At 65.0% G+C, this 56109-nt stretch carries 52 protein-coding genes, 1 tRNA gene and 6 pseudogenes; 29 read left to right on the top strand and 30 right to left on the bottom strand.

From position 1 onward, the window contains the following. Nucleotides 1–105: pseudogene (locus AB7O82_RS00005) on the bottom strand (toxin); the annotation flags it as partial. Nucleotides 106–278: 173 nt separating this feature from the next. Between AB7O82_RS00005 and AB7O82_RS00010 the strand changes: the two are divergent. Then, nucleotides 279–569: an antitoxin gene (locus AB7O82_RS00010; RefSeq protein ID WP_428546208.1), complete on the top strand. Its 291-nt coding sequence runs from the start codon at nucleotides 279–281 to the stop codon at nucleotides 567–569. Beyond that, nucleotides 557–917 (top strand): annotated as a pseudogene (locus tag AB7O82_RS00015) (PIN domain-containing protein). The gene AB7O82_RS00010 and the pseudogene AB7O82_RS00015 overlap by 13 nt, the downstream one beginning before the upstream one ends. Before the next feature lie 93 nt (nucleotides 918–1010). On the opposite strand, the gene AB7O82_RS00020 reads toward AB7O82_RS00015, so the two are convergent. Then, nucleotides 1011–1379: a YciI family protein gene (locus AB7O82_RS00020; RefSeq protein WP_428546205.1), complete on the bottom strand. Its 369-nt coding sequence runs from the start codon at nucleotides 1377–1379 to the stop codon at nucleotides 1011–1013. A gap of 274 nt (nucleotides 1380–1653) precedes the next feature. Here AB7O82_RS00020 and AB7O82_RS00025 point away from each other — a divergent pair, with 274 nt between their 5' ends. Then, nucleotides 1654–2481 (top strand): amidohydrolase family protein, encoded by an 828-nt coding sequence (locus AB7O82_RS00025; RefSeq protein WP_428546202.1) that lies wholly within the window; start codon nucleotides 1654–1656, stop codon nucleotides 2479–2481. A 136-nt stretch (nucleotides 2482–2617) separates the two neighbouring features. Next, nucleotides 2618–3379, top strand: coding sequence for an SDR family NAD(P)-dependent oxidoreductase (locus tag AB7O82_RS00030; protein WP_428546199.1), 762 nt, complete (start codon nucleotides 2618–2620; stop codon nucleotides 3377–3379). A gap of 123 nt (nucleotides 3380–3502) precedes the next feature. On the opposite strand, the gene AB7O82_RS00035 is transcribed toward AB7O82_RS00030, so the two are convergent. Beyond that, entirely contained in the window at nucleotides 3503–4273 is a 771-nt protein-coding gene (locus tag AB7O82_RS00035) for an SDR family NAD(P)-dependent oxidoreductase (RefSeq protein WP_428552722.1), read from the bottom strand. Between the two features lie 61 nt (nucleotides 4274–4334). Here AB7O82_RS00035 and AB7O82_RS00040 point away from each other — a divergent pair. Beyond that, a pseudogene (locus AB7O82_RS00040) lies at nucleotides 4335–4573 on the top strand (type II toxin-antitoxin system Phd/YefM family antitoxin). A 44-nt stretch (nucleotides 4574–4617) separates the two neighbouring features. On the opposite strand, the gene AB7O82_RS00045 reads toward AB7O82_RS00040, so the two are convergent. Beyond that, nucleotides 4618–5427, bottom strand: a complete 810-nt coding sequence (locus tag AB7O82_RS00045) for an HpcH/HpaI aldolase family protein (RefSeq protein WP_428552719.1) — start codon at nucleotides 5425–5427, stop codon at nucleotides 4618–4620. A 71-nt stretch (nucleotides 5428–5498) separates the two neighbouring features. After that, a complete protein-coding gene (locus tag AB7O82_RS00050) occupies nucleotides 5499–6566 on the bottom strand; it encodes a hypothetical protein (RefSeq protein WP_428552716.1) in 1068 nt (355 codons plus the stop codon). A gap of 165 nt (nucleotides 6567–6731) precedes the next feature. On the opposite strand from AB7O82_RS00050, the gene AB7O82_RS00055 reads away from it, so the two are divergent. Then, entirely contained in the window at nucleotides 6732–7337 is a 606-nt protein-coding gene (locus tag AB7O82_RS00055; protein ID WP_428552713.1) for a metallophosphoesterase family protein, read from the top strand. Nucleotides 7338–7419: 82 nt separating this feature from the next. Here the strand turns inward: AB7O82_RS00055 and AB7O82_RS00060 are convergent, their stop codons facing one another. Continuing rightward, complete coding sequence (locus tag AB7O82_RS00060) at nucleotides 7420–8352, bottom strand: DUF7700 domain-containing protein (protein WP_428552710.1); 933 nt, start codon at nucleotides 8350–8352, stop codon at nucleotides 7420–7422. A gap of 181 nt (nucleotides 8353–8533) precedes the next feature. Here AB7O82_RS00060 and AB7O82_RS00065 point away from each other — a divergent pair, with 181 nt between their 5' ends. From AB7O82_RS00065 to AB7O82_RS00075, 3 genes are all read left to right on the top strand, one after another. Beyond that, nucleotides 8534–9082 (top strand): VOC family protein, encoded by a 549-nt coding sequence (locus AB7O82_RS00065; RefSeq protein ID WP_428552708.1) that lies wholly within the window; start codon nucleotides 8534–8536, stop codon nucleotides 9080–9082. A gap of 344 nt (nucleotides 9083–9426) precedes the next feature. Next, nucleotides 9427–9891, top strand: a complete 465-nt coding sequence (locus AB7O82_RS00070; RefSeq protein ID WP_428552705.1) for a TspO/MBR family protein — start codon at nucleotides 9427–9429, stop codon at nucleotides 9889–9891. Between the two features lie 11 nt (nucleotides 9892–9902). Further along, nucleotides 9903–10412 carry a hypothetical protein gene (locus AB7O82_RS00075; protein WP_428552702.1) on the top strand — a complete coding sequence of 170 codons (510 nt, stop codon included), beginning with the start codon at nucleotides 9903–9905 and terminating at the stop codon, nucleotides 10410–10412. Between the two features lie 14 nt (nucleotides 10413–10426). On the opposite strand, the gene AB7O82_RS00080 is transcribed toward AB7O82_RS00075, so the two are convergent. Beyond that, nucleotides 10427–11377, bottom strand: a complete 951-nt coding sequence (locus AB7O82_RS00080; protein ID WP_428552699.1) for a LysR substrate-binding domain-containing protein — start codon at nucleotides 11375–11377, stop codon at nucleotides 10427–10429. Nucleotides 11378–11502: 125 nt separating this feature from the next. On the opposite strand from AB7O82_RS00080, the gene AB7O82_RS00085 reads away from it, so the two are divergent. Further along, nucleotides 11503–12312, top strand: coding sequence for a class I SAM-dependent methyltransferase (locus AB7O82_RS00085; protein WP_428618312.1), 810 nt, complete (start codon nucleotides 11503–11505; stop codon nucleotides 12310–12312). A gap of 91 nt (nucleotides 12313–12403) precedes the next feature. Here AB7O82_RS00085 and AB7O82_RS00090 read toward each other — a convergent pair whose 3' ends face one another. From AB7O82_RS00090 to AB7O82_RS00105, 4 genes are all read right to left on the bottom strand, one after another. After that, nucleotides 12404–13414 carry a Bug family tripartite tricarboxylate transporter substrate binding protein gene (locus tag AB7O82_RS00090; protein WP_428618314.1) on the bottom strand — a complete coding sequence of 337 codons (1011 nt, stop codon included), beginning with the start codon at nucleotides 13412–13414 and terminating at the stop codon, nucleotides 12404–12406. Nucleotides 13415–13449: 35 nt separating this feature from the next. Continuing rightward, the gene (locus tag AB7O82_RS00095; protein ID WP_428553800.1) at nucleotides 13450–14997 is read right to left on the bottom strand and encodes an acetyl-CoA acetyltransferase; all 1548 of its coding nucleotides are present in this window, start codon (nucleotides 14995–14997) and stop codon (nucleotides 13450–13452) included. Nucleotides 14998–15018: 21 nt separating this feature from the next. Further along, nucleotides 15019–17286, bottom strand: a complete 2268-nt coding sequence (locus AB7O82_RS00100; protein WP_428618316.1) for an acyl-CoA dehydrogenase family protein — start codon at nucleotides 17284–17286, stop codon at nucleotides 15019–15021. A gap of 184 nt (nucleotides 17287–17470) precedes the next feature. Continuing rightward, on the bottom strand, nucleotides 17471–18397 hold the full coding sequence (locus tag AB7O82_RS00105; protein ID WP_428618318.1) for an SMP-30/gluconolactonase/LRE family protein: 927 nt from the start codon (nucleotides 18395–18397) through the stop codon (nucleotides 17471–17473). 179 nt (nucleotides 18398–18576) lie between these two features. Between AB7O82_RS00105 and AB7O82_RS00110 the strand changes: the two genes are divergently transcribed. Continuing rightward, entirely contained in the window at nucleotides 18577–19290 is a 714-nt protein-coding gene (locus AB7O82_RS00110) for a GntR family transcriptional regulator (RefSeq protein ID WP_428553808.1), read from the top strand. A gap of 16 nt (nucleotides 19291–19306) precedes the next feature. Here the strand turns inward: AB7O82_RS00110 and AB7O82_RS00115 are convergent, their stop codons facing one another. Continuing rightward, nucleotides 19307–20197 carry a Bug family tripartite tricarboxylate transporter substrate binding protein gene (locus AB7O82_RS00115; protein WP_428618320.1) on the bottom strand — a complete coding sequence of 297 codons (891 nt, stop codon included), beginning with the start codon at nucleotides 20195–20197 and terminating at the stop codon, nucleotides 19307–19309. Between the two features lie 827 nt (nucleotides 20198–21024). On the opposite strand from AB7O82_RS00115, the pseudogene AB7O82_RS00120 reads away from it, so the two are divergent. Continuing rightward, nucleotides 21025–21347 (top strand): annotated as a pseudogene (locus AB7O82_RS00120) (DUF736 domain-containing protein). Between the two features lie 344 nt (nucleotides 21348–21691). Here the strand turns inward: AB7O82_RS00120 and AB7O82_RS00125 are convergent. Next, entirely contained in the window at nucleotides 21692–22780 is a 1089-nt protein-coding gene (locus AB7O82_RS00125; RefSeq protein ID WP_428618322.1) for a tripartite tricarboxylate transporter substrate-binding protein, read from the bottom strand. Nucleotides 22781–22813: 33 nt separating this feature from the next. Here AB7O82_RS00125 and AB7O82_RS00130 point away from each other — a divergent pair, with 33 nt between their 5' ends. From AB7O82_RS00130 to AB7O82_RS00140, 3 genes are all read left to right on the top strand, one after another. Beyond that, entirely contained in the window at nucleotides 22814–24046 is a 1233-nt protein-coding gene (locus tag AB7O82_RS00130) for an HlyD family secretion protein (protein ID WP_428618323.1), read from the top strand. Continuing rightward, nucleotides 24028–26022 (top strand): glycosyltransferase, encoded by a 1995-nt coding sequence (locus tag AB7O82_RS00135; RefSeq protein WP_428618325.1) that lies wholly within the window; start codon nucleotides 24028–24030, stop codon nucleotides 26020–26022. Before AB7O82_RS00130 ends, AB7O82_RS00135 begins: the two co-directional genes overlap by 19 nt. A 136-nt stretch (nucleotides 26023–26158) precedes the next feature. Next, nucleotides 26159–26740: a DUF488 family protein gene (locus tag AB7O82_RS00140; protein WP_428618327.1), complete on the top strand. Its 582-nt coding sequence runs from the start codon at nucleotides 26159–26161 to the stop codon at nucleotides 26738–26740. Between the two features lie 244 nt (nucleotides 26741–26984). On the opposite strand, the gene ccoS is transcribed toward AB7O82_RS00140, so the two are convergent. The 8 genes from ccoS to ccoN are packed head-to-tail and all read right to left on the bottom strand — an operon-like array spanning nucleotide 26985 to nucleotide 33917. Then, a complete protein-coding gene (ccoS, locus tag AB7O82_RS00145) occupies nucleotides 26985–27164 on the bottom strand; it encodes a cbb3-type cytochrome oxidase assembly protein CcoS (RefSeq protein ID WP_428618329.1) in 180 nt (59 codons plus the stop codon). Then, nucleotides 27164–29365, bottom strand: a complete 2202-nt coding sequence (locus tag AB7O82_RS00150; protein WP_428618331.1) for a heavy metal translocating P-type ATPase — start codon at nucleotides 29363–29365, stop codon at nucleotides 27164–27166. The genes ccoS and AB7O82_RS00150 overlap by 1 nt, the downstream gene beginning before the upstream one ends. 57 nt (nucleotides 29366–29422) lie before the next feature. Beyond that, the gene (locus AB7O82_RS00155; RefSeq protein ID WP_428618333.1) at nucleotides 29423–30247 is read right to left on the bottom strand and encodes a DUF2189 domain-containing protein; all 825 of its coding nucleotides are present in this window, start codon (nucleotides 30245–30247) and stop codon (nucleotides 29423–29425) included. 18 nt (nucleotides 30248–30265) lie between these two features. Then, nucleotides 30266–30469 (bottom strand): hypothetical protein, encoded by a 204-nt coding sequence (locus AB7O82_RS00160; RefSeq protein WP_428618336.1) that lies wholly within the window; start codon nucleotides 30467–30469, stop codon nucleotides 30266–30268. After that, nucleotides 30466–31344, bottom strand: coding sequence for a cytochrome-c oxidase, cbb3-type subunit III (gene ccoP, locus AB7O82_RS00165; protein WP_428618338.1), 879 nt, complete (start codon nucleotides 31342–31344; stop codon nucleotides 30466–30468). Before ccoP ends, AB7O82_RS00160 begins: the two co-directional genes overlap by 4 nt. Then, entirely contained in the window at nucleotides 31335–31523 is a 189-nt protein-coding gene (locus AB7O82_RS00170; protein WP_428618341.1) for a cbb3-type cytochrome c oxidase subunit 3, read from the bottom strand. Before AB7O82_RS00170 ends, ccoP begins: the two co-directional genes overlap by 10 nt. Before the next feature lie 2 nt (nucleotides 31524–31525). Further along, nucleotides 31526–32254: a cytochrome-c oxidase, cbb3-type subunit II gene (gene ccoO / locus AB7O82_RS00175; protein ID WP_428618344.1), complete on the bottom strand. Its 729-nt coding sequence runs from the start codon at nucleotides 32252–32254 to the stop codon at nucleotides 31526–31528. 4 nt (nucleotides 32255–32258) lie between these two features. Continuing rightward, nucleotides 32259–33917: a cytochrome-c oxidase, cbb3-type subunit I gene (ccoN, locus tag AB7O82_RS00180; RefSeq protein ID WP_428618346.1), complete on the bottom strand. Its 1659-nt coding sequence runs from the start codon at nucleotides 33915–33917 to the stop codon at nucleotides 32259–32261. 139 nt (nucleotides 33918–34056) lie between these two features. Here ccoN and AB7O82_RS00185 point away from each other — a divergent pair, with 139 nt between their 5' ends. From AB7O82_RS00185 to AB7O82_RS00205, 5 genes are all read left to right on the top strand, one after another. After that, nucleotides 34057–35460, top strand: a complete 1404-nt coding sequence (locus AB7O82_RS00185; protein ID WP_428618349.1) for a hypothetical protein — start codon at nucleotides 34057–34059, stop codon at nucleotides 35458–35460. Between the two features lie 25 nt (nucleotides 35461–35485). Then, on the top strand, nucleotides 35486–35764 hold the full coding sequence (locus AB7O82_RS00190) for a DUF2249 domain-containing protein (RefSeq protein ID WP_428618352.1): 279 nt from the start codon (nucleotides 35486–35488) through the stop codon (nucleotides 35762–35764). Next, a complete protein-coding gene (locus AB7O82_RS00195; protein ID WP_428618354.1) occupies nucleotides 35761–36081 on the top strand; it encodes a metal-sulfur cluster assembly factor in 321 nt (106 codons plus the stop codon). Before AB7O82_RS00190 ends, AB7O82_RS00195 begins: the two co-directional genes overlap by 4 nt. An 18-nt stretch (nucleotides 36082–36099) precedes the next feature. After that, the gene (locus AB7O82_RS00200) at nucleotides 36100–36576 is read left to right on the top strand and encodes a DUF2249 domain-containing protein (RefSeq protein ID WP_428618356.1); all 477 of its coding nucleotides are present in this window, start codon (nucleotides 36100–36102) and stop codon (nucleotides 36574–36576) included. A 225-nt stretch (nucleotides 36577–36801) separates the two neighbouring features. Further along, on the top strand, nucleotides 36802–37293 hold the full coding sequence (locus tag AB7O82_RS00205; RefSeq protein ID WP_428618358.1) for an Rrf2 family transcriptional regulator: 492 nt from the start codon (nucleotides 36802–36804) through the stop codon (nucleotides 37291–37293). Nucleotides 37294–37536: 243 nt separating this feature from the next. Here the strand turns inward: AB7O82_RS00205 and fdxA are convergent. Further along, nucleotides 37537–37858 (bottom strand): annotated as a pseudogene (gene fdxA / locus AB7O82_RS00210) (ferredoxin FdxA); the annotation flags it as partial. Nucleotides 37859–37937: 79 nt separating this feature from the next. Between fdxA and AB7O82_RS00215 the strand changes: the two are divergent. After that, complete coding sequence (locus tag AB7O82_RS00215; RefSeq protein WP_428618359.1) at nucleotides 37938–38318, top strand: hypothetical protein; 381 nt, start codon at nucleotides 37938–37940, stop codon at nucleotides 38316–38318. Between the two features lie 344 nt (nucleotides 38319–38662). Here the strand turns inward: AB7O82_RS00215 and AB7O82_RS00220 are convergent, their stop codons facing one another. Next, entirely contained in the window at nucleotides 38663–40900 is a 2238-nt protein-coding gene (locus AB7O82_RS00220) for a beta-glucosidase (protein ID WP_428618362.1), read from the bottom strand. A gap of 430 nt (nucleotides 40901–41330) precedes the next feature. Then, nucleotides 41331–42881: a glutamine-hydrolyzing GMP synthase gene (guaA, locus tag AB7O82_RS00225; RefSeq protein ID WP_428556239.1), complete on the bottom strand. Its 1551-nt coding sequence runs from the start codon at nucleotides 42879–42881 to the stop codon at nucleotides 41331–41333. Nucleotides 42882–43494: 613 nt separating this feature from the next. On the opposite strand from guaA, the pseudogene AB7O82_RS00230 reads away from it, so the two are divergent. Beyond that, nucleotides 43495–43723, top strand: a pseudogene (locus tag AB7O82_RS00230) (AbrB/MazE/SpoVT family DNA-binding domain-containing protein). A gap of 153 nt (nucleotides 43724–43876) precedes the next feature. On the opposite strand, the gene AB7O82_RS00235 reads toward AB7O82_RS00230, so the two are convergent. Together AB7O82_RS00235 and AB7O82_RS00240 are read right to left on the bottom strand one after the other, a co-directional pair. Further along, nucleotides 43877–44443, bottom strand: coding sequence for an N-acetyltransferase family protein (locus AB7O82_RS00235; protein ID WP_428556242.1), 567 nt, complete (start codon nucleotides 44441–44443; stop codon nucleotides 43877–43879). Beyond that, nucleotides 44440–46029, bottom strand: coding sequence for an RsmB/NOP family class I SAM-dependent RNA methyltransferase (locus AB7O82_RS00240; RefSeq protein WP_428618365.1), 1590 nt, complete (start codon nucleotides 46027–46029; stop codon nucleotides 44440–44442). Before AB7O82_RS00240 ends, AB7O82_RS00235 begins: the two co-directional genes overlap by 4 nt. Nucleotides 46030–46339: 310 nt before the next feature. On the opposite strand from AB7O82_RS00240, the gene AB7O82_RS00245 reads away from it, so the two are divergent. Together AB7O82_RS00245 and AB7O82_RS00250 are read left to right on the top strand one after the other, a co-directional pair. Then, nucleotides 46340–47455, top strand: coding sequence for an SGNH/GDSL hydrolase family protein (locus tag AB7O82_RS00245; RefSeq protein ID WP_428553936.1), 1116 nt, complete (start codon nucleotides 46340–46342; stop codon nucleotides 47453–47455). Nucleotides 47456–47650: 195 nt separating this feature from the next. Next, entirely contained in the window at nucleotides 47651–47983 is a 333-nt protein-coding gene (locus AB7O82_RS00250) for a hypothetical protein (RefSeq protein WP_428553934.1), read from the top strand. 64 nt (nucleotides 47984–48047) lie between these two features. On the opposite strand, the gene guaB is transcribed toward AB7O82_RS00250, so the two are convergent. The 3 genes from guaB to AB7O82_RS00265 all read right to left on the bottom strand — a co-directional run bounded on the left by guaB (nucleotide 48048) and on the right by AB7O82_RS00265 (nucleotide 51683). Further along, nucleotides 48048–49511, bottom strand: coding sequence for an IMP dehydrogenase (gene guaB, locus AB7O82_RS00255; RefSeq protein ID WP_428553932.1), 1464 nt, complete (start codon nucleotides 49509–49511; stop codon nucleotides 48048–48050). Nucleotides 49512–49823: 312 nt separating this feature from the next. Further along, nucleotides 49824–50612 carry an RlmE family RNA methyltransferase gene (locus AB7O82_RS00260; protein ID WP_428553929.1) on the bottom strand — a complete coding sequence of 263 codons (789 nt, stop codon included), beginning with the start codon at nucleotides 50610–50612 and terminating at the stop codon, nucleotides 49824–49826. Nucleotides 50613–50618: 6 nt separating this feature from the next. After that, complete coding sequence (locus AB7O82_RS00265; protein ID WP_428553926.1) at nucleotides 50619–51683, bottom strand: Ppx/GppA phosphatase family protein; 1065 nt, start codon at nucleotides 51681–51683, stop codon at nucleotides 50619–50621. 286 nt (nucleotides 51684–51969) lie between these two features. Here AB7O82_RS00265 and AB7O82_RS00270 point away from each other — a divergent pair. Next, nucleotides 51970–52043 (top strand) — tRNA-Gln (locus tag AB7O82_RS00270). Nucleotides 52044–52436: 393 nt separating this feature from the next. Beyond that, complete coding sequence (locus AB7O82_RS00275; protein ID WP_428554942.1) at nucleotides 52437–52661, top strand: hypothetical protein; 225 nt, start codon at nucleotides 52437–52439, stop codon at nucleotides 52659–52661. Nucleotides 52662–52706: 45 nt separating this feature from the next. Here AB7O82_RS00275 and AB7O82_RS00280 read toward each other — a convergent pair whose 3' ends face one another. Next, nucleotides 52707–52934, bottom strand: coding sequence for a hypothetical protein (locus AB7O82_RS00280; protein WP_428554940.1), 228 nt, complete (start codon nucleotides 52932–52934; stop codon nucleotides 52707–52709). Between the two features lie 319 nt (nucleotides 52935–53253). Between AB7O82_RS00280 and AB7O82_RS00285 the strand changes: the two genes are divergently transcribed. From AB7O82_RS00285 to AB7O82_RS00295, 3 genes are all read left to right on the top strand, one after another. Then, nucleotides 53254–54252 carry an MBL fold metallo-hydrolase gene (locus AB7O82_RS00285; RefSeq protein ID WP_428554937.1) on the top strand — a complete coding sequence of 333 codons (999 nt, stop codon included), beginning with the start codon at nucleotides 53254–53256 and terminating at the stop codon, nucleotides 54250–54252. Between the two features lie 146 nt (nucleotides 54253–54398). Then, nucleotides 54399–55076 (top strand): SOS response-associated peptidase, encoded by a 678-nt coding sequence (locus AB7O82_RS00290; RefSeq protein WP_428554934.1) that lies wholly within the window; start codon nucleotides 54399–54401, stop codon nucleotides 55074–55076. A 96-nt stretch (nucleotides 55077–55172) separates the two neighbouring features. Beyond that, nucleotides 55173–56099, top strand: a complete 927-nt coding sequence (locus tag AB7O82_RS00295; protein ID WP_428618368.1) for an aminotransferase class IV — start codon at nucleotides 55173–55175, stop codon at nucleotides 56097–56099. Nucleotides 56100–56109: the final 10 nt, after the last annotated feature.

The following is a 56109-nucleotide window of genomic DNA, read 5'->3' on the forward strand; positions in this document are numbered from 1 at the left end:
GTTCGGCGGAAGCCATTTCGCGAGCGCATCCGCTTCGAGGAAGGCGCGATAGACCTTCTCCGGGCTGGTTGCCAGAACGCGGTGTAGACGAACTGTATTTGGCATGCTGACGATCCTGTGAATTGCCGTTTGATGTCCAAAGGACGAACGAGCCCGCGCCAATCCGACACGGGCCTTCCAGATTCTTCAAGCTTTCGGCTGGCGGGCCCGGCTGCTCGATGCCGGATGCCGCCCATGAGTGCCTGGCAACGACGCGATCAAGGCGTATGTAGAGCGCCATGCCCCAATTCGCCAAAGTGTTTCGCTCCGGCAATTCACAGGCTGTCCGTCTGCCGAGGGACGTCCGCTTCAACGCCGTAGGGGTCGAGGTTTGGCGCGAGGGCGATGCGGTGATCCTGCCACCTCGCCGGGGCGTTTCGACTCGCTGGGCTTCCTTGCGCGCAGCCGTGGACCGAGGGTTCAGCGCGGACTTCATGGCCGAAGGCCGGCGGCCGCCCGCTGACCAGAGCCGACCCGAGCCGGCTGAAGCGCCTGGGCGCTCGACACCAATGCGGTCATCACCCTGGTGACGCGCAGATCAGGCGCCTTGCTGCAATGAAGCCGGGGTCGCTGGCCATCTCCTCCATAGTCGCCCACGAGCTCTATTTTGGGCGGTATCGCAGCCAGAGAACCGAGTCCGCCTCGAGACGCTGCGTCTGCACTTTGGCGACCTCGTCATTCTCGATCTCGATCGGGAGGATGCCCGTACAGCCGGCGGGATAAGAGCCACGCTCGCGCGTCAGGGCACTCCGGTCGGGCCCTATGACGTGCTGCTCGCCGGACAGGCAAGCGCGCGTGGACTTGTTCTCGTCACCAACAGTTTCTCCGAGTTCCACCGCGTCGATGGGCTCAAGATGGAAGATTGGACACAACCCTAGAAGGGTTGCGCGGCCGAGCGTCAGCACTGTGCCAGCACCGCCGCGCTTCCCGCGCGTCCGGCCATCGTCCTTCGTGACCTTCCGCGTAGTGTCTCATTGCAGATCAGCCATCTCGTACAGCGGCCGGATCTCGATCTCGCTGGGTCCCGGCATGGGATTGGGGCAGCGCTTCACCCAGGCGATCGCTTCGTCCATGTCCTTGACGTCCCACAGCCAGAACCCGGCGACCAGCTCGCGGGTCGCGGCGAACGGCCCGTCGATGACCGTCCGGCGGGGACCGTCGAAGGCGATGCGCTTGCCCTGCGAGGAAGGTTTCAGGCCGTCACCCATGCGCAGGATGCCGGCCTTGACAAGCTCCTCGTTGAACCTGCCCATCGCCTCGAGCATCGCGCGCGTCTCGGGCGTAGCGACAAAGCCCTTCTCGCTGTCCTCGGTCGCGTTCACGAGCACCATCACACGCATCGTCCCTCTCCTTGGCTCTTGCCGGCCTCATTGGCCTGTCATCGGAACGACGAACCGGGTCGTCCGATGCCGACATCGCCCTGAAAATTCTTGCAGGTTGATCGATTTTGCATGGAAGCAGGACGCTGTCTGTTGTTCAGTTCAGTCATCCTGAGTGCAGCGAAGGATCTCATCGCCAGAAGTTTCCGCGCACACTAGTGGCTAACGGCGATGATGTCCTTCGCTGTGCTCAGGACGGCGGCAAGACTCAATAGCGATCCAGGACCATACGGCCATGCCAGTCATCGACGTTCAGGTTCATCCCTTCGATCGCAATCATCCCGGCCGGCCGTGGGCCAGTCCCTCGCACGGCCTCCTCTCCGCCACGGGCGAGGAGATGATCGCGGCGATGGACAGCGTCGGCGTCGACGGCGCGATCATGGTGTCGTCGTTCAGCGCATACGAATACGATCCGAGCTACGCGCTCGAGGTCTACGACAAGTATCCAGACAAGTTCCGCGTCGTGACGCCGGTCGACGCAACCGATCCGGCGATCGACGATGTGGTGGCGCGCTGGAAGACGACACCGGGCGCGCGCGGTATCCGCATCCGCATGCGCGAGGGCCTGCCGATGGACGCCGACCATCCCGGGTTGCACCGCGCGTTCGCCGCCGCCGCCAGGCACGAGCTGCCGGTCAACCTGCTGTGCTGGGGCATCCTGGACAAGGGCCTGCCGCACGTCCGGCGGCATCCCGATACAGTGATCGTGATCGACCATCTCGGCCTGCTACAACCCATGCGCCCGCCGGTTCCCGCCGACGTCTGGGCCGATCTGCCGAAGCTGCTCGACCTGGCCCAATACCGAAACGTGCGAGTGAAGATCAGCGGCGCCTGCACGATGTCGCACCAGCCGTTCCCCTACTACGATATCTGGGAGCCGGTACTGCGGGTCATCGATACGTTCGGGCTGGATCGCTGCATGTGGGGCACCGACTGGACTCGCACGATCGGCATGCTGACCTACGAGCAGGGCGTAGCGCCGTTCCGCGAGACCAAACGCCTATCCGACAGCGACAAGGCGGCGCTCATGGGCGGAACCCTGCAGAAAGTCTACAAGTGGTAACGCGGACCCGGGCGTCGGGCGCCGCTCATTGCCGGGAGCGCGCCACTCCGATGGCGCTCTTCTGGTTGACACCCCCCGAGCGCCGTCGGAGTGACGCGCTCCCGGCAATGAACACTCGTAACGGGGAGAGGAACAGATGAATCGTCTCGCGGGCAAGGTTGCGGTGATCACCGGCGCGGGCTCAGGGATCGGCCGGGCAGCGGCCAGGCTGTTTGTCGCCGAGGGCGCCAAGGTCGTCGTGGCGGAGATCGACAAGACGCTGGGCGAGGCGAGCGCGCGCGAGGCCGGCGCCGGCACCCGCTTCGTGGCGACCGACGTGACCGACGAGGAAAGCGTCAAGCAGATGGTGCAGCAGGCCAAACAGGCTTTCGGCCACGTCGACGTGCTGCTGAACTGCGCCGGCGGCTCGCTGCGCGAGGACCGGCCGGTGACCGAGGTCGATCCCTCGGTGTGGGATCACACCATCAACCTCGACCTGAAGGGGCCGTTCCTGTGCTGCCGGCATGTCATCCCGCTGATGGTCGAACAGGGCAAGGGCAGTATCGTCAACTTCTCGTCGGTGGTGGCCTTGCGCGGCAACCATATCGCCCATGTCTATGTGATGGCCAAGGGCGGTCTGATCTCCTTCACCAAGGCCCTGGCCGGCGCCTATTCACCCAAGGGTATCCGCGTCAACGCCATCTGCCCCGGCGTCGTGCTGACCGAGCGGGTCAGGAGCCGTTTCACCGGCGGCAACCAGATCCGCTTCGGCGGCATCGATGACATTGCCGCGCAATACCCGTTCGCTGTCGGTCAGCCGGAGGACATCGCCAACGTCGCCCTGTTCCTCGCCTCCGACGAATCGCGCATGGTGAACGGCGCGGCCATCCCGGCCGAAGGCGGGTTCTCCGCGTACTAAACCCGCTGTCAACCCGAGCGAAGGACCAGGCTCATGCTCTTCCGGACCGCGAGCGTCTCGCTCGCTCAGGGACATGAGCGAGCGAGACGCTCGCGGTCCACAAGAGCATGAGCCTCGATCGCCCTACTGCGCCGTCATGCCTCCATCGATCACCAGCTCGGAGCCGGTGATCCAGGAGGCTTCGTCGGATGCCAGGAACAGCACGCCATTGGCGATGTCCTCGGCGGTGCCGAGCCGCCCCATCGGCGTGCGATCGATCAACGCCTGTCGCACCGCCGGATCGCTGAAGCGCTTGTCGGTGAGCGGGGTATCGGCATAGCCCGGATGCACCGAGTTGATGCGGATGTTCTCCTTCGCATACTGCAGCGCCGCCGACTTGGTGAAGATCGTTATGGCGCCCTTGGCGGCCGAATAGGCCGGCGAGGTCGGGCTGCCGACGATGCCCATGACCGAGGACGTGTTGATGATCGATCCGCCGCCGCCCTTGCGCATGGCGGGGATGGCAGTCCGTGTGCCGAGGAAAACCCCCTTGGCATGCACGCCGAGCTCGCGTTCCCAGACCTCCACCGTGATGTCCTCGACCTTGCCGGGAACGGCGACCCCGGCATTGTTGAACAGGATGTCGAGCCGTCCGTGCGCCGCCATCACTGCGTCCACCACCCGGGCCCAGTCCTGCTCCGACGTCACGTCGAGGTGCAGGTAGCGCGCGTCATGCCCGCCGGCGCGCAGCGAAGCGGCGGCGCGCTCGCCCAGCTCGTCGCGGATATCGGTCAGCACCACCTTCGCGCCCTCGCGCACGAACAGATGCGCCGCCGCGCCGCCGAATCCCATCAGCTCGCCCTTGATCGCCGCCGCCGCGCCAGTCAGCAACGCCACCTTCCCGCGCAATCGCATCCTGTTCCTCCTGTTTCACCGTTGATCGCCGGCAGGATGCGCCAATCTGCGAGCGGGCTCCATGGCTGCCATCGGCTTGGCGGAGGCCAAGGCACATCTGGGCGAGCTTGTCGATCGGGTGCGGCGGGGGAATCGATCGACATCACCCGGCGCGGCAAGCCGGTTGCCCGGCTCACAGGCGTGGCTGGACCGCGCAAGCGGATCGACGCGGCCCTGCTCCAGTCCCTGACGGCGACCATGCCGCTGGCCCAGAGCACCGCCGATCTGGTGCGGTCGATGCGGGACAGCGATCGCTACTGAGCGCCATCGGAGTGGCGCGCTCCCAGCGAACACAAGCACCCGTCTCACGGCACCGGAACACCGATCGACTTCAGCCGCGCGTGCGCTCGACCGGCGCGCGCCTTGAGGCCGTCGAGATAGGTGCTGACATCGGTGCCGGGCAGGTTCAGCACTTTGCACCCGAGCTTCCAGTACTCCTCGATCTGCGCCTCGGTTTCCGCCGACCCGCGGGCAAGCTTGCCGTGCGCCTTGCACGCATCCGCGATCCGCCGCACGGCGGCCTTGAATGTCGGGTGTTCGAGCTGGAGATGGACGCCCAGGCGCGCACTGAGGTCGGAGTGGCCATAGGCGATCATGTCGATGCCCTCCACGGCCGCGATCGCCTCGACCGTCTCCAGGCCCTCGAGCGATTCGATCGACACGCAGACGATGATGTTGGCATTGGCCCACGGCGCATACTCCGAGGCGTGACGGCCGCCATAGCTTCGGTATCCGGTGTGCATGCCCTGCCCCGAGATGCCGCGATTGCCCACGGGCGGATATTTCGCCTCCCGCACGATCGCGCGCGCCTCCTCGACACTGTCCACCTCCGAAACCTGGATGCCCATGATCCCCTGGTCGAGGATCGCCGGGATCAGATGCGTGAAGGATTTGTGGATGCGCACGATCGCGGAGACGTTGGTGGCCTGGAACCATCCGGCGAGATCGGCGATCGCTTCGAGATCGAAAGCGCCATGCTCGTGGTCGATCATGCAGTAGTCGAAACCCGCGGCCTCGATGATCCACGGCACTCCGCGCGACGCGAACTCCTTGAGCCCGGTCCCCAGCGCGGCCCGCCCCTCGCGAACCGCCCGCCATATGCTGTTGTCTTTCATGGATCGTACGAGGCTCCTCTCGCGAAGCACGGCCGGCATGACAGCAGGCGCCGGATCCCGTCGACGAAGGGTTAGCTCGCCGCAAACGAGGCGAAGCACTTGTCCGACTGGAAGATGTAAGTCTCCACCCAGTCATCGATCACCGGCTTGCGGTCGAACTCCGCCATGGCGCCGGCCAGGACCATCCAGTTGAGCAGCTCATGATGGCCCGCGCGCTCGATCTGCTCGAGGCTGCGATTGCGCCAGGCGTCCCAGTCGGCGCGCCTGAGCGCCGCCAGCATTTCGCGGTCGGCGGCATGATCGGGGATCACCCAGCCTCCGACCGGCGACAGGAAGCAGTGCGACCAGCTGGAGGACGCCATCAGCACGACGCGATAGGGGCTGGCCTGGATGGCCCGGGCCAGGGCCGCGCCGACCGACATGCAGAGCGCGGGGGTCGGTGCCGGCGGATCGGGCAGGCCGGGCTCGGGATCGGTTTTGAACAGGTGCGCGGTCGCGCCCGCCGAGCGCATGACCATGCTGCCATAGCAGTTCACGTGGAACGGCACGACGGGATGCGGAAAGCCGCGGCGGTCGCAGTCGAGAAACAGGAGCGTATTGGTGAAGGCGTGGCCCAGCCCTGCCAGATGCAGCGGCTTGTAGGCGTAGGGCATCGCCACGCCGGCCCGCAGCAGGCCCGTGGCGAGCTGCTTGGCGCCATCGCGGTGGCCGTGGATGCGCATGGTCCAGTCGCCGGGCTCGCCCCAGCCGTTGGCCCTCGGCTCAGCACCGTTCTTCCACGGCTGCAGGTCGAAGTCGTCGTCGAGACCGTAGATGCAGAACGGCGGAATGATGTCCTCGCGGAAGTTCTCGTACTGGTCGTCGCCGATCAGCACGATGAAGTCCGGCGCAAAGTCGTCGATCATCTTCCGCTGCTTGCGGAAGTTCGCCCACATTCGCTCGCGGTAGCGTTCGATCGAGCCACGACCTTCGTCGTTGCCCATCTCGGCAAGCATCTCGCTGGGCCAGTTGGCGCGGTCCTTGTATTTCGGATCGATGTTGGGCGCCGACAGGATATGGTGGAAAAATCCGAGCATGCGCTCGGGCGGTGCGCAGAGCGACGGATAGTGCGTCGCCCCCAATCCGAGGATCTCGCCCATGGCCTCACCTCCAACGGTCAGCTTGTCGGCCCCATGCTACCAGCAGGGCGATCAATAGATAGCCAGATGTTCCGCGCTCGCCTGTCCGGGAGGCGCCGTGCTAAGGCCATGCAAGCTGACTGGCGCAATCGGAATGCGGCACGCCAATCGAACCAGAGGCCCCTGTTGAAGCTCGGCATTGTCTCCGACCTGCACTGCAACATCGACGGCCTCGATCGGGCGCTGGAGACCATGGGCCCGATCGACGCGCTGCTGTGTCTCGGTGACAGCATCTACGAGTTCAGCTTCTCCAACGCGGTGATCGGCCGGCTGCGCGAGCGGGACGCGCTCACCATCCTGGGCAACCACGAGGAGATCTTCCTCGGCGCGGCCGGCGAGCGGGCGCGCTCCCGGCCGGACATCGACCGTCCCTTGCTCGATTGGCTTGCCGGGCAGCCGCATCGGCGCGAGCTGCGGATCGGCGGCAGGCGTATCCTGATGGTGCACTCGACGCCCTGGGAGCCGCGTGGCAGCTATGTCATGCCCACCAGCTCCGAGCTGCAACGCTTCGGCGAGGCCGACGCCGACATCGTGCTCTACGGCCACACCCACCAGCAGGTCGTCCGTCGGGTCGGCCGGGTGCTGGTGATCAATCCCGGATCGGCCGGTGAAGCGCGCGACCCGCGCAATGGCCGGCAACTGAGCTGCGCCGTGCTCGACACCGTGACGGAGGAGGTCGTCGTGCGCGATTACCCGGCGCTGCCCATCGGTCGACAGTCCGAGCGCGGATGAACAATCGAAGTGCTGACCGGACGACCCGCACACGGGGCCTTCAATCGACCAGCGGTCGAGGCTCCTTGTCGCCGGAAGCGATCTATTCGGCGGCGAGATTGGGCGTCGGCTCGAGCGGCAGGCCGGGGTGACCGGTCAGGCGCTCGCCTTCTCGCGACATCGCTCGGGCCTGCCTTTTCAACGCCGGCAGAACCTCCCTGATCTTCCCCTCGTCGAGGTCGGCGGCGATGCCGGGGTAGCCGGCATGCTCGATCATCGCCTTGAGCTTGCCGGTCTCGAACTGCTCGAGAGTCCAGGCCAGCGGATCCTCGACCAGGGTGCGGTCCCAGTAGGTCCGGTGGTTCTTGTTGCGCGGGCCGTAGTGATAGTGCGCGCCATTCCAGAAGTGATCGAAGGCCAGGAGCTCGGTCTCTTCCGAATACTTCTTGCCGGGTGTCCCGCCGATATCGGCGAGCACATGGATGGCGAGCCCGCCGTCGCCCATCGGCAGTCGCCGCATCTCCAGACCGAAGCGGATGTTGCCGGCCTCGAAGATGTGGGTGCCGCGGTTGTGCTTGACGGTGTTGCGCCCGGTGGCATGGAGCGCGCGGGCACAGGCTTCGACCTCCGGCAATACCTTGCGCAGGGCGGCAGTCTCGACAGTCCTGGCGATCGCGGGATAGCCGGCTCGCTCGAGCATTTTCGGCAGCTTCGCGCCCAGTGTCCTGATCGTCCAGCCGATCGGGTTGCCGCAAGCGATCGGATCCATCCGATAGAAGTTGGGCAACGGTGCACCGCCCAGCATCTCCGGCCCGGCCACCGCCAGCTCCGTATTGTCCGGCCCGTAGACATAGCTCTTCTCGATATCGAAGCAGTTGAACCGCAACAGCGTGGTATCGCGGCCGGCGACCGGCGCCTTGACCGAGATCGCGACACCCTGGTCGGCGTGGTCCTGGATATTGCCGTCCCACAGCTCGTGCCGAACGACGATGGTCAACGGCCCGACCGTGAAGGTCCCTTGTGTCGCGCGCGTCATGATCTCGAGATGCTCCTGCGATGGGAGGGAGAGGAATTCCGGAGGGCGACAAGAGTCGCTTGCGAAATCGCGGCAATCGAAACCCCGCACACTTCCTGCGGCTTTGATCTGGATCAACGACATGGCCGTCGGGAGCCGGCCTGCTCGTGCGCGATCACTCCGCGCAGGAAGGGAACGAGCGATGAGCTTTCGGCCGAAATATCTCGCCCACGTGAACGTCTATGTGCGCGACGTCGAACGCTCGCATGCGTGGTACGCCGACCTGCTCGGCCTTCACACTTACGACTATCGCCCCGGCAGGGCTGCCTTCATGTCGGCTGACGAGGACCAATCTCACGAGCTTGCGCTGATGCAGGTCGGGGCCGACGCGCCACTCCAAGGGCAGGGCCAGGTCGGGCTCAATCACATGGCCTGGCGTGTCGAAACCCTCGACGACCTGAAGGAATTCTACGGACGCCTGAAGGACAAGGGCGTGCCGATCGGAACTGTCGTCGACCACGGGATCTCGCTCGGCATCTACTTTCGCGATCCCGACGGCAACGGTATCGAGGTCTATTACGAGCTGCCCCGCGCACAGTGGCCACGACAGGAGCGGCTCTTCGCTGCGGACATGGTTGGCCGAGGATTGTTCCCCGGCCCGTGGGACGCGGTGGTCGTGTCGCGCCTGGGCGCCGCGGCCGGTGGTGTGCAAGCTGATCGCCAGGGACGGCGGAGCCAACTCCCGCTGTAGTCCCTTCACACACGGCGCGGCCTGATCTACCGGGTGGGTGGCGCAGGTGGCCACAGGGCCGCCTCCCGATTGTCGGGTTGGTGTCGTTGAACCTGCTCAGGCACACATCTCCCTTCGGGTCACCCGTCGCCCGATTGATCCCTGCACCTCGTTGATGATCCGGCTCGCCACTCGCCCAGAAGGCGTGGTCGACCCTCACCAAAGGAACCACCAATCATCCGCCATCGGTTCGGCGGACAACTACAGCCGGGAACGCTTGGCGCTCAAGCTGTCAGGAAGTATTGACTCGCGGTGGGCCTACGAAGAGGTCTTATGCTGATAAACAGGCATAAAAGCACATTCCAATGAAAATTCGAGCAATGAAGTTCGGCACTCTGGTCTTGTTTCTTGCGCTCGTTCTGGGTGGCGGCCTTATCATTGGCTTCGCGACTGCACCCGGTGCATGGTATGCAACGCTAAGCAAGCCGCCTTTCAATCCCCCCAGCTGGATCTTTGCCCCGGTCTGGACCGCGCTCTACATCATGATCGCGATCGCCGGATGGCGGGTTTGGCGAGAGGGCAGCAATCGGGCGCCAATGAATCTATGGTGGGCGCAGCTGGCTCTAAACTTCGTTTGGTCGCCTGTCTTTTTCCTCGGCCATAGTATTGATATCGCGCTTGGCGTAAGCGTGCTGCTCCTGACTACGATCATTGGCTTCATCATGGTAACTTGGCGACAGGATAAAATCGCATCACTCCTATTCGCGCCCTACGCCGCCTGGGTGGCGTTCGCTTCGGTTCTGAACGGCGCGATCTGGCTATTGAACTAACAGGAGGCGAGATGCGCCGCCGCATCGTCATCGTCAACGACAAGATGCAGAAAGATTATCGCTACGTGTTGTCTGCGCCGGCCGGCCGCGATTTCGACCCGCAGTTCCGGCCCGATTTGATGCCCAAGCAGATGCTCGAACTCGGCGTGTTCTGCGGGAAATACCTCACCGATTGTCGTGACGAATTTCCTGCGAGCTGGTTCGCGCGCGCGAAGCTCTCGCCTTCGGGCCGCGACTGCTCCTTGAACTATTTCGGCGTGGATGCCAGCCAGCCCCTGTCGGAATGGCAAAGAAAGGGCTGGATCCATCCGGACGATCCACGGGGCTGGTTCCAGTGGTACTGTCGGTACTACAGGGGCCGGCGCCTGCCCGAGGAGGACGCGCGCCAGATTGCCCGCTGGAAGGCGATCAGGCGACACGTCTCGCAAATCAGGAAGCATTGCCAACCGGGCGACCTGGCCTGCCGGCCGCGCCAGCGCCAAGCTCTGTTGCACTGGGCCTACGACAGCCGGATAATTTAGAAGTCAAGCCGCCATCATCTTGCGCTGTTTGTCCGTTTCTTCGACTTGGGCGTGGCTTCGACCCACCATGGATCGCGCCCCCCGTCGCCGTACGTCGCGCGCAATGTCTCCAGGAACGCCTTCACCTTCGGCGCGAGGAAGCGGCGGTGCGGGTAGATGGCATAGACTCCGAGCTCAGGGAGAACCTTCCAATCGGGCAAGACAAGCTCCAGCCTGCCTGCGATCAGCTCCGGATGGGCGACGAAGCTGGGTGCGACGACCAAGCCGGCACCGGCGGCCGAAGCGATCGACAGCGCGGCCCCAGAATTGCTCGTCATGAATGCTTCGAGCCTCACGCGCACGGATTTCCCGTCACGCTCGAAAATCCACTCGTCCCGTGGGCGCGGCTCGAGGAACACCAGGCCGCGGTGCTGCCTCAGGTCCTCCGGTCTGCGGGGCCGGCCGAATCTGCGAAAGTAGGCCGGCGCGGCAAAAATCCCGACCCGGGCCAGCGCAATCGGCCGCGCGACGTAGCGGCCGTCGAGAGAAGCGGCAACCCGGACGGCAACATCTATCCCCTCCTCTACGAGGTCGACGGGCCGATTGGATAATAGAAGTTCCACCTTGACGCCGGGGTACTCGCGCAATAATTGCGCGATCGTCCCGGCTATCTGGTTGCCAAGATCGACCGGACCCGCGACACGCAAGAGACCCTTTGGCTCCTTCGACAGCTCGCTGATTGCCGTGTCGGCGTCCTCGAACGCGTTGAGGCATTCGAGGCAACGCTCCAGGTACATTTGCCCGGCTTCCGTGAGGCTGACGCGGCGCGTCGTGCGATCGAACAGGCGCACCCCGATGCGCGATTCCAATGAAGCTACGTGCTTGGTCACCGTGGCCGGCGACATCCGCAGGTCCCGGCTGGCGGCCGCGAAGCCGGAACGCTGAGCGACCCGCACGAAGACCTTCATGCTCTGCAGCGTGTCCATACAGCCATTTAACCATTTCCGCTCGAGAAACAATCCATTTCGATGACGGCGTATTCACGGAACGGCGCGGCCCTGTAACCTGTCGACATGGAACACGGAATTCCCCCGGTGCAGTGGAGGGCCTCATGAATCTGCCCAGCTACGCAATGAAGCAGGCCAGCTTTCCAGAGATGTACGAACGGCATCTTGTCGGTCGACTTTTCCAGCCCTGGGCCGAGATGACGGTCGAGGAGATCAAGCTATCTTCAGGCGATCGCGTCCTCGACATCGCTTGCGGGACCGGAATCGTAGCGCGGGTTGCAAAGGAGCGACTCGGTGACCACGCCTGCGTCGTCGGCGTCGACCTCAGCCCGGACATGCTCGCGGTTGCGCGCGCCGTGGCGCCGGGCATCGACTGGCGCGAAGGAAGCGCCGGTGCCTTGCCTCTCCGTGAGGAAGAGCGGTTCGACGCCGTTGTCTGTCAGCAAGGACTACAGTTCTTCCCCGACAAGCCCGCGGCTGCGGCGCAGATGAGACGGGCGTTGGTGCACGGTGGCAAGCTTGCGGTGGCAACCTGGCGCTCCGATGAGGAGGTTCCGTTCTTTCGTGAGTTGCGGCGCGTGGCCGAGCGCCACCTGGGCAGCATCGCGGATCAGCGCCACAGCTTTGGTGAACCTGTTCTGCTCGAGGCACTCCTACGCGATACCGGTTTCCACGAGGTACGGTCCAAGATCGTGTCACGCACTATACGCTTCGAGGATGGCGCATCGTTCGTGCGCATGAACTCGATGGCACTCGTGGGCATGAGCGCCGCCGCCAAGGCAATGCACGATGAGGAGCGCAAGTGCGTCCTAGAAACAATCGTGCGCGAGAGCGAACCGGTACTTCGATCCTACAGCGATACCTCCGGACTTGCCTTCCAGCTCAGCACCAATCTGGCAACAGCAAGAGGCTGAACGACTCCGCTTGGTGACTGGTGCCGGTGCGAGAGATCTGACTCCGGGGAAGAGGAACTCGACACGTTTTCACACACCCCCTTCACAGCGCTCATTTCTGATCGCGCAGGAAGCCGGCGGCGTCGACGAAACGGCGATACTTCACGACATCCGAGGCGAGAACCTGGGCAAGCTCGGTGGGCGTACCCGACATCTTCTCGGACGACTCCAGGTACCTGTCGACCGCGCCGCTCCTGTAGACGTCCGACACCGCAGCGCTCAGCCTGGCCACAATCTCGTCGGGCAGGCCGCGCGGGCCGAACAGCGCGATCCAGACGTCGATCTCGGGCTCTTTCAGGCCCCACTTCGACACCGTGGGAACGTCGGGAAACGCCGCCGACGGATTCTTCGAAGCAACCAGGAGCATCCGCACCGCGCCGCTGTTGATCTGCGGCCGCAGGTCGGCGGAGGGCAGGAAGCCGACGTCCACCTCGCCCTTGACGATGCTCATGGCCACCTGCGAGCCGCTGCTGTACGGCACGTTGACGAAGTCGATTCCCAGTTCCTTGCCCAGCCAGTAGGCGCAGTAGTGGGTGGAGTTGCCAACGCCGGTGATGGCCATGCTGATCGACTTGCCGGCCTTGTGCGCGGCGATCAGCTCCTCCATCGACTTGTAGCCGCCGCCGCTGCGGGCATAGAGGAACAGCTGGTACTTGTGCAGCGCCGCCACGGGCGTGAAATCCTTGACCGCGTCAAACGGGCTCGGCTTCATCGCCAGCGGCGCGATGGCGATGGCCCCCGACGGGGTCAGCAGCAGCGTGTAGCCATTCGGCTCGGCGCGCGCGACGAAGGCGGAACCGATGGCGCCGCCGCCCCCCGGCTTGTTCTCCACGATGAGGGGGACGCCCAGCGAGGTGCGGAGCTTGTCGGCGATCGCGCGCGCGATCACGTCCGTCGAGCCGCCCGCGGCATAGGGCATGACGATGGTGATCAGCTTCGACGGATAGGCCTGCGCGGCCGCGTCCTTCATGCCGACAAGGGCCGCGCTGCCCAGCGCCCCTGCGAGCACCGTCCGTCGACTGGCCGTGCCCGCCGATTGCTTCGCTGTCGTTTCCAGCTTCACGTCTCATTCCCTCTCGTTTCGTGCGAACACGTCGCTTACGCGTCCGGCGTGAAAATGTTGACCATCTCGCCGGCGGTCACCCGGCCGCCCAAGCCGAGCGCGTCGATCTCCTGGAGCCTCTGCAGCGTCGCGCGATCGGCCGGTGTGTTGGCGACGAAACGGCTGCCGCCCTCCACCAGCCTGCCCAGCACGACGCCGCGCTCGGGGCCGTCGGGACCGTTGAGGACCGTGTAGCTCTCGATCTTCGCCGATCCCGCCGGCGCGGGATTGAGGGGGACCTTCGGACCCGACGCGACATCGATGTCGGCCTGCAGCCGGTCGTCGTCCGACGACCGCCACGGCGTCGCGGGTCGCACGGTCGAATAGACGCCGGCCGCATGCTTGGTCAGCAGGCCGCCGTTCGCCGTGACCAGACCGTAGCTGCCGGGCCTCGCGCGAACCCGATCGACCATCTCGGCAATCGAATGGCTGACATAGTTGTTGCCGGGGCCGCCGAAGAACGACAGGCCGCCGGTCACGGTGAGGCCGCGCGGGTCGTCGGTGGCGATCCCGATCTCGTCGCACGCCACCTCGATGGCCGAGACGAAGCAGCTGTAGAGATCGAACCTGGAGACCTGGTCGATGCCGATCCCCGCGCTGTCGAGCGTCTCCCGCACCACGCGATGGATGGCGGGCGAGCGATCGAGGCGGCTGCGCTCCGTCGCGAACCACTCGTCGTGGCCGTGGGCGCTGCCGTGCAGGTAGACACGCCTGTCCTGCGGTACGCCCCATTCGTCCGCCCTGGCTTCCGAGGCGACGATGATGGCTGCGCCCTGGTCGACATAGACGTTCGCCGTCATCAGGCGCGTGTACGGAAAACCGACATAGCGGTTCTTTGGCGAGGCCGTGGCGATGTCCTCGGCGGAATAGCCCTCGTTGCGGGCGGCCAGCGGATTGGCCTGGGCAATCGCGGCGAAGCCGGCGCACAGCCGGCCGAGCTCAATCGCCCTCTGTGCCGGCGTCAGCCGCTTGCGCGCCCGCAAGGCCTGCTCGAACAGGGCGTAGATGACGGCCGGCACCCGCATGCCGTGAGCGACCTCCGTTGGGGAATAGAGGACTTCCATTCCGCCCAGCTCGTCGGGCGCGAACGGCGCGTCCTCGCTCCAGTCGAGCGCGAGTCCCGCGCGCTTGGCGTTGCGTTCCGTCCTCTGGGCCTCCGAACCGACGATCAGGGCCGACGAGATCGCGCCCGCCACGATCTGCTCGCAGGCGCGGGTGACCATGCGCTGCGGAACGTCGCCGCCCGACGGCGGGTAGAGGAACTCGCGCGGGCTGGCCCCGATGCGCTGCGCGATCGACCACGGGGCGTTGGCCAGCCTGCCGAACGGCGACTTGAAGGCGGGCACGGTGTCGTTGAAGCTGCGAATGGCGGTGATCGAATCGATCCCGGAAAGAACAGCTGCGGGCGCGCCGGTATCGCGCGCCGCCAGCCGCGTCGCATCGACCATGAGACCGAGCGGCGACCGCGCCACTCCCGGCGCCGTTTCCTTGTCGGTGATCTGGCCGACGCCGACGATGACCGGGTTCCTTCCAGGATCGCTCACTTCACTTCTCCCTTGAAGACGTCAACGCGGCAGGCCGAGCCCCCTGATCGCGATCAGGTTCCGCTGTATCTCGTTGGTGCCGCCGCCGATGGTGTAAAGCAGCGAGTCGCGCAGGCTGTATTCGAACTCCCCCTCAAGCAGCGTCTCGTCGACGGTCGACGAGAGCATCGCGCCCGGCCCCAGGATGTCGAGCGCCTCGCTGGCGAGCCGCTCCAGAAGCTCGCTGGCGTGGACCTTGAGCAGCGCCGCCTCGACCAGGGGGACCTTGCCGCTTTCCGTCACCAGCGCGCTCTGGGCGGCGAGGAGCTGTGTGCCCTGCACGTCCGCGGCGAGCGCGGCCAGCCGATCGCGCAGGACAGGATCGTCGCGCATGGGCCGGCCGTTCCGGCTGGTCGTCTTCACATGCGCGACCAGCCGATCGAAGTAGCCGCGCGCCCGCGCGCCGATGGCGCCGAGCGACACCCGCTCGTGGGCAAGGGCCGCGGTGATGACCTGCCAGCCCTGGTTGACCCCGCCGACGATCGCCTCGGGGGGAAGCCTCACGTCGTCGTAGAAGACCGTGTTGGAGTCGTGGCCGTTCAGCCCGTACATCGGCTGGATCGTCAGGCCGGGCGTCCCCCGCAGGGGAACGATGAAAACGCTGATCCCGCCCTGCTGCGAATCGGGTGGTCCGGTGCGCGCGGCCAGCCAGCAATAGTCGGCAAAGCCCGCCGCCGACGTGAAGGTCTTCTGGCCGCGGATCGTCCATCCCTCGTTCGTCCGGGTCGCGGTCGTCTTCATTCCCGCGAGGTCCGAGCCGTTCGCCGGCTCGCTATAACCGAGCGCGAAGGAGACCTCGCCTCGCCCGACCGCCATCACGAGCTCGCGATGCTCCTCGGAACCATACCTGAGCAGGGCCGGCCCCAGCATGTTGACGGCGGTGTCGTGCCATTTGATCGGGGCGTCGACATAGGCGAGCTCTTCCTCGAGGACGAGGCGCTCGAGGGCGGATCTCTCCTGACCGCCGTATTCCTTCGGCCAGTGGAGAGTGAGCCAGCCCTTGGCCGCGAGCTTCAGGCTGAACGAGCGGTCGGCTCGGATGTGATTGTAGCGGGTCTCCTCCGAAGAGATCCTCCATCCCTTCCAGTTGTCGGCCAGCCACTCGCGCACCTCGAGCCTGAAGGCGTTCACGCGCGAGCCGAAATCGATGTCCGGCAGCCTGCTCGTCGTGCCATCGAACAGGAAGCCGGCAACCTCCCGGCGGGCGGCATACGGTCCGCCCAGCCGGGTCAGGTCGCTGTGGATGCGCCGAAAGTGGCGGGGCATCTCGTGATTCTCCCAGAACGAGATGCCGCCAAATCCATGGTGCAGCTCCATGACGACGGTCCGCAGCGTCTGACCGGCGACCACGGCGGCGGCGGCGCGCGCATAGTCCCGGGCGTCGCCCGGCTCCGACGCCGCCCGATAGATCGCGAGCCGCGTGGTCTCGATCCCGAGCAGGCAATTGGCCAGCTTGTGCTGGATCGCCTGGAACTGGCCGATCTTCTTGCCGAACTGGACGCGCTCCCGGGCATAGGCGACGAGCATGTCGAGGCCCCGGGCAGCCGCGCCCAGCGAGCGCGCCATCATCAGGATCCGTGCGAGCGACGGGATCGCGTCGGTCTTTTCGGCGGCGACCTGAAGCACGACCTCCGGCCTGACGGCGTCGAAGCGGACGCTCGACAGCGCGGGCCGGGAAAGGCCCGGCGTCCGCGTGACGGTGAGGCCCGAAGCGCCCGCCGGCACGATCACGACCTCGCCGGGACGCCCGGTCAGGACAGCGAAGTGGCTGGCGAGCGACGCGTTCTCGACGTAGGCGGCGGGGCCGTGCAGCGTCAGGCTTTCGCCGCTGCCCTCAACGCGAAACCCGGCACCACCTTCTTCGCCGCCGGCAGGCCCGAAGATCCAGGTGGGAACGATGCCGCCGTTGTCGATGCCCCGGACGAGAGACGACCTGTCGGCCGTCTCGCCCGCCGACAGGATGTCGCGCAGCAGCAGCGCGTCGCCGAGCGGGATCGGGCAGGCGGCGCGGCCAAGCTCGTCCATCAGCACGACAGCGAGCGCCAGTTCCTCTTCGCCGGCCGCAAGGCCGATGGAGGTCCACCCCTGCCCGGCCGCTTCCTGCCAGAAGCGCCGGAGCTCGGCCGGATCCTCGGCGAACGCCACCGCCTTGTCGGGCGGCCAGTGCCGCGCCAGCGACCTTCGCGCGGCATCGCGCAGCAGCGCCATGTCATCGGTGTCCCGAAGGACGACAGCTCTGTCGCTTTTCATCTTGGATGCTCCAACGAATCCGTTGTCTCGACCCAAACCCGAAGGGCCGCGTGGAGAGACCTTCTCGCTACGAAATACTGCCTAGTCTCAGATAGAAGGTCTCTCCACTTTGCGCTTCGCGCTCCGGTCGAGACGACGGACTTGGCCATATGCGATAGCCCCACCTCGATTTTCCGGTGCCGGCTCAGGTCGGCGGGATCTTCGCCGGCACGCGCCACACGTCGTTCTTCAGCGCCTCGGTGATGTAGAGGTAACCGTCGCGGAAGACGATGTTCGTCGATCCCATGCCGGCATCCGCCGGGAGCTTGATAACGCCGATCTGGAAGCCGAAGCAGTCGTGGACCACCACCTCGCCGGCCATGTAGTGCGCCGTATAGACGTTGCCCTTGCTGTCGACGAGCATGCCGTCCGGACCGATGCCGCCGGCCAGCGCCGCGAACACCCACGGCACGCGGCCCGGGTTGACCATGCCGGCGCTGCTGAGCGGCACGCCGGTGATGCGATTCATCGCATACTCACCGACATAGAGAACGGTCTCGTCGGGCGACAGCACGATTCCGTTGGGGAAGGCAAACGTGTCGCCGATGAGCTGCAGGTCACCGGTCCGTGACGGCGGCATGTAGTAGACGCGCCCGATGGGACGGATGACGCTCGATCCGTTCGGTTCGGTGAAATAGACCCCGCCCTGCCTGTCGACGATGACGTCGTTCAGGCCACGGAAGCCTTGGGTGCCGTAAAGGCTGCGCAGCGTGGTGAGTTCCGAGCTCCGCGGATCGAAGGACACCAGCGCCGACCGCGTGGTGACGATGAGCTTGCCCTCCTTGTCGAAGCGCGTCCCGCCGGGGAAGTTCAGGCCGGTCTTGGCGACGGTGCATTGCCCATCCTTCGCGACCTTCAGGATCTCGCCCGCCATCAGGCCGACCATCCACAAGACCCCGTCCTTGTCGAAGTTCGGTCCTTCGAGGAACTTTCCGGCGCCGCAACTGACCACCTTCTCCACTTTGCAGTCGCCGCAGATCTCCGACAGCTTCGTCGCCGACTGGGCGAAGGCGGCCTGAACGGAAATGGTTCCGGACACCACCGCGGCCATGAGAGCCATTGGTCTTAGCATCCGAGTTTCCTCCTGATCTTCTCGCGGCGTTGAGAGCTGTTGCCTATAACATTATAATGAACTGGCAAAAAAGATAGTCCGTCGCCGCCCTGAGGATGAAATGTGATTTCGATATCGCGCCGATCGCCCTATATTGTCAGCACTCGCGCAGCGGAAGCATTCACTCAAAGGTCCACTCGGTGCCTGCCAATCTCTACGAGCAAGTAAGGGACAGCCTGCTCGGTCGCATCACGAGCGGCGAGTTCAAGGCGGGCGACAAGCTTCCAACCGAGGACCTGCTCTGCAAGGAATATGGCGTGAGCCGGATCACCGTTCGGCGCGCCATATCCGAGCTGACGGCCCAGGCGCTCATCAGCCCCCGGCGGGGTATCGGCACCGTCGTGATGAATCGCGTCACCGGCAGACGGGTGTTTCGCCTGACCGGCTTCTTCGGCCAGGGCTCGGGCTTCCGGGTCAAAAAGATCGCCAGCACGACCGAACGGGCGACAGCCGACGTGGCGAAGGCGCTCCGCATCGGCGAAGGCGCCCTGGTCCAGCATCAGCGCTACGTCGCGCTTCACAGGAACCAGCCCTTCACGCTGACGGACGCGTACGACGCCGAGGCCGAAGAGCGGTCGGGGCGGAAGGGCAACGGCAAGTCCAAGCCGCCGCCCAGCCGGCGCGTCGCGCGCGCGGAGCAGGAGCTGATTCCCACCATTTCCGACGCGCTTTCCGAGAAGTATCTCGGGTATCCGGCCGGCCGGCCGATGCTGGAGGCGCGGCGCATCGTCTATACGTCCGACGGCCTTCCGGTCCACTATCTTATCCTGCGCTATCATCCGGACCGTTACCGGTTCTCGGTCGACATGCTGCCGACCAAGGGGACCGCGATCTTCGAAGCGCGACAGGACTGAGGATGGTCGCCGACAATCACTCCATCTTGACGTTGCCCAGGCGGACGATCTCGCCGACGATCGCCATCTCCTTCTTGATCTTCTCCGCCATCTCTGCGGGCGTGCCGCCGCCGGTCTGGTAGCCGAGCTGCTCGATCCTGGCCTTGATCTCAGGCTCCTTCAGCGCCTCGTTGGCCGCGGCATTCAGCTTCAGCAGGATGTCCTTGGGCACGCCCTTGGGCGCAAAGAGTGCGTACCAAACGCTCAGTCGCAATTGCGGATAGCCGCTTTCCACGGAGGTCGGCGCATCGGGAAATGACGGGATGCGCTTGTCGCCCATCACCGCGATGATGCGGACCTTTCCCGAGTTCACGTGGGAGACGTAGGCCGCCGGAAGGTCGAAGGAGATGTTGAGCCTCCCGCCCAGCATGTCGGGCAGCAGGCCGCCGGTGCCACGGTACGGGATCATGTTGAACTTGACCCCCTCCCTCACCTCGACCATGGCGCAGATCAGATGCCCCGACCCGCCCTGGCCCGGCGTCCCGGCCAGGACCTTGTCGGGGTTGGCCTTGGCATAGGCGATGAGCTCCTTCAGCGTCTTCGGGCCGAACCCCGCATTCGCCATGATGGCCATCGGCGAGGTCGTCACCTCGATGATCGGCACCAGATCCTTGTCGGGATCATAGGGAAGGTTGGGGATCAGGAACTTGCTGTTCACGATCGGCGCCGGCGGCGTGAACAGGATCGTGTATCCGTCCGGTGCCGCGTTGGCGACCATCTGGGTCCCGATCGTGCCGTTCGCGCCGGCCTTGAAGTCGACGACGATCTGCCGCCCGAGGCGCTTGCTCATGCCCTCGGCCAGCAGCCGCGCCGCAGGATCGGCGCCGCCGCCCGCGAGGTAGGGCACGATCATCGTGATCGGCTTCATGGGCCAGGCGCCTTGCGCGAAGGCGGCACTTCCCGCCGACGCGAGAACCGCGCAAAGGGCGGCTATCATGAGTTTCAGGCTTCGCATGTTTCCTCTTTGCCGTTCTCGATTCTCATCGCCGGCTGATGTTTTCCCTAATCATCATAACATTATACCTACGAAGCGCAGAGACAAGGTTGCCGTGGCGGTGCGGCGAGAAAACCAGCGTCCTTCGGAAAAAAGGCTTCGCAGAGCGAGTTCGGCATGGACGCACCCGCCTGCCGACGGGCGGTTGCACGACCAGAGTCACTGACGCCGTCTGCGTCGCCAATCATCGAACAGGTTCGCGAAGATCGGGGCGGTGAAACCTCGTCCCGACCCGATAGGAGACCACAGCCCTCGATGACCGCTTCGATCGTTCCTCCGACGCTGCCGACAAGAAGCCGGTGAGGCGCGCTGTTTGCGACCGGCCAGGTTGAGACGATGCCGGGCTTTTTGTACACCATGGCCGCCGTCTCTTCATTTGGTAAGCTGCATCTCTTGCGCAGGTGCCTTCGGATCGGCCACGACTTCTCCAGAGGATGCTGTTCGGCGCGCGACCCGTAGCTTCTCGTTGGGCTGACCTGGCCAGAGGACGGCTGCGCCTCGATCGCCTGAGCCGCGACGGCGGCGGTTCGACTTTCTTGCCCTGGGCTTCGCCCATTCCGCGCGAGGCAAGAAAGTCGTCCCTCCGCCATCCTCCGCGCTGCTCCGGCCCGCAAGCCGGGTGCGGCGTCGATCGCCTCCGGCCTGCAGATCGCCATCGAGCCGCGATGGTCCCCGAGCTCGAAACAGCAAGGAGAAGTCACATGGCCAACATGGGTTCCTTCAAGACGTCCGGCAATGAGTATCAGGGCGAGCTCGTCACCTTCAGCGTCTAGACCAAGGGTGCACATCGTCCCCGAGGCCAACCGGAGCAGCGACGCCGCCCCCAGTCACCAGGTCTATGTCGGCCGCGCCGAGATCGGAGCCGCCTGGTCGAAGCGCTCCGCCGAGGGCCGCGAGTGCCTGTCGCTCAAGCTCGACGATCCGAGCTTCAACGCGCCGATCTTCGCGAACCTGTTCGACGACGCGGACGGCGGAGGGCTCCACCCTGATCTGGTCGCGCAAACGCTGGAAGAACGGCGAGTAAGCCGACGCCCTTAGCCCCACCCGGCCACGGACCTCGGGCAAAAACTTGTTCGTTGTCTTGTTCGTCATCGCTCCCCTTCTCAGGAGTTGGAGCCTCCGACAAACCAGGAGCGGCTCAGCCGTTGATATCAGCGAGATTTCCAGGAGAACTGCGCTCGCAGCCGCTGAGGCGGCTGCAATATCCAGACCTGGAGCCCGCCATCCACAGCGTAGCCTTGCAGATGCCAGGAGTTCGCCTATCTGGCCCGCGGCGCGATACCGAACGCGCGAAAGCCCGTCCCACGATCCAGCGGTAGCCTGGTCATACGGGCGACAGACCAGCCTATCGCAGGCAAGCAAAATGCTTCAGAAAGGTCCCGCCGCCTTGACGACCGATGTCCAGCGATCGACTTCGTTCCTCACGAGATCAGCGAGAGCCTGCGAAGTGCGTTGATCCCCCTGAGGCATATCGGCACCCAATTCAAGCAGACGTCCGCGCACGGTATCGTCGTCCAACGCTCTGCCGACGGCGTCGTTGAGCTTTTCCACGATGGCCTTTGGAGTCCCTTTTGGTGCAAACAGCGCCTGCCAAGCTGACAGCTCGTATTCCGGCAAGCCGCCTTCCTTTGTTGTCGGCACGTCCGGCAAGGCCGGGTTGCGCACTGGTGCAGCGATGGCATAGGCCTTGATCCTGCCAGTGCGCACTTGAGGCACCACGTTCAAGGTCTGATCGCACATGTAGTCGACCCGGCCACGGACGAGAGCCTGCACCGAGGGCATCGCGCCGTCATAAGGGACAAGGCGGGATTTCGCGTGAATCATCTGATCGAACAGAAGACAGGCTGTAAAGGAGATGGAAGCGACCCCGCCATGCGCTTCATCGAGCTTGTAGGGGCTGCTCTGCAGGTAAGCGACGAATTCTTTCAAGTCCGTGGGCGGAAGATCCTTCCTGCCGACGATGACGATAGCGCCGCTTGCCAGAACCGCGATCGGTTCGAAATCGGTGCGGGGATCGTAGGGAAGCTTCGAATACAGCGCCACGGCAGACCCATGGGTGCCCGTGTTCCCGACCACCAGCGTGTACCCGTCCGGCGTCGCCAGCTTCGTGCGCAGCGACGCAACCGTGCCACTGGAGCCCGGATGGTTTTCGACGACCAGCCTCTGGCCCAACGTGCGGGACATGTGGCCAGCCATGATCCGCATGACCGTATCGCTCGGACCGCCGGCTGTCCATGGCACCATGATTGTGATCCGACGGTTCGGATAATCGCTGGCTCTCGCCTCCTGCGCGGCAGCCTGAGGGAGGCAGCTCATGCAAGCCGCAATGGCCATCGAAACGAAACCGAGCGAAAGTCCCTTTCTCTGCCACATGGTCTTCACTCTGGTGAGCTCGCGCGATCTTCTGAAAGATAAGCTTACGTCGATCCAGCTCTCCTCGGTGTTGATCCAGATCAACAATTGCACGCGGCGATTGGACAAATATTGCCTATGGTTTTCTGGAACCGCCGTTTGGTCCGTATCGCGGTCGGTTGCCTGCTGTTGGCAGGCGCCGTGCTGGCGATCCTGCCGACACTGACCGGCTACACGAGCCTGGACGGAACGGTCAACGCGCGTCTCATGGTCGTCTCGGCCCCCATCGCCGGTACGGTGACGGCCACCCCGCCCAAGATCGGCACGCCGCTCGCCAGCGGAGCCGAGCTCCTGGGTATCCGGAACGATCACATCGTGCGTACGGTGGAGGTCCAGATGGAAGCCGAGCTCGAGGCCACGAAGGCACGGCTGAAGGCCGCCCACGCTCAAGGCTCCCGGCTCGCAATCCTGCAAGAGAGCCTTCAGGGGCGTCTGCAGCAATATCAGGCGGCGAGCATCGACAACCTAATGCACGAGATCGCAATCCGACGTCAGCGCATAACTACGGCCGCGGCACTGCGACAGGCGGCCGACGCAGACCTTGCGAGAAAGCAGCGGCTCGGAACCACGGGACTTGTGGCCGACGTCGCCATCGAGCAGGCCCGCGCCGCTTCGATCGCCGCAGAAAATGCCGGCACGATAGCTCAGGCGGAGTTGGAGCGGTTGAGCCAGCAGCTCGATGCCGCAAAACAGGGCGTCTTCATCGGAGAGGGTCGGAACGACGTGCCGTACTCCCAACAGCGCATCGACGAGGTGACGATGCAGCTGGCCGAGCTGGAATTGCGGGAGAGGGAACTGAAGGCCCGGCTCCGCCAGCTGGAGATACAGCACGACGAGGAACACGAACGCAATCGTGACTTGGGTTATGCGGTATTGCGAATGCCCTTCGGTGGCGTGATCTGGCGCAACAACGTTGTCGAGGGCGCGCATGTGATCGAGGGCCAGGAGCTTGTGCAACTGCTGGATTGTCGCGACCTGTTCGTCGACATCCTCGTGTCCGAAGTGGACTACGACGAAATCTATCCCGGACGTGACGCTCAGGTCCGCCTGCTCGGCCGCTCCGACGCTCTCAAGGGGCAGGTCCTGGCTGTCCGCGGCAGCGCGGCCGTCGTCGAAGACGTCATTCTTGCCGCCAAATCCCCGCAAGGCACGGGCAGGAACGCTCGTATCCGCGTTAATCTTCCCGAGTCGGCACTCAATGTCGACTATGCAAACTTCTGCCAAGTCGGGCGCTCCGTTCAGGTCCGCTTCAGCACCCGCTCGCTTCCAATCATACGCTGGTTGAAGGCGCTATGGTTCAGCATTACCTAGAATCGCTCGGCCCGACGCTGCTGGTCGGTGCCTTCTTTCTGATTCTGGTTCTAAACTGGTCGCGCCGCCGAACCTGGACGCGAGCGATCGCATGCGGATTCACCCTGGCGATCGCCTTGCGGTACCTGTGGTGGCGCTATGTCGATACCGTCCTGCCTTACTCGGACGACGACGTGACCTTCTATTGGGTCTGGTTCCTGTTTATCGTCGAGCTGCTGGCATTCACGGAGATTTTTCTCTTTCTCGTAACGATGAGCCGGTACGCGGACCGGAGCGTCGAGGCCGATCGGCTGGAGGCTGCGTCGGCGACGTGGCTCGAAGACGACTGGCCCACGGTCGACGTCTTCATCCCAACCTATGACGAACCGATCGACGTGCTGGAGCGCACCATTGTCGGCGCGCTCGCGCTCGATTACCCCGGCCACAAGCTCAAGGTATACGTTCTCGACGACAAGCGCCGAGACTGGCTCCGGCGATACTGCGAGGAAAAGGGCTCCCTCTACGTCACTCGACCGGACAACCTGCACGCCAAGGCCGGCAATATGAATCATGGCCTGAAAGTCTCGTCCGGTGATCTGGTCGCTGTCTTCGACGCGGACTTCGTGCCATACCGGCGCTTTCTCCGCCGCACGGTCCCCTTCTTCCAGGATCCCACCATTGGCATCGTGCAAACGCCACAGCACTTCTTCAACAAGGATCCGATTCAATCGAATTTGTCCGTCGAGTCGCTTTGGCCGGATGAGCAGCGGCTATTCTTCGACGAGATGGCAGCCAGCCGGGATGCGTGGAACGTGAGCTTCTGCTGTGGGTCCTGCTCTGTCCTACGACGGCGAGCGCTCGAGGAGATCGGAGGGATCCCAACGGAATCGATCACCGAGGATCTGCTCACAACCCTCGCGATGCTGAACAAGGGTTTCAAGACGCGCTACTTGAACGAGCGGCTTTCGATGGGCTTGGCTGCGGAGAACCTCAGGGGCTATTTCGTCCAGCGCAGTCGTTGGTGCCGGGGCGGGATACAGACCCTGTACGCGCGCAGCGGACCCATTCGCGGTCCCGGCCTCAGCTTCTTCCAACGTATCATGTTCATTCCGCTGAGTTGGCTTGTCCAATACGTGGTGCGCTTCGCCATATTGATCGTTCCACCGGTCTATCTTTGGACAGGGGCGGCACCCCTCTATTTCACGGACACTCTGGACATCGTCTACTACCAGGTGCCGGTCCTGCTGAGCTATTTCTTCCTCATGCAGTGGATCACGCCGTCACGGTACCTGCCCTTCCTCTCGACCGCCGTGGGGGCGTTCTCCACGTTTCGTCTCTTGCCCACCGTGATCGCGACCATGATCAAGCCTTTCGGAACTCCCTTCAAGGTCACGCCGAAGGGCAGTGCAGCCGAGCAGGATGCGTTCGACGCCTATACGTTTGCCTGGGTCGCGGCGCTGACGGCACTCACCGCGGCGGGTGTCATCGTCAACCTGATCCCGGAATGGTCACCAATACGCAAGGGCGAGTTTTCTGTCGTAGCGCTGGCCTGGGCCGCCGCGAATATCGTCGTGCTCGTCATCGCCGGCCTCATCTGCTTCGAAAAGCCCCGCCCCTCCTTCGACAGTTTCCTCATTGACGAACCCGCCGACGCCCGTTTCGGTGCGCAAGTTCTTCCGGGACATCTTACCAGCCTGTCGTTGGAACACGGCACCATGGAGTTTGAGCAGGAGCCGCCGGTCGCTGTCGGCGATGAGCTCGTGGTCGAAGCGGCCGGCTTTCCTTCCATGCCCTCGCAGGTGGAGAAGCTCGCGAGGCACCAGGACGGACGACTATTCATACAGTTCAAGAGTAACCTCGACCCGGCAGCGCGGGATCATCTCATCATCAAGCTCTACTCAGGGGACTATTCGCAGGAAATTCGCAAGCTCGACGCGTCGGCAATTGCGGCCGGACTGTGGAAGCGCGCCTTCGGGCGGACGGCGACGACAGTTTAGAGCGCCGAGCCCTTAGCCGGGCGCATCGCCTCTGACGTAGCGGCCGTCCAGCGAAGCGGCAACCCGCACAGCAACGTCTATCCCTTCCTCTAGCCCGTCAGCGGCGTGATCGTTCGCGTCCATACGCGCAATTTCAATGTTAACGGCTAACGGCACGCGTATATTGGTTGATCGGCTGAGGCCGCACGGTGGTGAAGAAATCGGATGCCGCCATCGACCGGTGGATCAAGGACGTGGCGCCGAGCGCAGCGTTGCGCAAATGGTTCGCCGACGATTTGGCTCCGTGGCCGGGTTCCGCCGTAGCTATGCGTCGGAGCTGCGGGACCATTCCGGCGAACTGGCCAGACTACGTGCCCGGGCACGCCGCAGGGCCCTGACGCCGGTCTTTGCCGCCCGCGATGAGCTTCATAACAACGCCGTCGTCCTGAGAAACGTCCTTCCCGGGCGCTGGACGCGAGCGGGAGTCCCGATGTCGCTGGAACGTCTGCTGCATCGTGCGCGGGCATGCACGGTGTGCGCTGTCGACCTGCTGCTCGGAGCACGCCCAGTGCTGCAGCTCGCGAGCTCTGCCCCGGCTGCTGATCGTGAGCCAGGCGCCGGGGCGCAAGGTCCACGAGACGGGCGTGCCGTCGGACGATGCCAACGGCAATCGCCTGCGCGACTGGATGGGGCCCAGGGCCCCGGCGGCACGAACGGTGGTTGCAGCCCGAGGGGGTGAACAAGTGGGGCATTGCTCAGAATCAATGATACGCGGCAGACCACGGACATCGAATTGACAGTACCAAGACCCTACCCCCGACACAGGCGACCGGAACGGTGACGGAGCCGCCGCCTACCATGATGGGCACGGCGGCGGTCACGTCGTAGCGCGTCAAAAGGATGAATGGCTCCCACACGGCTCCTGAGCTGCAGAAGGTTGCGGTTGGCGTCGCCAGCCTGATTCTTCCAAAAATCCGGTCGGGTTAGTCCAGGGTGACGGAACCCGGGGTGTTTCGTAGAGGTCGGTCGTCGTCAAACAGCACCCGTTGGGCAGCGCCTTCGATGTCGTCGTACTGCCCGCTGGAATGCGCCCACATGAAGGCCGCGAGGCCCATGGTGCCCAATATCAGCGCGATCGGGACAAGAAAGAGGAAGTCGGCCACTACGCAACACCACCCGCGAGCGGATCAGCCCGGAAAGATGCAGCAGGGCGCTTGGCCCCAGCGGATGCCACGGGGCGGAGCCGTAAGGCATTGGCGACGACGATCACCGACGAAAGCGACATCGCTACTGCGGCACCCAAGGGCGTCACGTTGCCTAGTATCGCCATTGGGACGGCAATCACATTGTAGGTGACCGCGAGCAGGAAGTTCTGGCGCACAAGTGTACCACTTGAACGCGCGATCGCGATTGCGTCCGGCACCGCCTGGAGCGTCTCGTGAAGGAAGACCAGATCGGCGGCGTTACGGCCGATGTCCGCCGCCGTGGCGGGCGCCATGGAGGCATGGGCCGCCACGAGGGCCGGGGCGTCGTTGATCCCATCGCCCACCATCAGTACTTTGCGTCCATTCGCCTTGAGGCCAGCGACGCGGTTGGCCTTCTCGGCGGGAGCGACGTTTGCACGGAAGGGAACGCCAAGCATACCGGCGACATGCCCCACAACCTTGTCCCGGTCTCCGGACAGTATTTCAACGGGCAAGCCCGTGCGGTGAAGCGCGGCGACTGCCTGCTCCGCTCCCTGACGGAGGCGGTCGTCGAAGTGGAACGACGCCACGAGGTTTCCGTCTCTCGCAAGCACGACGCTTGCGACGGGAACGTCTCTTGTCCCGGCCGGGCAAGGAGCCCAGCCGGCTCGCCCCAGGCGCCAGATGCCGGAGTCCAGGCGCGCCTCGAGGCCCGAGCCGGGATGCTCGGTGACATCTCCAGGGTCGATTGGGGCAACCTGTGCTGGATCGACCGCCGCGGTCAGGGCCCGAGAATAGGGGTGGCTGGAATGCGCGGCGATCGCGGCTGCGATCCGGAGAGCCGAAGGATCGACCGCGTCGCCGTTCGCAAGGCGTGGTGTTCCGAGCGTCAACGTCCCCGTCTTGTCGAAGATGACGGTGTCGATCTCCGCAAGCCGCTCAAGCGCACCACCGTCCTTGAGCAGGATGCCGCGCTCGAAAAGACGCCGCGCCGCGACGACCTGAACCATGGGGACAGCGAGGCCGAGCGCGCACGGGCAGGTGATGATCAGCACCGCAATAGCAATCGTGGCGGCGCGATGCAGGTCGCCCGTCGACAGCAACCAGCCGACAAAGGTCAGTGCGGCGGTCAAATGGACGGCTGGCGCATAGAGTCGCGCCGCCCGGTCTGCGATCCGCAGATACGCCGACCGACCGGCCTCCGCCCGCTCCATCAATTGGACCATTTCGGCAAGGAACGAGTGCCTTGCTGCCGCAGTCGCGATGATCCTCAAGGGAGCCGTAAGATTGAGCGTGCCGGCCTGCAGTGCGGTGCCTTTGCGCGCCGGGTGCGGCACACTTTCACCGGTGATCAGGGAGCGATCGAGCTCGGATTCCCCACTGACGACCGTGGCGTCGACCGGAACACGCTCCCCGGCCGCCAGGAGAATAGTCATGCCTGCGTGGAGCGCGTTGACCGGCAGATATGTGCGCGTGCCATCGGGGTGCAGCACGACCGCACCCCGCGCAGCAAGGCGCGCCAGCCCCTTGACGGCCCGGCGAGCGCGCTCGCGCATCATGTGGTCGAGCGTGCGGCCGATCAGCAGGAAGAAGAGAAGGGAAACGGCTGCGTCAAAGTACGCATCCAGCCCGTGACGCGTCGTTTCATACAGGCTCATCCCAAACGCGGCCAGAACGCCGATCGATATCGGAACATCCATGTTGGTATGCCCGTGGCTGAGCGCGTTCCATGCCGATCGAAAGAAGATGCGGCCGGAATAGACGAGCGCTACGACGCTGAGCAACGCCGAGAGCCAGTGGAACAGCTCGCGCGTGACGTCATCAGCGCCCGACCAGACCGCGACCGACAACATCATGATATTGGCAGCCGCGAAGCCGGCGACGGCGAGAGCGCGCACAAGTTCACGCAGCGCACTATCCTTGCCTTCGTCGGCATTGTCCTGGAGGTGGGACGGATAACCGAGCTGGGCAAGAGTCGCTACAAGAGGGGGCGGCGCCGCGCCATCGTGCCATCGGACGGTAACGCGCCTGGTCGAAAGGTTTACCCGAGCCGTTTCGACCTCTGGCAGCGCGCCGAGCGCTCGCTCGATTCTCCGGATACATCCGCCACAATGCACCGTCGGCACCGACAATTCGGCCTGCCGCAGGCTGGCACCAACGAGCCGGCTGGCCAGCAGCACCTCGTCGGGACGACTCGCCGGCTCCGCCGAAGCGCAGCGTGTTCTGCTGCTGGCAATTCACGGCCCCCTGGCATCGCGGCGAGGCCTCAGCGTCCTGTAAGCGTGCCATGTTCCGTGTCCCAGAACCGGGAAGACGACAACCAGGCCCAGCAGTCCAGTGGCGAGGCTCAGCACGAACAGCGCCAGGACGGTGCCGCCCCAGGCCAGCATCGGCCGCAGGTTCTGGCCAACGACAGCTACACTCGTGCCCATGGCGGTGAGCGCGTCGACGCGCTCCTCGAGCAACATCGGAATGGCATAGGCGCTTGTGGCGAACGAGAATGCCGCGAACAGCCCACCGACCGACGTGCCGACGATCAGCATCGCCCAGCCGGTCGGCGTCGTGACCAACACCGACGCGACATGCGAGAGGCCGGGAAACGGCAGCAGCCCGAAGAACAACGCATAGATGATGACGGCGGCGCGCATCCACAGCAGCATCAGCAGGCACAGCAGCACGCCCGTGAACAGGATCTGTGGGCCCGATCGCGGCTGCACGAAGATCATCCGCGACAGACTGATCGATTCGCCCGCGGCGATCCGTCGACTCTTCTCGTAGAGACCGATCGCAATCAATGGTCCGACCACCATGAAGCCCGCAAGGGCAGGAAACAGGATGTAATCCAAGCCGAGCCGGAACAGACCGCCGATGAACGTGAGTGACACGAGAAAGACGAGCACGCCGTAGGTGAGGCTAGTCGCGGGCTTCACGCGGAAATCCTCCCAGCCCTCGCGCAGCCAGGTCACTGCCGCGGCTGCTGGCAGGTTGCGCTTCCACCGTGTGACACGTGGCAGCGGCGGCAGGACTGCCGGGATGATTGCGGGATGATTGTGCCTGCTCATAACGTCTCCGAACGGTTCTCAGCGCGGCGTGCAGGAGGATTGGGCCGCGCTGTACCGGGCTCTTGCGGGGTCGCCCTCGCCCGACCGCAGATGGGCAACGCAGGCCGGCTGCGATGAGGTCGCGACATGGACCAGGTGCCAGTTTGCGGCGCCGACCAGCGCCAGCCCCACGGCGATCACCAACCATGCCGCCCCGTAGCGCCTGATAGCTGCCCTGTTCACGGCCCGTCCTTGCGGAGATCGATCAGATACAAGACGAGGATCTTGCGGTCGACCGGTGACAAGCGGCTCTCCCAGGTCGGCATGTGCCCCTGCCGCCCGCCCCATAGCGTCGTGTAGATCGAATTGGCGTCGCCTCCGTAGAGCCAGACCGCATCGGTCAGATCGGGCGCGCCGGCATCGGTCTTGCCTCTGGCGTCGGCGCCGTGACACGACGCGCAGTTGTCGGCGAACAGCGCCTTGCCCGCAGCGATCTTGCCAGGCGACGCGGCGGATGTGGCCATGTCCGAGAGGCTGAGGACGTATGTGAGGACATTCTCCATGTCCGGACGCTCGAGCATCCCATCACGTCCGAAGGCGGGCATCTGCGACACGCGCCTGTCCGGATGGGCGGAATTGACGCCGACGCGAATGGTCTCGGCAAGCGCCTCGGGCGAGCCACCCCACAGCCACCTATTGGCCGTCAAGCTTGGAAACCCCTTGCCGCCCCTGCCCTCGCGCCCGTGACACGGCGCGCAGTTGTCGCCGAACAAGACCCGGCCAGTCGTGCGGACCGTCTCCATCAAGTACGGATCGCCCTGGACCTGGGCATAGCTCTCCTTCTCGATCCGCTTTGCCCAAGTCGCGCGATCGACTGCCGCCTCCTTCAGGGACTGGCTGACGGCGGCACCTTGATCGAAGCCCAGCAGGCCCTTGGTGAACGTCGTGCCGAGCGGCCAAGTCGGCATCAACACCCAATAGACCAGGGAGAACAACACGGCCGAGATCAGGAAAAGGTAGACGATTCGTGGAACTGGCGTGTTGAGCTCGGTGATGCCGTTCCACTCGTGCCCCGTGGTAAGGTAGCCGGTGTGGGGATCGCGCTCTTCTATCGCCATTTTGCGCCTCCGCTCGGCCTGTCCTCGGTGTCCTGCAGGATCGCGTTGGCGGCCTGATCGAACCGTTTCCTGTTGGAGGGCCAGTAGGCGTAGACAAGGACGGCAAGTGACAGTCCGATCAGGTAGAGCAGACCAACCGACTTGGACAGCCAGACCAGAGTGTCGTGCGTGATGCCCATGATCACTCTGCCGTCGCGACGGGATGGGTCGCCACGTCCGTGAGACGACCCAGGATCTGCAGATAGGCGACCAGTGCGTCCATTTCGGTGAGCTTGGTCGCATTGCCATCGAAGGCACGCAACGTCGTCGCTTCGCCATAGCGCCTGGCCACACCCTCGGCGAGCGGCGATTCGGGGGCAGCCTGCCCGTAAGCGTCGGCGGCCGCGTTCGCGATCATTTCGTCGGTATAGGGAACGCCGACTGCGCGTTGAGCCTTGAGATGGGCGCTCAGATCGTCAGTGCGCAACACAGCGCGCAAAAGCCAAGCGTAGCGTGGCATGACGGACTCCGGCACCACGTCACGCGGGCTGATGAGATGTGCGACGTGCCATTCATCGGAGTATTTTCCGCCGACCCGCGCGAGGTCCGGCCCGGTCCGCTTGGAGCCCCAGAGCATGGGATGGTCGTATTTCGACTCGACGGCGAGCGAGTATGGGCCGTACCGCTCGACCTCGTCGCGCAGGGTCCGGATCATCTGTGAGTGGCAGGCATAACAGCCTTCGCGCGTGTAGATGTTCCGGCCGGCCAGTTCGAGCGGCGTGTAGAGACGCATGTTCGGCGCGTCTTCGACCGTCTGATGGATCGTGAAGAGCGGGGCGATCTCGAAGATGCCTCCGATGCTGGCGACGAAGACGATGGTCAGCACGAGGCCGATCGTCCTGCGCTCCAGCCGGTAGTGAGACCGGAACATGACTTCACTCCCCCGGCCGGAGGAGCGCCTGACCCGCAAGCACTGGCTGGTCAGATTCGGAGGCGCCCGCAGCCCTCGCCGCCGTGCGGATGGTCATCCACACATTGTAGCAGCCGACCAGCCCGCCGATCAGAAACAGCAGGCCACCGATGGTGCGCGCGACATAGTACGGATGCATCGCGACCAGAGAGTCGACGAAGTTGTAGGCGAGCGTGCCGCTGTCGTTGTAGGTCCGCCACATCAGCCCCTGGATGATGCCGGAGTTCCACATCGCGAAGACGTAGACGATCGTTCCGGCAATCGCGAACCAGAAGTGCGTCTCGACGAGCCGTGTCGAGTACATCGCCGGCCGCTTCCACAGCCAGGGCACGGACGCATAAATGGCGCCGAAGGTGATCATCGACACCCAGCCGAGCGTGCCGGCATGGACGTGCCCGATCGTCCAATCGGTATAATGTGACAGCGAATTCACCGGCCGGATCGCCATGAACGAGCCTTCAAAAGTGGAGAGGCCATAGAAGACCGCGGCGACCATCATGAAGCGCAACACGGCATCGTCGCGGACCTTGTGCCAGGCACCGTTCAGCGTCATCAGCGCGTTGCCGGCGGAGACCCAGGATGGAACGAGCAGCATCACCGAGAAGGTCATGCCCAGCGACTGCACCCATTGCGGCAGCGCGGTGTAGTGCAGGTGGTGCGAGCCCGCCCACATATAGAAGAAGGCGATGCCCCAGAAGCTGATGATCGACATCCGATAGGAATAGATCGGCCGGCCAGCGCGCTTGGGCATGTAGTAGTAGAGCATGCCGAGGAAGCCGGCGGTCAGGAAGAAGGCGACCGCGTTGTGGCCGTACCACCACTGCGTCATCGCATCCTGGACACCGGAGAACAGCGAATAGCTCTTGCTGCTGCCGAAGGACACCGGCACGGCGAGGTTGTTGACGATATGCAGCATCGCCACCACCAGGATGAACGCCAGGTAATACCAGTTCGCGACGTAGATGTGCGGTTCCTTGCGGCGCGCGAGCGTTCGCAGGTAGGTCGCGAAATAGACCAGCCACACGATCACCAGCCAGATGTCGGCGTACCATTCGGGCTCGGCGTACTCCTTGGATTGGGTGATGCCCAACATGTAGCCGGTCACGGCCAGTACACAGAAAAGATTGTAGCCGAACAGCACGAACAGCGGGCTGAGGTGATCGGGCAGCCGGGCCCGCGACGTGCGCTGCATGACATAGAACGAGGTGGCGATCAGCGCATTGCCGCCGAAGCCGAAGATGACGCCGGTCGTGTGGACCGGCCGGATGCGCCCGAAGCTCGCCCAGCCGCCGTCGAAGGTGAGATCGGGCCACGCCAGCAACGCCGCCACCCAAACGCCAAAGAACATGCCGACAGCGGCCCACGCCATCGCGACAACCAGGCCAATCTTGCTCGGCTCGTCATAGTAGTGGTCGAGCCGTTCCTCGCTCGGTTCCGGCGCGAAGTAGCCGGAAATCACCGCAAAGCCAGCGGCGAGTGCGGCGACCATCACGAGGGCGCCATGTGCACCCACCGGATCGTTTTGGCCGGCCGCTGCCAACGTCAGTCCGGAAGCAAAAAGAATGAGAAGGATGACGAGTGCCGATTGACGTTCGTTTGCGGTAAGCGTCGCAATCAGTCTCATCGCCCTTCTACCCTCGAGCCGCTGGCACTGGCCAAACGACCAAGCCCCCAAGTCAACGAACCCTAGGATGGTGAGCGGCGCTTTTTGCGCAAGAGCAATCAGCCAGCCATGACGACTTGACGCATCCCTAAAGATATATATGCTCTATATGTTTCATGCATCACGCTGGCAGACCAGTGCCGTCGGAGATTTGGCAATGTTGGGCTCGGCAGTTTCCCGCTGGACGATGCTGCATTTCGGGGTGGCGTTGGCCTTCTTCCTTCTCGCGCAACTTTCGATGGTGGCAGGGGCTTCTTTTCCCGCAGCGTCACTTTCCGCACCAATGACGCTCGCCATCGTGCATCTGCTCACCATCGGCTGGCTCACGGTTCTCATGCTGGGAGCGCTGCATCAGTTCATTCCCGTGATCACCGCGCAAGGCAAGGTCGCGGGCACCTCGGCGCTTGTCTCACTGATCTTGATGCTCATCGGCTTGGGCGCGATGCAAGCGGGATTGGTGGCCCTGGACGGGCGACTCCCACCGGCGGCGCTCGCCGCGCTTCCGGTCGGTGGCATCCTGGTGCTGATCGGGGTGGCCATCGCCGCTGCTTCCCTGTTGCGGACGTTGTGGCAGGCCCGACCGCTGCCCTTCCCGGCCCGCTTCGTTGCCGCTGGTCTCACATTTCTGTTCGCCGCGCTGGGAATGGGGATTTCTCTGGGCCTTGGCTTTTCCTTTCCCCAATGGATTTCCTGGTCGGGCGCCCGCGCCGATGTGCTGAGGCTCCATCTTGTCGCCGGCCTCATCGGATGGTTCACCCTGATCGCGATGGGGGTGAGCTATCGGCTCCTGAGCATGTTCACGCTTGCCCCCGAGGATCGAGGTCCGCTGGGCAACGCAGTCCTCGTTCTCAGCGCCGGCGGTGTGGCGATGACGTGGCTACTCGGAATTGCGGCGGTGGGGGGTGCGCCCTTGTCGGGCGCGGTTGTCCCGATTGCCGCCGCCGCGACGGGACTGGGTGTTGCTCTGTATCTTGTCGACATGGTGCGGCTCTATCGTGCCAGACGCCGGCACAAGCTCGAGCTCAATACCAGCATGGCGCTTCCCGCCCTCGCCGCGCTTGCCCTGTCACTCGTGTTCGCGGCGTATCTGTGCGTCCAGGGCGTCACCGAGGCCGCGATCGGCGCCCTGGGCTACCTTTTCCTGTTCGGTTGGCTCTCGGGTCTCGGGTTGAGCCAGCTCTACAAGATCGTGCCGTTTCTCACCTGGCTCGAACGCTACGGTAGCGTCCTGGGCAAGCAGGTCGTACCGCGGGTGCAGGATCTGGTGGACGAACGCCGGGATCGACCATGGTTCGTTCTGTACTTCGCCGCGGTTGCGGCCGGCACGCTCTTGGTGGCGCTCGATTGGCGCGCGCTCTGGCCCATCGCCGGACTCGGGCAGTTCGTCGCGACGCTCATGATCGTTCGCGCGCTCTGGCTCGTGCGACACGGCATGCCCCGATCCAGCCAGAAGGCTGCGCCGGCAGATCTGGCGATCCCGGCGCGGCCGCCCTTTGCCACCTGAGGCCATCATCACGGAGGACACAGCCATGACCACCGCCGCTCTTTCCACGCTCGACGTCCGCGACATTCTCAAGGCCGGCGGCGAGCCGTTCTCGCAAATCATGCAAGCCGTCGAGGCGCTGACACCGGGTCAGGGACTGCGTCTCCTGGCGACGTTCAAGCCGGTTCCCCTCTTCGGCGCGATGGCGCAGCGTGGCTTCGGCCACACGGAGCGCGAAATCGGCGGCGGCGATTGGGAAGTGATCTTCACGCCGGCGGTTCCGAGCGCGGATGCTGCTCGTACGGCGCCAGGGGCCGCGCGATGAGCGGGGTCGCCGCCCCCTCTGCCGGGCAGGTCCTGGCCAACGCACTGAAGGCCGTGATCGATCCTGAGCTTGGCTACAACATCGTCGATATCGGCTTGATCTACGATGTCGAGGTCGACGATGGCTGCGCTCGGATCCTCCTGACGACCACGACCCCGGGCTGTCCTGCGACCAACTACATACGTCAAGCGGTCGAAGACTGCGCCGCATCGGTGCCCGGCATCACATCGGTCGATGTCACCATGACCTGGTCGCCGCCTTGGTCGCCCGACCGCATGAGCGCCGAAGCCAAGGCACACTTCGGCGTTGTCGCCTGAACCCAAGTGGAGAATCCGATGTTCGAAATGTTGGACGTTCGGCAAGACGATATCGACGACCTGCATGTGATGAATCGACTGCTGATCCAGGCGGTGAAAGCGCTGGGCGACGCAGGCCGGACCGAACTCGCCTGCCGCCTTACCGCCGCGGCTTGGACCACACTTCGAAAGAAACGGCCGCGAGAGGCCGAGAGGCTAAATGGCGTGCTTCACTATCTGACCCGCCCTGCTCTTCAACAGCGAAAGGAGACCGCTATGTCAAACCCACAGCAACTTGATGTCCGCAGCCTGCCACCGCCGCAGCGACATTCGCTGATCTTCGACACCTGCGGGAAGCTTGCGGTCGGCAACGCGGTGATCCTGGTGAATGACCATGACCCGAAGCCGCTCTACTATCAATTCGAAGCCGAGCGGCCGGGGCAATTTGGTTGGGAATACGTCGAGTCGGGCCCGGCGGTCTGGCGGGTGTGCATCACGCGCAAGCAGGCGGCATAGCGCGCAGTCGGCTTACTGATCGCTTTCGCCGCCGGGCCATTGAACCGGCAAGAACGGTGGAATGGCCGGTACGAACAAACGCTCTGCTCGAGTGTGGTGATGCTCGGGCGGAGTGGACCATTCAGTCGTGATCTCGGCTCTTCACTTGTAACACAGGCAGGATAACATATATGCTGAATATTTGCTAAAGACATTCTAGCGGTCAATGAGCCAAGAGTTCTTGCCATGCGACTCACTCTTCACACCGACTATGCGCTGCGCGTCCTCATGTATGCAGGCGTCAATGGCGATCGCTTGTCTACGATCCAGGAGATCGTCGAACATTTCGACATTTCCAGAGGTCACCTGATGAAAGTGGTCCATCACCTCGGGCAACTCGGGTATCTGGAGACCATCCGCGGCAAACGCGGCGGAATATCTCTTGCCAGAAAGCCGGCCCAGATCAATGTCGGCGCTGTTGTCCGCGACATGGAACAGGAACTCGGAATACTCGGCTGTCTCCAAGGAAACAAGGGCTATTGCTGCATCGAGGAATGCTGTGTCCTGCGTAGCGCACTACGCGACGCCACAAGAGCATTCCTGGCCACGCTCGATGGCTACACGCTCGCGGACTTGATCAAGCCACGGCAGACGCTCGCTCGACTGCTGGCCGTAAATGGTGCTCTGCCGACACCGCGCTCAAAAGGCAGGGCGGGCCGTCGTGTCGCGCTGTCCTAGCGCGCCTTCAAGCCTCTGATAAGTGCGAGCGGTAGCATTACAGGGCAGTTCCGATGGGTCGGTGACCTGGCAGGCGATCGCTTGGGACAATCGCCGCCATTCCTGCCGGGCACGTGACGCCCGCACCCCCGCTTTGCCGGGAAGCTCCGACAGAAAGTACAGCGATCAACTCGTCCTTGTTAAACGAAAGCGTCCAAGCCAGGCTCGCCGTACTTCCAAGATGGACGCCTTATATGGAGACTTCCCTGGCTTAGGTGAAAAGAACTGGGCGAACTTGTCGGAGATGTCTTTCCACCGGTCGGCATCGGGCGGCGCTTCGCCCCTACGGGTAATACTAGGCCACCGGGCCGAGTAGGTCCTATTTAGCTCCAACCGCCTTTCCATCCCCTTCACGGTATACGGCACGATGGGGGCGGGCACTCGGGTTCACAGACACCGCAGTCGATGCATTCGTCTGGATTTATGACCAGCATGTTCTCGCCCTCGTAAAAGCAATCTACGGGGCAGACCTCGACGCAATCCATGTACTTGCACTGATGCAAGCGTCATTCACGACATAGGCCATTGCTTACTCCCACCGCAAAAGCATCAGCGCGAAGCGGGTAAATCAACTGCGCTTAAAGATTTATATCACATACATGTTAATGCAGACACTCCAGAAGCGACCGTTGCGGCAAGCTGAGCAGTGCCACAAGGCACTTGTACGATTTCTAGGCAATCAAGTCGTTTCGGATTTAGACGGCACGTTCAGTCCGGCAATGTCGCAGCTTCCGGCCACAGCCGGTCGGCTTGCGATCAACATCCCTGCCGAGCGGGTTATGTTTGATATTGACACCGATGCCTTTGCAATTCTGGCTCGTAACCTAATCGAGAATGGGCTCAAACACGACGCCTCCGACGCGCCAGTCGTGGTGACTCTTTCCACCGACGGCGTTTTCACCGCTTCCAACGAGGGGACAGCTCTTTCGGGCGGAAATGCTCGAGCGCTTGTCTCGGCCGTTCGAGCGCGGCAATACCGAGGCTGAAGGGTCGGGTTTGGGTCTCGCCATTGCAAAGGCCATCGCCTCCGGGGTCGGTGGCGAGCTCGTTCTGACATCGCCCTTGCCCGGGGCGAAGAGCGGCTCCCAAGCAAGGCTCTCCCGGGCGAAATGAGTCGAGGCGCGGCAACTCTTGCCCTTTCTCAAGGAGTTGAGCGGGTATATCGCATTCGTGTACAGACCGCACATGCCGCCCCGATATTCGTCAATGCATGTGGCGAAGGCTGCTCCGTCGTGATCCCCGCTGCGGCAAGAGCAGCGTTATTGGCTGGGCCGAGAAAAGACCGTCAGCCATGACGAATGGACGGATGGCGCTCGGCGATGCGGAGAGCCTATTTGCCAAAGAGTCTGCCCTTCAGGTCACCACTACCGGTCAGCACCATGTCGCTGGCTGATTTACCAAGGGCGATCTGGTAGGCCCCTTCGGCGATACGCCACCGGCTTACTTTCGCGTCGAACCGCGCGAGCAGACGTGGCTCAGCCGTTAACCTCACCGCACGTGATTCGCCAGGTTGAAGCGCCACGCGTTCGAAGCCCAAGAGTCGCATGCGTTTCCCGCCTGGCGCGTCGGTCAGATAGATCTGCGGCACGTCCGTGCCTGCGACCTTCCCGGTATTGGTGACGGTGAAGGTCGCTGTAACGGTCTCGCCGCCGCTGACTTTCAGGTCGCTGTAGGAGAAGTTCGTGTAGCTCAGACCGTGGCCAAACGCGTAGAGCGGCTTTTGGCTCTTCTGCGCATACCAGCGATAGCCGACCTCCGCACCTTCGTCGTAGCGGATGGTGACCGGCGTTCCCCATGGCGTTCCAAGGCCGGAAAGCTCCGGCCGCGGCGTCTGCGCCAGGCTGGCGGGGAATGTGATCGGCAAGCGGCCCGATGGATTTACCTTGCCGGTGACGATGTCGGCAATCGCCTCTCCGCCCGCCTGTCCCGGATACCACGCCTGAACGATCGCCTTCACCTTGTCGCGCCACGGCATCGAGACCGGATTGCCGGTCTCCAGCACGACAATGGTGTTTGGATTGGCCGACGCGACTGCGTCGATCACCGCATCCTGCCCCCACGGCAAACTCAGGTCCGGCAGATCGAAGCCTTCGCCCTCTACGCGAATGCCGAAAGCGATGACTACGTCCGAGCGCTTTGCCGTCAACGCGGCCTCCGCCGGCGTGTAACCGGGGTCAAATTCGATCTGCGCCTGCGGCAGGGCTTTCTTCAGTTCCTCGACTGGAGATGGCGGGAACAGGAAGAGATTGCGGAGGCCGCCCATAACGCCCGCGCCCCCGATCTTGATGACGCCTGCAAAGCCGCCGACCGGGTTGACCGCGCCGGAACCCGTGCCGCTGATCACCCCTTGCTGGGAATAGCCGCCGATCACGGCTATCTTCAGTGGCCTGTCGGTCGCAAGCGGCAGCGCACCGTCATTCTTCAAGAGCACGATGCCTTGGCGCGCGATCTCAAGCGCGATTTCGTTGTGTTTGGCCATATCCACAGCAGGTGCTGGGCCCCACTTATCGATGCCCACGGCGTAGGCTGAGCGCAATATGCGGCGCACCATGTCGGAGAGCCGCTCCTTTGGGAATTTGCCGTCGCGATAGGCCGTCTTGAGCTTGTCGGTGAAGGCTTCGGCACCCCATTGCTTCACGTCCAACTGGATGCCGGATTCCTGATCCAGCCCTCTGAGCGCGTACTCCCATTCCGGCACCGCGCCCCAGTCCGACATTACATAGCCTTTGTAGCCCCACGCGCCTTTGAGCACATCGTTGAGCAGGTGCGGATCGCCGCTCGCATATACGCCGTTGATCTTGTTGTAGCCGCTCATGATCGAACCGGGCTGCGACAGCTCTATGGCGATCTGGAAGGCGAGCAGATCGGACTCACGATGTGCGACCGGGTCGATGACCGCGTCCAGCCAATGGCGATTGGTCTCGTTGCAGTTGAGCGTGTAGTGTTTGAGCGTAGAGATGACGTTCTGGCTCTGGATGCCGTTAACAGCTTCGGCGCCAATAACCGCGCTCACCCACGGATCCTCGGAATAGTATTCGTAGTTGCGGCCGTTGCGCACGTCGCGGGCGAGATTCATTCCGCCCGCGAGCATGATGTTGAAGCCGCGGATGCGCGCCTCGCGCCCGATCGCTACGCCTCCCTCGCGCGCGAGCTGCGGATTAAAGCTTGAGCCGACGAGGATGGACGCAGGGAAGGCCGTGGCGCCCTTGTCGTCGGGGCGGTAACCGGGATTGGTGACGCCCATGCTGGCGTCGCTCGACTGCAGCGCCGGGATGCCGAGCCGGGGAACGCCGGACGTATAGCCCGCGCTGACGTTCTTCACATCCGCCGGAATGCGTGGATCGCGCGGGACAATCGATGCTGGCCCCAGGAGGCTTACGATGAGCGAGAAGCGCTCGTCGTCGGTCATCTGTGCTTCGGTTGCGTGCGCCCGATCGTCCGGCGAAGGGTTAGCAAAATTGGATGGCGCTGACGTTGTCTGTGCGAATGCGGGAAGGCCCGTAGTCGATGCAGCCAGCGCTGCAGCACTTGTGAGTTTTGAGAATTGCCGACGGCTGAATTTGCGCATGATCTCCTCCAGCTCGGTAAGGCGCAATGATGATACGGCATCTGTCGTCGAGATTACCAGATGACGGCACCACCACCTGGCAGCGAGGATCGTCGATGCCTGAGGACAGAGAATTGCGGCTTTGGCTCGCCACCGGCAATCCACCCGTAAGGATGGGCTTTGCCGAGACTTCACAATTCAACGCAATTCTTCTCGAACTTCGCTGACGTAATTTTCGAGGCTGTAGCATTGGTCCCACCCGGCCCCCGAGCCTCGGTGAGCACCCAACTTAGTCGGCGGACACAAATTCGTCAGGCGGAGCCGACGACACCTGAAACGCTGCCAATCGTCGCCGTGGTACAAGTAATCCGAAAGCTATCGACTACTATCGATAGATTTCGCTGGAAGGAGGTAGCCCACGGTACGCTGCTCTACGCCAAAGTACTCCCCCTCACTCCCACTCGATCGTCCCCGGCGGCTTCGACGTGATGTCGTAGGTCACCCGGTTGATCCCCCGCACCTCGTTGATGATCCGGTTCGCCACCCGCCCCAGGAACGAGTGGTCGAATGGGTAATAGTCCGCCGTCATCCCATCCGTCGACGTAACCGCCCGAAGCGCGCACGCCTGGTCATACGTCCGCCCATCCCCCATCACCCCAACCGTGCGCACCGGCAGCAGCACCGCGAACGCCTGCCAGATCGCGTCGTACAGCCCTGCCTTGCGGATCTCGTCGAGATAGACGGCATCGACCTTCCTCAGCAGGTCGAGCTTGTCCTTCGTGATGCTGCCTGGAATGCGGATCGCCAGCCCCGGTCCCGGGAACGGATGGCGGTTCACCAGCTCGGCCGGCAGGCCGAGCTCGCGGCCGAGCTCGCGCACCTCGTCCTTGAACAGCTCGCGTAGCGGCTCGACCAGCTTCAGGTGCATGCGCTCGGGCAGGCCGCCGACATTGTGATGGCTCTTGATGGTCACCGACGGGCCGCCGGTGAACGAGACCGATTCGATCACGTCGGGGTAGAGCGTGCCCTGGGCCAGGAACTCGGCGCCGCCCACCTTGTTGGCCTCGGCCTGGAAGACGTCGATGAACAGTGCGCCGATCGTCTTGCGCTTGTGCTCGGGGTCGGTAACGCCGTCGAGCGCCTTTAGGAACCGCTCGGAGGCGTCGGCGTGGACCAGCGGGATGTTGTAGTGGTCGCGGAACAGACGCACCACCTCGTCGGCTTCGCCGAGCCGCAGCAGGCCGTGGTCGACGAACACACACTGCAGCTGGTCGCCGATCGCCTCGTGCAGCAGCACGGCAACAACCGAGGAGTCGACACCGCCCGACAGGCCGCAGATCACCCTTCCCTTGCCGACCTGCCGGCGGATCTGGTCGATGGCGCGCTCCTTGAAGGCGTGCATCGTCCAGTCGCCCTTGAAGCCCGCGATCTGGAGGGCGAAGTTGCGCAGCAGCTTGGCGCCGTCGGGGGTGTGCATCACCTCGGGATGGAATTGCACGCCGTAGAACCTGCGCTGCTCGTCGGCGATGGCGGCGAACGGCGCGTTCTCGCTGGTGGCGATGATGCTGAAGCCGGGCGGCAGGCGGGTGACTCGATCGCCGTGGCTCATCCACACCTGCTTGTGGTCGCCGGGCTGCCAGACGCCGTCGAAGAGCGGGGACCTCGCCTTGACCTCGAGCACGGCGCGCCCGAACTCGCGGTGGTGGCCCGATTCGACCGTGCCGCCGAGCTGCTGCGCCATGGTCTGCTCGCCGTAGCAGATGCCGAGCACGGGAACGTTGGCGGCGAAGATGGCGGGGTCGGCGGCCGGCGCCTCGCCCTCGATTACCGAGGCCGGGCCGCCCGAGAGCACGATGGCCTTGGGGTCGAACTGATTCAGGCGGGCCTGGTCGACCTGCTGGAAGGGATGGATCTCACAATAGACTCCCGCCTCGCGCAGGCGGCGGGCGATAAGCTGGGTGACCTGGGAACCAAAATCGACGATCAGCAAACGGTCGGACATGCGGCGATATACGGAACGCCGGCCCGGCCTTCAACTCGCGATGTGTGGGTTTCCGAAATGCGGAGCGCCGCCCGGCTGCTTCAAGCCGCGCGGCGGTGGTCAGTCGGCCTCGGCAGGGCGCAGCACAATGCCCATTCGGGCGCCCCATCTGGCCCGGCGCTCCTCGGCCCGGCGCGCCATCGCCAGATACATGGCGGCAAGATCGAGCATATGGGCCTTCGCTCCAGGGTCGAGCATAGTGACCGCGACCGCGTGTGCCTCCTCCGCCCGCCCCTGCCAAAGGGAGGCGTCGGAGGTCCCGAGAGTGCCGGCGGGTGTCTTATCGTGCATACGCTACCGCTCCAGTCCCCAAGCAACGCCGAAGACCGCAAAAGGTGACAATCGCGAGAAGGGTAAATTGTGCGGCGGTCGGCCGCCTTTGCGGACCAAACGAGGCAGCGGCCGTCTCCAGCCTGTGACAAGGGCCCGTCGGCGATTGTTGTCGTTGGGCTCGGCAGATGGGCTTTCCTTAGATAAATCGCAGTTGGAGTGTGGATAATATACGCCGCCCGCTGACGGGCGCCCTTTGCAGGGATGGACTTTTTTTGCCTCGGAGGTTCCCGAAGAGGTCGGCATGAAGGTCGCAAAGTGGGGAAACAGCCTTGCTGTTCGCCTTCCCGTCGCCGTCGTCGAGGCCCTCGACCTCGAAGTAGGCGACGACATCGAAATCCACGTCGCGGAGTCGAGGCGCCTTGGTATTGCTCGAAAGCCCGGGCGGGACGAGCTGTTGAAGCGCTTGCGCGCGTTCCGCGGCCGTCCGGGCAGGTTTCAAGTTCGACCGTGACGAAGCGAATACCCGCTAACCTCATGCGCTGGGACAGCACCACTCGTAGGCGCCAACTTCGCCGACAAAGACCCCATTCGCTGCGAGCGCGCCCCTCCGATGGCGCTCATAGGATGTGTAATCACCAGGAAGAGCACCATCGCAGTGGCTCGCTCCCAGCCATGAGCTTGAGCTAGTCCTCTGCCGCGAGCTTGCGGCGGACCAGCGGGGCGTCGAGGTTGCGCCAGGCATAGGCGACCTCCTCCACGTCCTTGCCGGCCATGGTGTCGATGCGCTCGCCGCAGCGGGCGCCGCCCATACCTTCGTAGAAGAAGCGCGTCGGGTTGTCGGCCAGCATCCACAGCACGGCGGTGTCGTTGCCGTCGGCACGCAGCTGGCGGAACAGGGCATCGAGCAGGCGGCGGCCGAGGCCCAGGTTCTGGAAGTCGGGCTCGACATAGAGCGTGTAGACCTCGCCGACGCGCGTCTCGGTGCCGTCCAGGCCCTCGGGTGGATCGCGCACGGGGCCGCAGCTGCCGAAGCCGACCACGCCCATCTCCGCGTCGTCCGCGACGAACACGCCGCGCGCCTGGCCTGGGTCGGAGAGCAGGCGCGACCACCATGCCGACTGGCGCACGTCGGACATCGCAGCGAGCAGGGCATCGGGCAGCAGGCCGGCATAGGTCGCCTGCCAGGTCTCGACATGGACGCGGCCGATCGCGGCGGCGTCACTCTTCATGGCGCGACGAATGCGGATCATGCCGCTTCCTCATCGGCGGCGGCGGCCGGGGAGCGGACGCGTCCTTCATGTTCCTCCCCCGTCATCGGGGGAGGTGGCGAGGGCCGGAGAGGGAGAGCCCCAGTTCCGACTTCTCCGATTCCGACGTCGGAATCGGAAGCGTCTTGTTTGCGGCCCTCCCCCTCCGCCCCGTATGACGGGGCACCTCCCCCGATGGCGGGGGAGGATTGGGCAGCCACCTCGTCCAGCGAACCGGCCGGAGCCGCCGCGGCGCCGCGTCGGACCAGCGTCGCGGCGAAGAAGCCGTCGGTGCCGTGGCGCAGCGGCGAAAGCCGCAGGTACGGGCTGGCGGCGATGTCGCCCGGCGGCTCGCTGCCCAGCGCGTCGCGCCACACGGCGGCGACCGGCACGACGGCGAAGTCGGGATGGCGCTCGAGGAAGGCCTCGACCTGGCGCTCGTTCTCGGCCGGCAGCACCGAGCAGGTGGCATAGACCAGCCCGCCTCCCACCTTCACCAGGCGCTGCGCGGCGTCCAGGATGGCCGCCTGCTTGGGCACCAGTTCGGCGAGGTCCTCGGGCCGCAAGGTCCAGCGGCCGTCGGGATTGCGCCGCCACGTGCCCGTTCCGGTGCACGGCGCATCGACCAGCACGCGGTCGAAGGCGCCGGCCTGGCGCTTCAGCCATTTGCGGTTGTCGCCGTCGATTGTGCGCCGCTCGACATTGTGCGCGCCGGCACGGCGCAGGCGCTGGGCCGAGCGGTCGAGCCGAGTCTCCAGCACGTCCATGGCGACGACGCGGCCCTTGTTGTTCATGCCGGCGGCGATGGCCAGCGTCTTGCCGCCGGCGCCGGCGCAGTAATCCATCACCTGCATGCCAGGCCGCCCGTCGACCAGGGCGGCGACCAGCTGCGAGCCCTCGTCCTGGATCTCGACCAGTCCGTCCTGGAAGGCTTGGCCAGCGACGACCGAGAGACGGCGCTTGAGACGGAGGCCATTGGCGGCGTAGCGCATCGGCTCGGTCTCGACGCCCTCGCGCTGCAGGGCGGCGCGCGCCTCGGCCGGCGTCGCCTTGAGGCGGTTGACGCGCAGGTCGACCGGCGGCGGCGCGTCGAGCGCGGCGATCTCGCGGCCCCAGGCCTCGCCGTAGGCCTCCCTGAGATGCGGCGCGACCCATTCCTGCACGTTGAGCCGCACCCAGTCGGGCTGCTCGGGATGGGCAAGCGAATGGCCCTCCATCTGGCGCAACGCGCGGAACTCGGCCTCGTCGAGCGGCGCGGGACGATAGCGCCCGCCGTCGAACATCTGGGCGACGTCGGTGAGCGCGAGGCCGTCGACCAGCAGCAGCTCGGCCGCGACCATTGCGCGCGCGATATTGGGCGCACGGGGCGAGTGATCGGGATGCCCCGTGCGCTGGAGCCACCAGCGGAGCTGGCCCCAGCGCCGCAGAATCGCCCACACACGCTCGGACACGGCGCGGCGATCGCCGCCGCCGATGAAACGGCGGGCGCGGAAGTAGGCATTGGCGACGCCGTCGGCCGGTCGCTCCGGGCGACTGACGATCTCGTCGAGAAGCTCTATGGTGGCCGCCACCCGCGCGCCGGGCGTCATGCTGGTCCCCTTTCCCTCCCTGCCGCTACGATGATTGAGCCCGCCGCGCAACGTCCTACAGAGCAATCCTGTCATTTCAAGGGACGGCCCTCATTTGCTCGAGGGGCGGCGCTCACCTGCCTCCCCCGTAATCGGGTCCGTAAACGGGGGGAGGTGCCCCGTCATACGGGGCGGAGGGGGAAGGCCTCAGGCGAGATGCTTAATGAATCCGATGCCGGAATCAGAGGTATCTCGACTGCGGCCTTCCCCCTTGTGTACGGGCCACCTCCCCCGATTACGGGAGGAGGAAAATGAACAGGGCCCTCACCTGATGCCTGAACCCCTCCGCCGCGCCGGGCTCGTGCTGCTGTCGATCGTGGTCGGGCTGGTCGTGCTCGAGCTCGGCCTGCGCGCCAGCACCTGGGGTTACCTGTTCGCCTGGTCCAACTTTGTGCTCGATGCGCGCACGGTGCTGGCGGAGCGCGACGCCGGTCGCTACGCACCCGACGAACGGCTGGGCTACGTGCCGCGACCGGGCTACACGGCGGCCGGCCTCACCATCGATGCTGGTGGCCTGCGCCGCACGACCAAACCAGACGAAGCCAAACCGGCCGAGACCAGGACAGGGGAGAGAAAGCAGGCTGAAGGCAAACCGGAGGGGAGCAAGCCTGACGGGGCCGCCGCCTCCACCGGCGCGCCCATCCTGGCGGTAGGCGATTCTTTCACCTTCGGCGACGAGGTCACCGATCCAGAGACCTGGCCGGCGCAACTGCAGGAGGTTACGGGCCGACGCGTGCTGAACGGCGGCGTGAGCGGCTACGGCTTCGACCAGATCGTGCTGCGCGCCGAGCAGCTCGCGGGGCGCGACAAGCCCTCAGACATCATCATCGCCTTCATCGCCGACGACATCAGGCGCACCGAGATGCGCCGCCTGTGGAGCGCCGACAAGCCGTGGTTTGTGATGGCCGACGGCAAGCTCGAGCTCAGGGGCGTGCCGGTGCCGCCGCGCGCCGATCCGTGGGGCACCCTCACCTTCTGGCAGAAGACGCTGGGCTACTCCTACCTGTTCGACTTCATCCTGCGCCGCCTCGACCTGCTGCACGACTGGTTCGGCGACCACATCCGCGTGCATGCGCCCGGTGTTGGCGAGCTTCTGGGCTGCCAGCTCACCGGGCGGCTGGCCGAGCTGCAGAAGCAGAGTGGCGCCCGCGTGCTGCTGCTCGCCGAGTACGACCCAGTGGTGTTCGACGATCCGGCCTTCGCCGCCGAGCAGCGCCGCCTGACCGGCGCCCTGCTCGCCTGCGCAAGGAAGAACGGCCTCGCGACCATCGACAGCTTTCCCGCCCTCACTTCCGCGCCGCAGCCACGCCGGCTCTACGGACTCTGGCACATGAACAACGCCGGCAACCGCCTGATCGCCGAGCTGGTGGCGAAAGCGTTGAAGTAGTTCATGCTCTGTGGATCGCGGGCATCTTGCCCGCTCAAGGGTTCGAGCGGGCGAGACGCCAGCGAGCGTCAGACGCGCACACGCGGTCGACAGGAGCATGAGCGCAATCAGATTGCACAGGCTCATGGACGCGGATTGCAGCCAGCCCCATCCACGCCAGGAGACTTCCGCCACGAGCACGCTAGCCTGCGATCCATGACTGTCAACCTGCCACCGCCGCTACAGCAGGCGAGAAGCAACATCGTGACGGAGCGGGCATCGGATGACCCCGAACGCAAAACGGCCGCCCCGAACGCAAGAAGCGTTGCCGAACGGTCGCTTGCGTTCGGCCAACTCCTTGATTCGAAAGGCTGCGAACGCAGCGAACGCACCGAACGCAGGAATTCGGGGTCGTTCTATTCTGTGGGCTGGCGCGTGGTTCTCCGCGCGCGTAGCGTTGCGGAAGGGACCACTGACGCAAATGACGCAAAGGAACTGGCGCTCCGCCGTTTGCGTCAGTGCCAAGCCGTTGAAATCAAAGGCCCCTGACGCAAATGACGCAAAATTCGGGGCCTGCGTAAAAATCGCGGCCCGCTCTCCACCGCCCCGCGCCCTACATCCCCTGACGATAGTTCGGCGCCTCGCGCATGATCTCGACGTCGTGGACGTGGCTTTCGCGCAGGCCGGCGCCGGTAATGCGCAGGAGCTGGCAGTTGGTCTGCATCTCCCTGATGGTGGCGTTGCCGGTGTAGCCCATCGCCGCGCGCAAGCCGCCGACAAGTTGGTGGAGGATGTTGCCCACAGGGCCCTTGTAGGGCACGCGGCCTTCGATGCCCTCGGGCACCAGCTTCAGCGTGTCGGCGACCTCCTGCTGGAAGTAGCGGTCTGCCGAGCCGCGCGCCATGGCGCCGATCGAGCCCATGCCGCGGTACGACTTGTAGGAGCGGCCCTGGTAGAGCAGCACCTCGCCCGGCGCCTCGTCGGTGCCGGCGAGCAGCGAGCCCATCATGGCGCAGTCGGCGCCGGCGGCGATCGCCTTGGCGAGGTCGCCGGAGAACTTGATGCCGCCGTCGCCGATCGCCGGGATGCCGGCGGCATGGCACGCCTCGGCGGCCTCGAGGATGGCGGTGAATTGCGGCACGCCGACGCCCGCGACCATGCGGGTGGTGCAGATCGAGCCCGGGCCGATGCCGATCTTGACGGCGTCGGCGCCGGCGTCGATCAGCGCCTGGGCGCCCTCGCGGGTCACCACGTTTCCGGCCATCACCTGGGCGTAGTTGCTGAGCTTCTTGACCCGCTTCACCGCCTCGATAACGCCCTTGGAGTGACCGTGCGCGGTATCGACGACGATGACGTCGACGTCGGCCTCGATCAGCAGCTGGGCGCGCCGCATGTCGGCCTCGCTGACGCCGGTCGCGGCGGCGGCGCGCAGGCGGCCCTTCTCGTCCTTGCTGGCGCCGGGGAACTTGTTGGCCTTCTCGATGTCCTTCACCGTGATCAGGCCGATGCAGCGATAGTTGGCGTCGACCACCAGCAGCTTCTCGATCCTGTATTGGTGCAGCAGCCGCTTGGCCTCGTCGGTGCTGACGCCCTCGCGCACCGTGATCAGGCGCTCGCGGGTCATCAGCGCGTTCACCGGCATGGTGGTGTCGGTGGCGAAGCGGACGTCACGGTTGGTCAGGATGCCGGCGAGCTTGCCGCTGCCGCGCTCGACCACGGGGATGCCGGAGATTTGGTGCATCGACATCAGTGCGAGGGCGTCGGCCAGCGATTGCTCGGGATGGATGATCACGGGATTGATCACCATGCCCGATTCGAACTTCTTGACCTTGCGGACCTCGTTGGCCTGCGCCTCGGGGTCGAGGTTCTTGTGGATGACGCCGATGCCGCCGGCCTGCGCCATGGCGATCGCCATTGCCGCCTCGGTGACGGTGTCCATCGCCGCCGACATCAAGGGGATGCGGAGATCGATGGTGCGGGTCAGCCGGGTTCGGGTGTCGGTCTGTCCTGGGAGCACGGACGAGGCGGCCGGCTTCAGGAGGACGTCATCGAAGGAGAGCGCTTCCTGAAACTGCATATGCCAACCTCCAGACTGGAGATAAATAAAAAGGCGGCCCCACCTCTCGGAGAGGGCCGCCGGGTTGGCGAGCCCTTATACACACTGGCGCGGCCAAGCCAAGCGCCGTGTCGGCCTCATTTTCCTCCCCCCTGTCTTCGGGGAAGGCGCCCCGTCCGACGCCCTCATCCGCCTCCCCCGTCTTACGGGTCGTCTCACGGGGGAGGTGCCCCGCAAGGGGGCGGAGGGGGAAGGCCGCAAAAGAGATGCTTCAGTTTCCGACGTCGGAATCGGAGAGGTCCCGACGCCCCCTTGCGGGGGTACCTTCCCCGATTACGGGGGAGGAATATGAGACCCGCCCCGGAACCCCGTCGCCACGACATATATCTCCGCCGAGTCGGCGCGGCTGGCTTGCGGCTTCACGTGGCGCACCTTGGCGAAGTCACGCTTCAATTGCTCGAGCAGGGTGCGCTCGGTGCCGCCCTGCAGGACCTTGGCGACGAAGGTGCCGCCGGGCTTCAGGACTTGGCGGGCGAAGTCGTGGGCGGTCTCGGCGAGTGCCATGATGCGCAGATGATCGACCTGGGTGTCGCCGGTCGCCGCGGCCGCCATGTCGCTCAGAACGGCGTCGGCCGGCCCGCCGAGCAGCTCGGTCAGCACGGCCGGCGCGTCGTCGTCGTAGAAATCCTTGGTCAGCACGGTGGCGCCGGCGATCGGCTCGACCGGCGTGATGTCCAGGCCGACCACGACGCCGCCGCTCTTTCCCGGGCCTACTTGGCCCGCGCTACCTTTGCCCGAGCGGCCTTGGCCCGGCCGCACCCGCTCGACGGCGACCTGGGTCCAGCCGCCGGGCGCGGCGCCGAGATCGACGATGCGGGCGCCCGGCTTCAGGAAGCGGAACTGGTCGTCGAGCTGCAGCAGCTTGAAGGCGGCGCGCGAGCGATAGCCGCGCTTCTTCGCCTCGGCGACATAGGGGTCGTTGAGCTGGCGCTGCAGCCAGCGCTGCGAGGAGGCGGTGCGCCCGCGCGCGGTCTTGACCCGCACGGTGGCCTGCCGCCCGGTCGGAATGCTCGAGCCCGACCGGTTGCCTCCCCCCGGTCGGCCCTTGTTGCCTTTGGCCATGACTGCTCAATGCCTGGGGTGGCGGAACGGATCGGCTTCGCGATCGGCCTGGCGCATCAGTTCCATCAGCACGCCCTCGCGCAGGCCGCGGTCGGCGACCCGCACCATCGGCGCCGGCCACTGCCGGCACACCGCCTCCAGGATGGCGCCGCCGGCCAGCGCCAGGTCGGCGCGGTCGTTGCCGATACACGGCACCTCGGTGAGCTCGGCCACCGATTTGACGGAGAGCTGGTCGCAGATGCGCAGAATCGAATCGTGGCCGATGCGCGAGCCGTCGACCAGAACGCGGTTGTAGCGCTTGAGGCCGAGGTGGTGGGCGCTGACCGTCGTCACCGTGCCCGAGGCGCCGATCATCTGGACCTCGCCGCGGGCGATCGCGCCGCCGATCTGGTGCCGGCGGCAGAACGGGCGCAGGTCGGCGCGGATGCGCTCGACCATGCCGTCGTAGCATTCGCGCGTCGCCGGCTGCTCGCGCGGCAGGCCCTTCACGCACGATTCAGTGAGCGACACGACGCCCCACGGCACCGACGTCATGTCGACGATCTCGGTGGCGACGCCGCCCAGCCGGTCGTCGCGGCGGAACACGCGGATCCAGCTCACCTCCGTCGAGCCGCCGCCGATGTCGATCAGCAGGCCAAACGGGATCGCGGCGTCGAGCAGGTTCTCGCAGCTTGCCAGCGCCAGTCGCGCCTCCTCGGCCGGGTTGATGACCTCGAAGCAGAGGCCAGTCCGCTCCTTGACCACGGCCAGGAAATCCTCGCCGTTGCACGCGCGGCGGCAGGCTTCGGTGGCGATGTGGCGGGCCATGGTGACGCGGTTGCGCTCGATCTTGCCGGCGCAGACGGACAGCGCATGCAACGTGCGCTCGATCGCATCGCCACACAGCGCCCCGCTCAGCGCCACCCCTTCGCCCAGCCGGACCGGCCGGGAATAGGCATCGATGACCTGATAGCCGTCGACCGACGCCCTCGCCACCAGGAGCCGGCAATTGTTGGTGCCGAGATCGATGGCGGCAAAAGTGTGCGCGAACCGGCCGCTATGCCAGCCTCCCTTGGTGGGTTCCCCGGCCATTCGCTTACTCTTTTCCTTTTGTCGATGGTAACCGAGGTTACGGTCGGGGGCGAGCCCTTCGCTGAGTGACAATCCGATCTGCGGCCTGTGCATGGATGGGCGATGCCGGTGCCCGGACAGCCGATAGGGTCGAGGCCACCAGCTATGCCCGCTTCTCCCCGCATGGATCGGCGACGCCGGTGCCCGGACAGGCGATGGCCGGTGCGGAGACAGCGATGAACGGGCCGTGGAGAGAGGTCGCTTGCCAAGCCGCGGCAGCGCCGCTAAATGCTGCCGCCTGCCCGCTTGGGGGATAGTTTAACGGTAGAACAACCGGCTCTGACCCGGTTAGTCTAGGTTCGAATCCTGGTCCCCCAGCCAGGGGCTTTCAAAGTCCTCATTGATTTTATTGACTTTTGTCGCTGTTCCCCGAAGGCCCGTAGACCCATTTCGTGGGTCGCGTGGTGGAGCTGGGGCGCGCCACTCGACGGCGCGCATATTCTTCGTTTCAAACATCCCATGAACGCCATCGGAATGGCCTACTCATAAGCGCCAACTTTGCCAAGAGAACGCGTCATGCGCTTGGGAGCGCGCCACTCCGATGGCGCTCTTCTTGGTGATTACACATTCCATGAGCGCCATCGGAGCGGCGCGCTCCCAGCCATGACTCACTCGGGGCAACTGGACCCGGCCACGTTCTCCGGCCGCCCGCTCGAGCAACCGTCGGGGTGGCATTCCGTTGTCGGTGCACAAGCAATCGATGGAGAACGGACCGTGCTGCAGACGACGACGACCCTGGCTGTCCTTGCTGCGCTGGCAACTGCGACGGCAGCGTGTGGCGATCGGCCGGTTGATCGCGCCCTGACGGGCGGCGCCATCGGCGCCGGCGGTGGCGCGCTGATCGGTGCGGCGGCCGGCGCCCCGGTGACCGGTGCGGTGGTGGGCGGCCTCGGCGGCGCGGCCGTCGGCGCTGCGACGGCGCCCGCCAATCGCTGGTAGGCCGGATACCGATCAGGGTTAGGGAGGCTGTGTCGGCGGAGCCGATCAAGGCTGCTTCGTCGACCGGACGGGAACGGCGCGGATCACCGCGCCGTTCACCTCAATATCCACGGTGGGCGGCCGATGCTCCGGTCCCCACTTGCGGCCCTCGACGACATCGACCGGACCCATGGGAAAATTCAACCGCCTGACCACCGCGCCGGGCACGTCCTTGCCCTCGGCGTCGATGACGCATGGCCGGCCCTTGGCAAACTTCGCGAAGTACTTCGCCATCTCGAACGCTCCTGCGCACAGACAAGGTCGCAGGGCTAGCCGAGGCGCGAGCTCATGCCAAACACGAAAAACCGCCCGACCTGCTGACGCCAGGCGAGCGGTCACGGTCCCCTCCCTGCCCGCCCCGGGCGTGCTGAAGCGGGGGGATGATGTTCCCGGGGCGGGCACCGGCGTTTGGGGGGCGCGCCGGTATCGAAGCAATGCGGCTGGCCGCAAAAGGTTCCCGGGGATTCCCAGGATCGGGAATCAAAGGATCGCCCCGGCGGGGATGTGGCAATCTGATGGCCGTGTCCTCGACCTCCGGCAACGGGAGCGCATCATGGCCAGATGGCAGTACAGCAAGGGTCTGCACGATCTCGGCACCGGCTGCTTCGCCTGGCTGCAGCCCGATGGCGGCTGGGGCTGGAGCAATGCCGGGCTCATCAGCGACGGCGACGAGAGCCTGCTGGTTGACACGCTATTCGACCTCGCCCTGACGGGCGAGATGCTGGCCGGCATGCGCGCCGCGGTACCGGCCGCCCGGGCGATCGGCCGGCTGGTCAACACCCATTCCAACGGCGACCACACGTTCGGCAACCAGCTGCTGGCCGGGGCCGAGATCATCGGCTCGCGCGCCTGCGCCGAGGAGATGAAGGCGCGGCCGGCCGAGGAGCTCGCCAGCCTGCAGCGCAACTGGCAGCAGCTCGGTCCGGGCGGCGCCTTCCTGCACGAGGTGATGGGCAGCAGGTTCAAGTGGGACGACGTCGTCAACACGCCGCCAACGCGCGTATTTGACGATGCGCTCGCGCTCACGGTGGGCGACAAGCAGGTGCTGCTGAAGCACGTCGGCCCGGCGCACACGCGCGGCGACGTGCTGGTGCATGTGCCGCAGGATCGTACGGTGTTCACTGGCGATATCCTGTTCGTCGAGGGCCATCCGGTGCTGTGGGCCGGCCCGGTCGACAACTGGGTGGCGGCCTGCGACCTGATCCTGAGCTGGGACGTCGAGACCGTGGTGCCCGGCCACGGGCCGATCACCGACAAGAAGGGCGTGCAAGCGATGAAGGACTACCTGCTCTACATCACGCAGGAGGCGCGCCGCCGCTACGATGCCGGCATGCCGGCGTACCAGGCGGCGCGCGATATCGCGCTCGACCGCTTCGCCGGCTGGGGCGACGCCGAGCGCATGGTGGTGAACGTGGTCTCGCTGTACCGCGAATTCGGCGCATCGTCACAGCCGAGCGTGCTCGAGCTGTTCGGCGAAATGGGCCGCCTGCACGCCGAGCTCAAGGCCAAGTCGGCGACAGCGCATGGCCATGGACACGGCCATGCGCACTGAGGGCGCGTGCGGGCGGCGGCGCGCCCTGAGTCCAGTCATTCGCTGGGAGCGCGCCACGCCATGAGTTTCCTTCGCGCAACGCCCCACATTTTTGTGGCCCCGAGCCGACGCTTGCACACATCAGCCGGGCATGGCAGGCCAGCGCAATGTGCGGACGCTACACCTACGCCCTCACCTGGAAGCAGATCGTCGAGCTCTATCGGCTCACCTTGCCGGAGGAGCCGCCGGACAAGCTGATCGAGAGCTACAACGTGGCGCCGACCCACACGATGCCGATCATCCGGCCGGCGGGGAACGGCCGCGAGATGATCCTCGCCGGCTGGGGCCTCGTGCCGTTCTGGCTGAAGCCCGACCAGCTCGACAAGCGGCCCTACAGCACCATCAACGCGCGGGCCGAGACCATCCAGACCGCAGCAACCTATCGCGAGCCGTTCAGGAAGCGGCGCTGCCTGGTGCCGGCGACCGGCTGGTACGAGTGGCAAAAGGTGGATGCGAAGACGAAGAAGCCCTTTCACTTCGCACCCGTCGCCAAGCCGTTCGCGCTGGCCGGTGTCTACGATGTGTGGCGCGGCGACGGCCGGCCGGCCGTGACGAGCTTCGCCATCGTCACCACCCAGGCAGCGCCCGGCACCGCCGCCTATCACGACCGCATGCCGGTCGTGCTCAGGGAAAGCCAGTTCGAGGACTGGATGCGCCTGCCGCCCGAGGCGGCCGCCGAGATGATGAAGCCCTACCCCGGCGACATCGACGTGTGGGCGGTGACGAACGACGTCGGCAACGTGCGCAACAACCGCCCCGACCTGATGGGCGCCGAGCTTTTCTAGAGCGCGCCCTGCCCTGGCCGCACATGGTCTCCAGCGCGCCTACCCGTTGCTGCGCGACGCGCGCACCGTGCTAGGCTGCGCCAAGAGGAGAACGCCATGGCACAGCTCAGCAACCAACGCATCGCCTGGTTCAACGGCGAGTTCATGCCGGAGAATCAGGTCATGATCCCGTTCCGTGACCGCAGCTGGAAATACGGCGACGGCGCCTTCGACATGACGCGCACCTTCGAGGGCCAGCCGTTCCGGCTCAAGGAGCATATCGACCGCTTCTACCGTTCGCTGCGCTACCTGCAGATCGATCCCGGCATCGGGCCCAAGGAGATGGTGGCGCACAGCGAGGAGGTCGTGGCGCGCAACGAGCACCTGCGTCCCGCGATCGGCGACTGGTGGGTCGGCCAGAGGGTCAGCCGCGGCGTCGACGCCGTCGGCGACGAAGGCTGGGACCACACCGGTCCCAATGTCGTGATCGAGGTGCTGCCGCTGCCGCTTGCCGCCCGGGCCAGGATGTTCCGCGACGGCGCCGAGGTGATCACCACGACGACGCCGCGCACTGCGCCCTCGATGCTCTCGCCGCGCGCCAAGACGCACAACTACCTCAACATGATCATGGCCGAGAAGCCGGTGAAGGCGATGCGTCCCGATGCCTGGGCGATCCTGTTCGACGAGCACGGCAACCTCGCCGAGGGACTGGGCAGCAACATCTTCATCGTGCGCGAGGGCCAGCTGTTCACGCCCTCGGAGCGCTACGTGCTGCCGGGCGTCAGCCGCCAGATGACCATGGACATGGCGAAGAAGCTCGGCATCGCCTGCACGGCCGGCGACATCGACCTGTTCGACGCGGCCAATGCCGAGGAGATGTTCCTCACCTCGACCAGCCTCTGCATCCTGCCGGTCAGGAGCTTCAACGGCGCGCCCGTCGCCGACGGCAAGACGCCGGGCCCGATCACCAGGAAGCTGATCGACGCCTACTCGAAGGACGTCGGCTGTGATTTCGTGGGCCAGTACCTCAAGTTCCTGCAGTAGCAGTGGGCGC

This window comes from Reyranella sp. (genome assembly GCF_050185545.1).
Taxonomy (GTDB): Bacteria; Pseudomonadota; Alphaproteobacteria; order Reyranellales; family Reyranellaceae; genus Reyranella.

Coding starts and splice junctions, on each gene's coding strand:
- AB7O82_RS00045 (WP_428552719.1), bottom strand. CDS start 5,427: ATGAAAGACAACAGCATATGGCGGGCGGTTCGCGAGGGGCGGGCCGCG.
- AB7O82_RS00220 (WP_428618362.1), bottom strand. CDS start 40,900: ATGCGCAAATTCAGCCGTCGGCAATTCTCAAAACTCACAAGTGCTGCA.
- AB7O82_RS00245 (WP_428553936.1), top strand. CDS start 46,340: ATGCCTGAACCCCTCCGCCGCGCCGGGCTCGTGCTGCTGTCGATCGTG.
- AB7O82_RS00025 (WP_428546202.1), top strand. CDS start 1,654: ATGCCAGTCATCGACGTTCAGGTTCATCCCTTCGATCGCAATCATCCC.
- ccoN (WP_428618346.1), bottom strand. CDS start 33,917: ATGAGACTGATTGCGACGCTTACCGCAAACGAACGTCAATCGGCACTC.
- AB7O82_RS00030 (WP_428546199.1), top strand. CDS start 2,618: ATGAATCGTCTCGCGGGCAAGGTTGCGGTGATCACCGGCGCGGGCTCA.
- AB7O82_RS00135 (WP_428618325.1), top strand. CDS start 24,028: ATGGTTCAGCATTACCTAGAATCGCTCGGCCCGACGCTGCTGGTCGGT.
- AB7O82_RS00250 (WP_428553934.1), top strand. CDS start 47,651: ATGACTGTCAACCTGCCACCGCCGCTACAGCAGGCGAGAAGCAACATC.
- AB7O82_RS00020 (WP_428546205.1), bottom strand. CDS start 1,379: ATGCGTGTGATGGTGCTCGTGAACGCGACCGAGGACAGCGAGAAGGGC.
- AB7O82_RS00060 (WP_428552710.1), bottom strand. CDS start 8,352: ATGACGCGCGCGACACAAGGGACCTTCACGGTCGGGCCGTTGACCATC.
- AB7O82_RS00100 (WP_428618316.1), bottom strand. CDS start 17,286: ATGAAAAGCGACAGAGCTGTCGTCCTTCGGGACACCGATGACATGGCG.
- AB7O82_RS00260 (WP_428553929.1), bottom strand. CDS start 50,612: ATGGCCAAAGGCAACAAGGGCCGACCGGGGGGAGGCAACCGGTCGGGC.
- AB7O82_RS00085 (WP_428618312.1), top strand. CDS start 11,503: ATGAATCTGCCCAGCTACGCAATGAAGCAGGCCAGCTTTCCAGAGATG.
- AB7O82_RS00115 (WP_428618320.1), bottom strand. CDS start 20,197: ATGAAGCCGATCACGATGATCGTGCCCTACCTCGCGGGCGGCGGCGCC.
- AB7O82_RS00290 (WP_428554934.1), top strand. CDS start 54,399: ATGTGCGGACGCTACACCTACGCCCTCACCTGGAAGCAGATCGTCGAG.
- AB7O82_RS00075 (WP_428552702.1), top strand. CDS start 9,903: ATGCGCCGCCGCATCGTCATCGTCAACGACAAGATGCAGAAAGATTAT.
- AB7O82_RS00105 (WP_428618318.1), bottom strand. CDS start 18,397: ATGCTAAGACCAATGGCTCTCATGGCCGCGGTGGTGTCCGGAACCATT.
- AB7O82_RS00280 (WP_428554940.1), bottom strand. CDS start 52,934: ATGGCGAAGTACTTCGCGAAGTTTGCCAAGGGCCGGCCATGCGTCATC.
- AB7O82_RS00035 (WP_428552722.1), bottom strand. CDS start 4,273: ATGCGATTGCGCGGGAAGGTGGCGTTGCTGACTGGCGCGGCGGCGGCG.
- AB7O82_RS00185 (WP_428618349.1), top strand. CDS start 34,057: ATGCTCTATATGTTTCATGCATCACGCTGGCAGACCAGTGCCGTCGGA.
- AB7O82_RS00140 (WP_428618327.1), top strand. CDS start 26,159: ATGTTAACGGCTAACGGCACGCGTATATTGGTTGATCGGCTGAGGCCG.
- AB7O82_RS00195 (WP_428618354.1), top strand. CDS start 35,761: ATGAGCGGGGTCGCCGCCCCCTCTGCCGGGCAGGTCCTGGCCAACGCA.
- AB7O82_RS00065 (WP_428552708.1), top strand. CDS start 8,534: ATGAGCTTTCGGCCGAAATATCTCGCCCACGTGAACGTCTATGTGCGC.
- AB7O82_RS00130 (WP_428618323.1), top strand. CDS start 22,814: ATGGTTTTCTGGAACCGCCGTTTGGTCCGTATCGCGGTCGGTTGCCTG.
- AB7O82_RS00240 (WP_428618365.1), bottom strand. CDS start 46,029: ATGACGCCCGGCGCGCGGGTGGCGGCCACCATAGAGCTTCTCGACGAG.
- ccoO (WP_428618344.1), bottom strand. CDS start 32,254: ATGTTCCGGTCTCACTACCGGCTGGAGCGCAGGACGATCGGCCTCGTG.
- AB7O82_RS00010 (WP_428546208.1), top strand. CDS start 279: ATGCCCCAATTCGCCAAAGTGTTTCGCTCCGGCAATTCACAGGCTGTC.
- AB7O82_RS00295 (WP_428618368.1), top strand. CDS start 55,173: ATGGCACAGCTCAGCAACCAACGCATCGCCTGGTTCAACGGCGAGTTC.
- AB7O82_RS00070 (WP_428552705.1), top strand. CDS start 9,427: ATGAAAATTCGAGCAATGAAGTTCGGCACTCTGGTCTTGTTTCTTGCG.
- AB7O82_RS00170 (WP_428618341.1), bottom strand. CDS start 31,523: ATGGGCATCACGCACGACACTCTGGTCTGGCTGTCCAAGTCGGTTGGT.
- ccoP (WP_428618338.1), bottom strand. CDS start 31,344: ATGGCGATAGAAGAGCGCGATCCCCACACCGGCTACCTTACCACGGGG.
- AB7O82_RS00080 (WP_428552699.1), bottom strand. CDS start 11,377: ATGGACACGCTGCAGAGCATGAAGGTCTTCGTGCGGGTCGCTCAGCGT.
- AB7O82_RS00265 (WP_428553926.1), bottom strand. CDS start 51,683: ATGGCCGGGGAACCCACCAAGGGAGGCTGGCATAGCGGCCGGTTCGCG.
- AB7O82_RS00215 (WP_428618359.1), top strand. CDS start 37,938: ATGCAGACACTCCAGAAGCGACCGTTGCGGCAAGCTGAGCAGTGCCAC.
- AB7O82_RS00235 (WP_428556242.1), bottom strand. CDS start 44,443: ATGATCCGCATTCGTCGCGCCATGAAGAGTGACGCCGCCGCGATCGGC.
- AB7O82_RS00205 (WP_428618358.1), top strand. CDS start 36,802: ATGCGACTCACTCTTCACACCGACTATGCGCTGCGCGTCCTCATGTAT.
- guaB (WP_428553932.1), bottom strand. CDS start 49,511: ATGCAGTTTCAGGAAGCGCTCTCCTTCGATGACGTCCTCCTGAAGCCG.
- AB7O82_RS00050 (WP_428552716.1), bottom strand. CDS start 6,566: ATGGGCGAGATCCTCGGATTGGGGGCGACGCACTATCCGTCGCTCTGC.
- AB7O82_RS00155 (WP_428618333.1), bottom strand. CDS start 30,247: ATGAGCAGGCACAATCATCCCGCAATCATCCCGGCAGTCCTGCCGCCG.
- AB7O82_RS00200 (WP_428618356.1), top strand. CDS start 36,100: ATGTTCGAAATGTTGGACGTTCGGCAAGACGATATCGACGACCTGCAT.
- AB7O82_RS00285 (WP_428554937.1), top strand. CDS start 53,254: ATGGCCAGATGGCAGTACAGCAAGGGTCTGCACGATCTCGGCACCGGC.
- guaA (WP_428556239.1), bottom strand. CDS start 42,881: ATGTCCGACCGTTTGCTGATCGTCGATTTTGGTTCCCAGGTCACCCAG.
- AB7O82_RS00190 (WP_428618352.1), top strand. CDS start 35,486: ATGACCACCGCCGCTCTTTCCACGCTCGACGTCCGCGACATTCTCAAG.